This is a genomic window from Pantoea pleuroti, from assembly GCF_014156615.1.
Lineage (GTDB): Bacteria > Pseudomonadota > Gammaproteobacteria > Enterobacterales > Enterobacteriaceae > Pantoea > Pantoea agglomerans.
This window is the reverse complement of sequence record NZ_SBFD01000005.1, coordinates 5,085-62,755: the sequence shown is the minus strand read 5'-3', so window position 1 is coordinate 62,755 and position 57,671 is coordinate 5,085. Positions and strand designations below refer to the sequence as shown.

Annotated in this window: 49 protein-coding genes and 1 riboswitch (1 of these 50 only partly in view); of the genes, 19 read left to right on the top strand and 30 right to left on the bottom strand. The window is 55.7% G+C overall.

From position 1 onward, the window contains the following. Both EPG66_RS13395 and EPG66_RS13390 read right to left on the bottom strand, forming a co-directional pair. On the bottom strand, positions 1-591 hold the 5' portion of the coding sequence (locus EPG66_RS13395; RefSeq protein ID WP_031591771.1) for an ATP-grasp fold amidoligase family protein. 360 nt of this gene lie to the left of the window's left edge; only the first 591 of its 951 coding nucleotides appear in the window; it begins with the start codon at positions 589-591; the stop codon falls past the left edge of the window. A gap of 8 nt (positions 592-599) precedes the next feature. After that, complete coding sequence (locus tag EPG66_RS13390) at positions 600-1,856, bottom strand: oligosaccharide flippase family protein (RefSeq protein ID WP_031591774.1); 1,257 nt, start codon at positions 1,854-1,856, stop codon at positions 600-602. Positions 1,857-2,381: 525 nt separating this feature from the next. On the opposite strand from EPG66_RS13390, the gene EPG66_RS13385 reads away from it, so the two are divergent. Further along, on the top strand, positions 2,382-2,777 hold the full coding sequence (locus tag EPG66_RS13385; protein ID WP_003855733.1) for a transposase: 396 nt from the start codon (positions 2,382-2,384) through the stop codon (positions 2,775-2,777). Between the two features lie 923 nt (positions 2,778-3,700). Here the strand turns inward: EPG66_RS13385 and EPG66_RS13380 are convergent. Further along, positions 3,701-4,660, bottom strand: coding sequence for a DMT family transporter (locus EPG66_RS13380; protein WP_039392116.1), 960 nt, complete (start codon positions 4,658-4,660; stop codon positions 3,701-3,703). A gap of 77 nt (positions 4,661-4,737) precedes the next feature. Then, positions 4,738-5,565 (bottom strand): AraC family transcriptional regulator, encoded by an 828-nt coding sequence (locus EPG66_RS13375; RefSeq protein ID WP_031591778.1) that lies wholly within the window; start codon positions 5,563-5,565, stop codon positions 4,738-4,740. Between the two features lie 120 nt (positions 5,566-5,685). Between EPG66_RS13375 and EPG66_RS13370 the strand changes: the two genes are divergently transcribed. Beyond that, positions 5,686-6,207, top strand: coding sequence for an isochorismatase family protein (locus EPG66_RS13370; protein ID WP_064704979.1), 522 nt, complete (start codon positions 5,686-5,688; stop codon positions 6,205-6,207). 70 nt (positions 6,208-6,277) lie between these two features. On the opposite strand, the gene ssb1 is transcribed toward EPG66_RS13370, so the two are convergent. Next, the gene (ssb1, locus tag EPG66_RS13365) at positions 6,278-6,841 is read right to left on the bottom strand and encodes a single-stranded DNA-binding protein SSB1 (RefSeq protein WP_010252180.1); all 564 of its coding nucleotides are present in this window, start codon (positions 6,839-6,841) and stop codon (positions 6,278-6,280) included. Positions 6,842-7,078: 237 nt separating this feature from the next. On the opposite strand from ssb1, the gene uvrA reads away from it, so the two are divergent. Both uvrA and EPG66_RS13355 read left to right on the top strand, forming a co-directional pair. Continuing rightward, positions 7,079-9,907 (top strand): excinuclease ABC subunit UvrA, encoded by a 2,829-nt coding sequence (gene uvrA / locus EPG66_RS13360; RefSeq protein WP_031591782.1) that lies wholly within the window; start codon positions 7,079-7,081, stop codon positions 9,905-9,907. A gap of 233 nt (positions 9,908-10,140) precedes the next feature. Next, entirely contained in the window at positions 10,141-11,205 is a 1,065-nt protein-coding gene (locus tag EPG66_RS13355; RefSeq protein ID WP_182687208.1) for an NAD(P)-dependent alcohol dehydrogenase, read from the top strand. 52 nt (positions 11,206-11,257) lie between these two features. Here EPG66_RS13355 and EPG66_RS13350 read toward each other — a convergent pair whose 3' ends face one another. From EPG66_RS13350 to dnaB, 6 genes are all read right to left on the bottom strand, one after another. Beyond that, positions 11,258-11,581, bottom strand: coding sequence for an MmcQ/YjbR family DNA-binding protein (locus EPG66_RS13350; protein ID WP_031591784.1), 324 nt, complete (start codon positions 11,579-11,581; stop codon positions 11,258-11,260). Further along, entirely contained in the window at positions 11,581-12,000 is a 420-nt protein-coding gene (locus EPG66_RS13345) for a secondary thiamine-phosphate synthase enzyme YjbQ (protein ID WP_031591785.1), read from the bottom strand. Before EPG66_RS13345 ends, EPG66_RS13350 begins: the two co-directional genes overlap by 1 nt. Before the next feature lie 121 nt (positions 12,001-12,121). Beyond that, positions 12,122-13,315, bottom strand: a complete 1,194-nt coding sequence (locus tag EPG66_RS13340) for an aromatic amino acid transaminase (RefSeq protein WP_182687350.1) — start codon at positions 13,313-13,315, stop codon at positions 12,122-12,124. Positions 13,316-13,355: 40 nt separating this feature from the next. Beyond that, the gene (locus tag EPG66_RS13335) at positions 13,356-13,970 is read right to left on the bottom strand and encodes a YitT family protein (protein ID WP_003855751.1); all 615 of its coding nucleotides are present in this window, start codon (positions 13,968-13,970) and stop codon (positions 13,356-13,358) included. 240 nt (positions 13,971-14,210) lie between these two features. Further along, positions 14,211-14,690, bottom strand: a complete 480-nt coding sequence (locus tag EPG66_RS13330) for an Lrp/AsnC family transcriptional regulator (RefSeq protein ID WP_010252196.1) — start codon at positions 14,688-14,690, stop codon at positions 14,211-14,213. 129 nt (positions 14,691-14,819) lie between these two features. Beyond that, positions 14,820-16,226, bottom strand: coding sequence for a replicative DNA helicase (gene dnaB, locus EPG66_RS13325; protein ID WP_031591788.1), 1,407 nt, complete (start codon positions 16,224-16,226; stop codon positions 14,820-14,822). A gap of 96 nt (positions 16,227-16,322) precedes the next feature. On the opposite strand from dnaB, the gene EPG66_RS13320 reads away from it, so the two are divergent. Then, entirely contained in the window at positions 16,323-17,306 is a 984-nt protein-coding gene (locus EPG66_RS13320; protein ID WP_031591790.1) for a quinone oxidoreductase, read from the top strand. 210 nt (positions 17,307-17,516) lie between these two features. On the opposite strand, the gene pspG is transcribed toward EPG66_RS13320, so the two are convergent. From pspG to EPG66_RS13305, 3 genes are all read right to left on the bottom strand, one after another. After that, positions 17,517-17,783, bottom strand: coding sequence for an envelope stress response protein PspG (pspG, locus tag EPG66_RS13315; protein ID WP_010252199.1), 267 nt, complete (start codon positions 17,781-17,783; stop codon positions 17,517-17,519). A gap of 179 nt (positions 17,784-17,962) precedes the next feature. After that, complete coding sequence (gene dusA, locus EPG66_RS13310; RefSeq protein ID WP_031591791.1) at positions 17,963-18,955, bottom strand: tRNA dihydrouridine(20/20a) synthase DusA; 993 nt, start codon at positions 18,953-18,955, stop codon at positions 17,963-17,965. A 107-nt stretch (positions 18,956-19,062) separates the two neighbouring features. Then, on the bottom strand, positions 19,063-20,313 hold the full coding sequence (locus EPG66_RS13305; protein WP_182687206.1) for a conjugal transfer protein TraF: 1,251 nt from the start codon (positions 20,311-20,313) through the stop codon (positions 19,063-19,065). A 449-nt stretch (positions 20,314-20,762) separates the two neighbouring features. On the opposite strand from EPG66_RS13305, the gene zur reads away from it, so the two are divergent. Beyond that, positions 20,763-21,284 (top strand): zinc uptake transcriptional repressor Zur, encoded by a 522-nt coding sequence (zur, locus tag EPG66_RS13300; RefSeq protein WP_022625218.1) that lies wholly within the window; start codon positions 20,763-20,765, stop codon positions 21,282-21,284. A 73-nt stretch (positions 21,285-21,357) separates the two neighbouring features. On the opposite strand, the gene EPG66_RS13295 is transcribed toward zur, so the two are convergent. From EPG66_RS13295 to EPG66_RS13280, 4 genes are all read right to left on the bottom strand, one after another. After that, entirely contained in the window at positions 21,358-21,570 is a 213-nt protein-coding gene (locus tag EPG66_RS13295; RefSeq protein WP_033770834.1) for a CsbD family protein, read from the bottom strand. Between the two features lie 167 nt (positions 21,571-21,737). After that, positions 21,738-23,060, bottom strand: coding sequence for an MATE family efflux transporter DinF (gene dinF / locus EPG66_RS13290; protein ID WP_182687204.1), 1,323 nt, complete (start codon positions 23,058-23,060; stop codon positions 21,738-21,740). 100 nt (positions 23,061-23,160) lie between these two features. Next, a complete protein-coding gene (gene lexA, locus EPG66_RS13285; RefSeq protein WP_010252231.1) occupies positions 23,161-23,775 on the bottom strand; it encodes a transcriptional repressor LexA in 615 nt (204 codons plus the stop codon). Between the two features lie 105 nt (positions 23,776-23,880). Continuing rightward, a complete protein-coding gene (locus tag EPG66_RS13280) occupies positions 23,881-24,249 on the bottom strand; it encodes a diacylglycerol kinase (RefSeq protein ID WP_039392133.1) in 369 nt (122 codons plus the stop codon). A gap of 128 nt (positions 24,250-24,377) precedes the next feature. Here EPG66_RS13280 and plsB point away from each other — a divergent pair, with 128 nt between their 5' ends. Next, positions 24,378-26,801: a glycerol-3-phosphate 1-O-acyltransferase PlsB gene (gene plsB, locus EPG66_RS13275; protein ID WP_031591803.1), complete on the top strand. Its 2,424-nt coding sequence runs from the start codon at positions 24,378-24,380 to the stop codon at positions 26,799-26,801. A 361-nt stretch (positions 26,802-27,162) separates the two neighbouring features. On the opposite strand, the gene ubiA is transcribed toward plsB, so the two are convergent. From ubiA to EPG66_RS13255, 4 genes are all read right to left on the bottom strand, one after another. After that, on the bottom strand, positions 27,163-28,047 hold the full coding sequence (ubiA, locus tag EPG66_RS13270) for a 4-hydroxybenzoate octaprenyltransferase (protein WP_069025635.1): 885 nt from the start codon (positions 28,045-28,047) through the stop codon (positions 27,163-27,165). Between the two features lie 10 nt (positions 28,048-28,057). Continuing rightward, positions 28,058-28,570 (bottom strand): chorismate lyase, encoded by a 513-nt coding sequence (ubiC, locus tag EPG66_RS13265; RefSeq protein WP_010252243.1) that lies wholly within the window; start codon positions 28,568-28,570, stop codon positions 28,058-28,060. An 86-nt stretch (positions 28,571-28,656) separates the two neighbouring features. Continuing rightward, the gene (gene psiE / locus EPG66_RS13260; protein ID WP_039392079.1) at positions 28,657-29,067 is read right to left on the bottom strand and encodes a phosphate-starvation-inducible protein PsiE; all 411 of its coding nucleotides are present in this window, start codon (positions 29,065-29,067) and stop codon (positions 28,657-28,659) included. 71 nt (positions 29,068-29,138) lie between these two features. Continuing rightward, positions 29,139-29,846, bottom strand: a complete 708-nt coding sequence (locus EPG66_RS13255; protein ID WP_182687201.1) for a UTRA domain-containing protein — start codon at positions 29,844-29,846, stop codon at positions 29,139-29,141. A 206-nt stretch (positions 29,847-30,052) separates the two neighbouring features. On the opposite strand from EPG66_RS13255, the gene EPG66_RS13250 reads away from it, so the two are divergent. From EPG66_RS13250 to EPG66_RS13225, 6 genes are all read left to right on the top strand, one after another. Beyond that, entirely contained in the window at positions 30,053-31,114 is a 1,062-nt protein-coding gene (locus tag EPG66_RS13250; protein ID WP_010252250.1) for an ABC transporter substrate-binding protein, read from the top strand. A 20-nt stretch (positions 31,115-31,134) separates the two neighbouring features. Further along, the gene (locus tag EPG66_RS13245; protein WP_039392082.1) at positions 31,135-31,947 is read left to right on the top strand and encodes an alkaline phosphatase family protein; all 813 of its coding nucleotides are present in this window, start codon (positions 31,135-31,137) and stop codon (positions 31,945-31,947) included. Next, positions 31,944-32,789 carry an ABC transporter permease gene (locus tag EPG66_RS13240; RefSeq protein WP_182687199.1) on the top strand — a complete coding sequence of 282 codons (846 nt, stop codon included), beginning with the start codon at positions 31,944-31,946 and terminating at the stop codon, positions 32,787-32,789. The genes EPG66_RS13245 and EPG66_RS13240 overlap by 4 nt, the downstream gene beginning before the upstream one ends. A gap of 11 nt (positions 32,790-32,800) precedes the next feature. Beyond that, complete coding sequence (locus EPG66_RS13235; RefSeq protein ID WP_031593877.1) at positions 32,801-33,586, top strand: ABC transporter permease; 786 nt, start codon at positions 32,801-32,803, stop codon at positions 33,584-33,586. 2 nt (positions 33,587-33,588) lie between these two features. Continuing rightward, positions 33,589-34,581: an ABC transporter ATP-binding protein gene (locus EPG66_RS13230; RefSeq protein WP_039392085.1), complete on the top strand. Its 993-nt coding sequence runs from the start codon at positions 33,589-33,591 to the stop codon at positions 34,579-34,581. A 108-nt stretch (positions 34,582-34,689) separates the two neighbouring features. Beyond that, a complete protein-coding gene (locus EPG66_RS13225) occupies positions 34,690-36,315 on the top strand; it encodes a Na/Pi cotransporter family protein (protein ID WP_031593875.1) in 1,626 nt (541 codons plus the stop codon). Between the two features lie 95 nt (positions 36,316-36,410). Here EPG66_RS13225 and panS read toward each other — a convergent pair whose 3' ends face one another. The 3 genes from panS to lysC all read right to left on the bottom strand — a co-directional run bounded on the left by panS (position 36,411) and on the right by lysC (position 39,797). Beyond that, positions 36,411-37,328 (bottom strand): ketopantoate/pantoate/pantothenate transporter PanS, encoded by a 918-nt coding sequence (gene panS, locus EPG66_RS13220; RefSeq protein WP_010252655.1) that lies wholly within the window; start codon positions 37,326-37,328, stop codon positions 36,411-36,413. 183 nt (positions 37,329-37,511) lie between these two features. Next, positions 37,512-38,204, bottom strand: coding sequence for an aquaporin Z (gene aqpZ / locus EPG66_RS13215; RefSeq protein WP_069025632.1), 693 nt, complete (start codon positions 38,202-38,204; stop codon positions 37,512-37,514). Positions 38,205-38,444: 240 nt separating this feature from the next. Beyond that, complete coding sequence (gene lysC / locus EPG66_RS13210) at positions 38,445-39,797, bottom strand: lysine-sensitive aspartokinase 3 (protein ID WP_022625207.1); 1,353 nt, start codon at positions 39,795-39,797, stop codon at positions 38,445-38,447. Between the two features lie 113 nt (positions 39,798-39,910). After that, a riboswitch (Lysine riboswitch) is annotated at positions 39,911-40,103 on the bottom strand. Between the two features lie 391 nt (positions 40,104-40,494). Here lysC and pgi point away from each other — a divergent pair. From pgi to EPG66_RS13185, 5 genes are all read left to right on the top strand, one after another. After that, entirely contained in the window at positions 40,495-42,141 is a 1,647-nt protein-coding gene (pgi, locus tag EPG66_RS13205) for a glucose-6-phosphate isomerase (protein WP_033759516.1), read from the top strand. A 565-nt stretch (positions 42,142-42,706) separates the two neighbouring features. Then, entirely contained in the window at positions 42,707-42,955 is a 249-nt protein-coding gene (yjbE, locus tag EPG66_RS13200) for an exopolysaccharide production protein YjbE (protein WP_010252668.1), read from the top strand. A gap of 197 nt (positions 42,956-43,152) precedes the next feature. Continuing rightward, on the top strand, positions 43,153-43,800 hold the full coding sequence (locus tag EPG66_RS13195; protein ID WP_182687197.1) for a YjbF family lipoprotein: 648 nt from the start codon (positions 43,153-43,155) through the stop codon (positions 43,798-43,800). Beyond that, the gene (locus EPG66_RS13190) at positions 43,797-44,540 is read left to right on the top strand and encodes a capsule biosynthesis GfcC family protein (RefSeq protein WP_182687195.1); all 744 of its coding nucleotides are present in this window, start codon (positions 43,797-43,799) and stop codon (positions 44,538-44,540) included. The genes EPG66_RS13195 and EPG66_RS13190 overlap by 4 nt, the downstream gene beginning before the upstream one ends. Further along, positions 44,540-46,630: a YjbH domain-containing protein gene (locus EPG66_RS13185; RefSeq protein WP_182687186.1), complete on the top strand. Its 2,091-nt coding sequence runs from the start codon at positions 44,540-44,542 to the stop codon at positions 46,628-46,630. Before EPG66_RS13190 ends, EPG66_RS13185 begins: the two co-directional genes overlap by 1 nt. Positions 46,631-46,916: 286 nt before the next feature. Here the strand turns inward: EPG66_RS13185 and metH are convergent, their stop codons facing one another. Next, positions 46,917-50,600 carry a methionine synthase gene (gene metH / locus EPG66_RS13180; protein ID WP_182687348.1) on the bottom strand — a complete coding sequence of 1,228 codons (3,684 nt, stop codon included), beginning with the start codon at positions 50,598-50,600 and terminating at the stop codon, positions 46,917-46,919. Between the two features lie 194 nt (positions 50,601-50,794). Between metH and iclR the strand changes: the two genes are divergently transcribed. Beyond that, positions 50,795-51,622, top strand: coding sequence for a glyoxylate bypass operon transcriptional repressor IclR (gene iclR / locus EPG66_RS13175; RefSeq protein ID WP_010252683.1), 828 nt, complete (start codon positions 50,795-50,797; stop codon positions 51,620-51,622). Here the strand turns inward: iclR and aceK are convergent. The 4 genes from aceK to metA form a co-directional block, all read right to left on the bottom strand. Further along, a complete protein-coding gene (gene aceK / locus EPG66_RS13170; protein WP_182687183.1) occupies positions 51,597-53,345 on the bottom strand; it encodes a bifunctional isocitrate dehydrogenase kinase/phosphatase in 1,749 nt (582 codons plus the stop codon). The genes iclR and aceK overlap by 26 nt on opposite strands. 62 nt (positions 53,346-53,407) lie before the next feature. Further along, positions 53,408-54,709, bottom strand: coding sequence for an isocitrate lyase (gene aceA / locus EPG66_RS13165; protein ID WP_182687181.1), 1,302 nt, complete (start codon positions 54,707-54,709; stop codon positions 53,408-53,410). A 17-nt stretch (positions 54,710-54,726) separates the two neighbouring features. Continuing rightward, positions 54,727-56,325, bottom strand: coding sequence for a malate synthase A (aceB, locus tag EPG66_RS13160; RefSeq protein WP_182687180.1), 1,599 nt, complete (start codon positions 56,323-56,325; stop codon positions 54,727-54,729). 263 nt (positions 56,326-56,588) lie between these two features. Continuing rightward, positions 56,589-57,518: a homoserine O-acetyltransferase MetA gene (metA, locus tag EPG66_RS13155; RefSeq protein WP_031593864.1), complete on the bottom strand. Its 930-nt coding sequence runs from the start codon at positions 57,516-57,518 to the stop codon at positions 56,589-56,591. Between the last annotated feature and the right edge of the window lie 153 nt (positions 57,519-57,671).

Here is a 57,671-nt window from a genome sequence, read left to right as displayed (position 1 = left end):
GTTGTAGATCACCTGCAGCACATATTCGAACTTGCCATCACGCTTGTTGAACATATGAAACTTGTAATCAATCGGCGCGCTTTTGCCATCACCAATGTACTTCTCAACCAGGATACGTGGCTTGATATAGCGATAGTGAATCTCACGCGCTTCGTTGGCGAAGTCGGTCTTCAGCCAGCGATAGCAGTCATGAATGATCTGCTGCTTGCGCAGTGCGTCCGGCTCCTCCAGCAGAATCTCTACCATGTTGGAGGCGTGGTTCGGCTTGATCACCGTCCCCTTCCAGCAGGGTAAGCTGTTGAGCGTGGTCGGGTCAGTGGTTTCGTGTACCAGCGGGATCAGGTATTCATTACCGATTTTTTCAGCAATGAATTCGCGCACCGAGTACTTATCTGACAGACGACCATAGTTCTGGTAATCGCCGAAGATAAACTTACGGTACAACACCTTCTCGTTGAACACTTTTGGCTGACGCAGATTGGGCAGCTTTCTGAACTTATGGAAGTAGTAGATGCGGTCCTGATAAGCCCAGGGCATCTTCTTAATAAAATACTGCACACTTCTTCTGAGTTCTTCTTTCAACTTGAGCATATCTGACCTCATTTGTATGTTTTGTAGTTGAGTGAGGAAACCTGAATCTTTTGAATGACGCCGTTTTTAAAGAAGTAATTCATTACGGTCAGGGACAAAAGTTCTGAAAGGAAAACGCTCCACGCGGCCCCCATGATGCCGTGACCCTGGATCAACCACCAGGAGAGCGGCAAACTGATGACCATCAGGCAGATGATTTTCCTCAGCAAGTAGTTAAATCCTCCCTCTTTGACCATGTAGCGATACGCTACGGTCCCCATTGCCGAAAAGCTGGTCGCTATCGACAGCAACGTAATGAGACTTCCTGACTGTGTGAATTCCGGGCCGTACAACGCAATGATGATCCGCTCGCCATAAAGCGAAATGACCAGCAGCATCAGCAATGAAACAGCCATAACATAGCCATTGAGCCGCGCAGCCAGCTTAATGGCGACCTCGCCCCGCTCCCTGAAGATTTCAGTGAAGCAGGAGGTGATGAGCGCCACCGGGATAAAAATCCATGAGGCGGAAATGGTATTCGCCGCCGCAAACAGCCCGAGGTCGCGCGCGGGTGCCGTGCCTGCCAGGAACATCTGCGCTGCTTTTACCTGCACAGAGATAAAGATGCTGGAGATCGCCAGTGGCAGACCGGCATACATCAGATAACGCAAATAGGCCGTGCGCTTTTCGCGTGGTGGCATCTGATCCTGATGGTCCTGATAGAAGTTGTGACGCTTAATCAGGTAAGGCACCAGAGTCACTGCGACAATCGACAGCGTCAGCCAGAGCGGATTAAGACGCAGCCAGGCGACGGTGAAGCTGATGCCGAAACTCAGCAGCATGCCCACGGCGTTGGCGATGGTGTTAAGACGCGAGGCAAGACGCGCGTTGTTATAAACGCTGAAGGTGTCCTGGGTGACAAAAACCGAGGCAACAAATGAGGCCAGTGCAAACGCCAGGAAATTTTCCTGCATGTTGTACCAGACCCAGATTAAGACTGGCACCGAAGTGACCAGCAACAGCACCATTCTCATCGTACGGGCGATGGTCATCAGACGCAGGCCTTTTGACGCATTTTTGCTGACGCGTTTAAACAGAATGGTTTCGGTGCCAAAGATTGCAACGGTTTGCACCATCGCAAATAGTGAAGTAGAAAACGCCATCTGGCCAAACACCGTTGGGCCAAAGGATTTCGCCACGTAAGACGTCACAAAAATGACGCCAAAAACGGAGATGATCTTCTCTGACATCATCCAGGCGGCATTAGACATTACGCTCAATTTCATCGACTCTTCCTTAGTATTACTCAACTACAACCGCTTCGGTACAACATCCCTGTAACGAATTAATAAGCGCTCAGTGGGCCTGGCGAAAATGTAAGACTTCAGACCAAGCTGGTCCGAAAATTGAGATGTAAATCATGATCCGGAGTGTTAATTCAGGATAATTCTTATTATAAATGGCGCGAATCACTTCAGATGGAAACGATTTCAGGCTGAAAATAAAACAACCTTTAAGAGTCCTTCCCGGCATATTAATCAAGTCGGTCAGGCTAAATATCCAATGTACGTAGAATTTTTTCGTATTTTGGATGCGATGAATTTATAACAAAAAGCCCCCTCCAGGAAGGCACGCCCACCGGATAAGAATAAAATAAGATTTATCCCATGATGATATTTATTCTAAATATCTTAATTTAGGCTTCGCAATTCAATTCGCGCACTTTAATACTGCCTTAATAGAATCTTACAGTGCCAGAAATTATTAAAGTCATTCTCATCCATTAATCGATAAGAAAGGTAAGAGCATTTATGAGAAAGTCACGATACAGCGAAGATCAAATCACAAATGCCATTAAAGCTTCTGAATCGGGCGTGAAAGTCAGAGAGATTTGTGAAGAGTTAGGCATCTCTGAAGCCACGTTCTACAGCTGGAAGAAGAAGTTTTCTGGGTTGTCTTCGGAAGAAGGCAGAAAAATCAAAGAGCTGGAAGAAAAACTGCAGAACATCACGCGTGAACTGCAGACGCTCAACTCGGACAAAGAGATGCTGCAGAGCGTTCTGAAGCACTTCTTTACCACTAATGAAAAACGTCAGGCTGTGGATTTCCTGCAGGCTACCTTTGACATCGGCACCCGTCGCAGCTGCCGCTTATTAGATATCAGCCGCAGCGTATACCATTATCCGTCAGGCACGGAGAACCGCTAAACCCAATGCTACCGCGCTTTTTAGACTTAACGCTGAGATTTGTTCTTACCAGAAGAGATGAAGATCATTTAACAGGACAATTGCGGCCCCCTTTTCCGCTCCATTTATAACTAATGAATGGCTTCACGGCTAAGCTTCTTTTTTTGCGGTAAAATTGATTCACAACAGCAAACGTCTCGCATTCTACGGCTACTCTTCCCTTCCCAATCTCGTTTACGCGGGATTGGGCCCTCCCTTTCTTACGTAAGCCCAGCTAATCGTCGGAACTAAATCGTCTCAATATCATTAAGCCAATTTAAAGATCGCGCAAAAAACAATCGCCATACATTTGAGTTAATGCTGGACCTGACTCAAATTTTTGCGGCTGCGTTTAATTCCGGGCTATGGGTTAATGGCATATACTTTCTCCAGGATTAATCCAGGATAAATAGTTTATTGCTCCTTATCACTAACGTTATGTGTCTATCTTTTCGCTCTCTTCATTGCGCATCATTGATGCCAGAGATTAATCTTTAATTATTAACGCAGCGGCGGAGTTTTCTTACTCATTCATCAATGAGTGAAGTTAATAGTGGTTTTCAGCCTCCCTTTCTCAGGACCATACCGCAATAAAAAGCCGCTGATAAAAGCATAACGTCCATAATGCTGCGCTATTTTTCCTGATTAATGACCGATATCTGAACAGTTACCCTCTGCCAGCGCTGAGCATCGCTATGTTCAGGAGACCATCAGTCCCGTTTTTTCACTGACAAACGGAGGATCAGAGAGGCTTTCGGGGGTTAAGGTACGATTACGCAGGGGCATGAAATCGATTTCGCGGCACAAATCTGCCGGAGAGCGAGCAAATCCGGGTAGGGTTTAATCTTAAAAAGCCGCGCGACGTGTTATCCGCGCGGCAGAGGTCTTTTGGCGATCTTCGCGGTTTACTCTTTAATCGCGACGACGAGAGGCTGCGGTTTGATGCGCATTGCCCACAGGACACCAGCCATCAGACAAACAATGCCCGTCACGGTGAGCAGGGGTGGCCAGCTTTGATACCAGAGAAAAGTCCACAACAGGCCGAAAAGGATCTCAAAAACAATCAGTGGCCCCATCAGTACGGTGGGCAGACGCTGGCTGGCTGCGTTCCAGCATAAGGTCCCCAGCCATGAACAGAGCAGACCGATCGCCAGCATCAGGGAGATAAACACCGCAGGACGCGGCCCAAACGGCAGCGAAAAAGCTGGCTGTTGCCAGGCGAGCTGTGCGCTGACCAACGCGTACATGATTAGCGCCATCGGCAGCGTCACGACTCCCTGCGCTGTTGCCCAGGTTGAGGGCCGCAGTTCGGGATGAGTACGCAGCCAGCGGGCATTGCGCAGCGGATACCAGGTCCAGCAGACCACAGCCAGCAGCGCCAGCGCGATACCGGTCAGATAACGGCTGAGATCAAGTGAGTGGCCCTGACTCTGTAGCTCCGCCGCATTTACGCAGAGTAATCCGGCCGCCATCATGACCAGTGCCGGAAACAGCCGCCGCCACGGCAGGCGTCCTTCAAGATGGCCGTAACAGAGATTGGCCGTCACAGCGATCACCACCGGCAGCGTGCCGATAATCATGGTGGAGACCGGCCCGCCAGTGCGCTGAATGGCATTCGCCAGAAACGCATAGTAGAGGAGGTTTCCCACCAGCGAGAGCTTTACCGCCTCACGCCAGTCAGCCCGGGCCAGCTTGCGCAGGCGATGACGACCGTGCCAGGCCAGCGGCAGCGCAATCAGCCCAAACGCCACATAACGTCCCGCCGATTGCAGCGCGCCAGGATAGTCAGGCACCAGCAGCGGCCCGACAAAGATCAGCCCCCACAGCAGTCCGGCGGTGACGGCAAACATGACACCAGCAAACATAATTTCTTCCTTATATAGCTTTTTAGTTCAGTGTGGCGGGTTCGGGCGGGGAATGCTTGTAGCAGATTGCGGTGGTATCAGGGCTGGCGCACCTGCTTTTGATAGCGGCCCGGCGTGATGCCATAACGGTTTGCAAAGGCGCGGGTCAGATGGGCCTGATCGGTTAATCCCACCGCCGCCGCAACGCTGGCAGCCGGTTCACCCTGTGCCAGCCTTTGCTTGGCGTCGTAAAGCCGGAAAGCCATCAGCATCTGATGCGGCGTAACGTGATAGTGCTGTCGAAAGGCGCGTAAGAAGTGCCACGGCGAAAGCGATGCCAGCGCCGCCAGCTCATCCAGCCGCACCGGTTCTGCGAGGTTCGCGCGCAGAAAATCTCTTACCTGATCAAAACGATGCCGTGCGTCCGGTCTGCCCTGTGAGGACATGCGTGCCAGCGGACGAATCTGCAACAGCAGTTCAGCGAGCAGGCTCTGACGTGCCAGTGGTGATTCCGCCTGCCAGAGAGTCGCCAGCGTGTGGGAGAGCGGCCGCGCCACCCGCGGATCGGTCAACAGCGCCTCGTTGAACCACCAGCCGCGATCGCCGGTCAGTTCATCCATCAGCTGCGGCTGAATGTAGATCATCTGGTAGCGCCAGCCCTCTTCACACGCTGACTCACCGGTATGCAGCTCATCCGGATTCATCATGACCAGCGAGTTCTCCGGCGCAGTATATTCGGTGCCGCGGTAGCGAAAGCGTTGCGCGCCCGCTTCAATGGTGCCGATACCAAAGGCTTCATGGGTATGGGGTTCAAATGCGTAGCGGGAGATGTGGGCCTGATAGAGTTCCACACCGGGCAGCTCGGCGAGTTGCTGAAACCGGGCGCGGTCTTTCTCACAGGGGAAACTCGCCGGAACACCTTCCACTTCTCTCTCCTTATTTAACCAGTCGGTTTAGCATGCCTGTGACAGGGGGGAAAATGCAAAAGATTGCTTTCCGCAATGCCTCAGGTAACACTGCTTTTTTCAAACCGGATGAGATTAAGCATGGCACAGCGGGTAGTCGTGGTCATTGATATGCAGAATGGCGTCTTCAGCACGCCACGCTTCGATACAGCGGGAAGGATTGCACAGATTAACCGGCTGACCGAACGCGCCGATATCACAATATTTATCCAGCACCGCGAAGGCGAGATGTGCGAGGGTAATGCGGCTTTCGATCTGCTGCCGGAAATTGTTCAGCCTGCTGGCGCACACTATGTGACTAAAACTGCCTGCGACAGCTTCTGGCACACCGACCTGGCCGCGCTGTTAAAGAGGCTGGCGGTAGAGGAATTTGTGGTGTGCGGTTGTGCCACTGACTACTGCCTGGATACCACGATAAAAGTCGGTGCCAGTGCGGGCTATGCGATTACCGTTGCCGCTGATGCGCACACCACGGCAGATCGCCGCTGGGTCAGCGCCGAAGCACTGATTAACCAGCACAATGATGTGTGGGCCTCACTGCTGATCCCCGGCAACGTGCCGCGTGTGCTGAGCACAGAGGCGATTCTGGCGGAATGGTCGTAGCTGGCCGCCAGCCGCCGCGCATAAAAAAGCCCGCAAAGCGGGCTTTTTTTGTACTCTCTGGCCAACGGAATCAGAACGGAATATCGTCGTCGAAATCCATTGGTGGTTCGTTGTTGTTGCTGGCCGGCGCGCTCTGTGGCTGCGGCTGCGGACGGGACTGCGCGCCGCCACTGAACTGGTTATTGTTGCCCTGCGGCTGCTGCGGCTGACCCCAGCCATTGTTGTTGCCACCGCCCTGCGCGCCGCCACCGGCTGGAGCGCCTGCACCGGCGTTACCGCCCTGCTGACGGCCGCCCAGCATCTGCATGGTACCGCCAACGTTAACCACGACTTCGGTGGTGTAACGCTCCTGGCCACCCTGATCCTGCCATTTACGGGTGCGCAGCTGGCCTTCGATATAGACCTGCGACCCTTTTTTCAGGTATTCACCCGCGACTTCAGCCAGTTTGCCAAACAGCACCACACGGTGCCACTCAGTGATCTCTTTGTTTTCACCGGTCTGCTTGTCGCGCCAGCTTTCCGACGTAGCCAGCGTAATGTTGGCAACAGCGCCACCATTTGGCATATAACGTACTTCCGGATCCTGACCCAGATTCCCGACAAGAATCACTTTGTTAACGCCACGACTGGCCATGTTGCTGTCTCCCGATGAGTTAATGCATACAGTCTAATCTATCAATTCTAACACGTCCTGCGGTCTGTTTCCCACTTTCGAGCGGGGTTCCAGTTTTAATCCGCTGCGCTCCGGAGGTGCACTCCGGAGGCTAAGAGTACTGGATATTTATTCAGTCTATTTTTTGTGCCATAATGACACGTTTATTCTGGCCGTGTCGGCAAGGCGCGGTGAGTGCTGCTAATCCGGGAAAGGTGAATGGATAAGATCGAAGTTCGTGGTGCCCGCACCCATAATTTGAAAAACATCAACCTGACCATCCCACGCGACAAACTCATTGTGGTAACCGGCCTGTCAGGTTCCGGTAAATCCTCACTGGCGTTTGATACGCTGTATGCGGAAGGTCAGCGCCGCTATGTGGAGTCGCTCTCTGCGTATGCGCGCCAGTTTCTTTCGTTAATGGAGAAGCCGGACGTCGATCATATCGAAGGTTTGTCGCCCGCCATTTCCATTGAACAGAAATCCACCTCGCACAACCCACGCTCGACCGTGGGAACCATCACCGAGATCCATGATTACCTGCGTCTGCTGTTTGCCCGCGTTGGCGAACCGCGCTGCCCGGATCATGATGTGCCGCTGGCGGCGCAGACCGTCAGCCAGATGGTCGATCAGGTGCTCTCCCAGCCGGAAGGCCGTCGCCTGATGCTGCTGGCGCCGGTGGTGAAAGATCGTAAGGGTGAGCACACCAAAACGCTGGAGAATCTGGCGACCCAGGGCTATATCCGTGCGCGTATTGATGGCGAAGTGTGTGACCTCTCCGACCCGCCAAAACTCGAGCTGCAGAAGAAGCACACCATTGAAGTGGTGATTGACCGCTTTAAAGTGCGTGAAGATCTCGCGACCCGCCTGGCGGAATCGTTTGAGACCACGCTGGAGCTCTCCGGCGGGACGGCCATCGTGGCGGACATGGATGACAGCGCCGCAGAAGAGCTGCTCTTCTCGGCTAACTTCGCCTGCCCGATCTGTGGTTACAGCATGAGCGAGCTGGAGCCGCGCCTGTTCTCGTTTAACAACCCGGCGGGCGCCTGTCCGACCTGTGATGGCCTTGGCGTACAGCAATATTTTGACCCTGACCGCGTGGTGCAGAATCCTGAACTCTCGCTGGCGGGCGGTGCAATCCGCGGCTGGGATCGCCGCAATTTCTACTACTTCCAGATGCTGCGTTCGCTGGCGGAACACCTCGATTTTGATATCGAAGCGTCGTTCGGCAGCCTGCCAGAAAACGTACAGAAAGTGATTCTGTACGGATCAGGCAAAGAGAGCATCGAATTCAAGTACATCAACGATCGCGGCGACACCTCGGTGCGCCGTCATCCGTTTGAAGGCGTACTCAATAACATGGAGCGCCGCTACAAAGAGACTGAGTCCTCAGCGGTACGCGAAGAGCTGGCGAAATTTATCAGCAACCGCGCCTGTGCCAGCTGTGAAGGGACCCGTCTGCGTCGTGAAGCGCGTCATGTCTTCGTGGAGAACACCACGCTGCCGACCATCTCTGAGATGAGCATCGGCCATGCGATGTCCTTCTTTGAAAACATGAAACTCAGCGGCCAGCGTGCGCAGATCGCCGAGAAAATCCTGAAAGAGATTGGCGATCGCCTGAGCTTCCTGGTCAACGTCGGCCTGAACTATCTTTCGATGTCGCGTTCCGCCGAGACCCTGTCCGGTGGTGAAGCGCAGCGTATCCGTCTGGCCAGCCAGATCGGTGCCGGTCTGGTCGGCGTGATGTATGTGCTGGATGAGCCTTCAATCGGCCTGCACCAGCGCGACAACGAACGTCTGCTTGGCACCCTGATTCATCTGCGCGACCTCGGTAACACGGTGATCGTGGTTGAGCATGATGAAGATGCGATTCGTGCCGCTGACCATGTGATCGATATCGGTCCGGGTGCCGGCGTGCATGGCGGCCAGGTGGTGGCTGAAGGCACCGTTGATCAGATTATGGCGGAAGAGGCCTCCCTGACCGGCCAGTTCCTGAGCGGCAAGCGTGGCATTGTGGTGCCAGAGGAGCGCGTCAAAGGCGATCCGGCCAAAGTCCTGAAGATTACCGGCGCACGCGGCAACAACCTCAAGGATGTCACGCTGACGCTGCCGGTCGGGCTGTTCACCTGTATTACCGGTGTTTCCGGCTCGGGTAAATCGACCCTGATCAACGATACGCTCTTCCCGATTGCCCAGCGGGCGCTGAACGGCGCGACCATCGCCGAACCGGCACCTTACCGTGACGTGGCGGGACTGGAGCACTTCGACAAAGTAATCGACATCGACCAGAGCCCGATTGGTCGTACACCGCGCTCTAACCCGGCCACCTACACCGGCATCTTCACCCCGGTGCGTGAACTGTTTGCGGGCGTGCCGGAAGCGCGTTCACGCGGCTACAATCCGGGCCGCTTCAGCTTTAACGTGCGTGGCGGACGCTGTGAAGCCTGTCAGGGCGATGGCGTGCTGAAAGTCGAAATGCACTTCCTGCCGGACATTTATGTGCCGTGCGATCAGTGCAAAGGCAAACGCTATAACCGTGAAACGCTGGAAGTGAAGTACAAAGGCAAGAGCATTCACGAAGTGCTGGAGATGACCATCGAAGAGGCTCGTGAGTTCTTCGATGCGGTGCCGGCGCTGGCGCGTAAGCTGCAGACGTTGATCGATGTCGGTCTCACCTACATCCGCCTCGGTCAGTCCGCCACCACCCTTTCCGGCGGTGAAGCCCAGCGCGTGAAGCTGGCGCGTGAGCTGTCGAAGCGTGGCACCGGTCAGACGCTCTATATTCTGGATGAACCGACTACCGGCCTGCACTTTGCCGATATCCAGCAGCTGCTGGAAGTGCTGCATAAGCTGCGCGATCAGGGCAACACCATCGTGGTGATTGAGCACAACCTCGATGTGGTCAAAACCGCAGACTGGATTGTCGACCTGGGTCCGGAAGGCGGCAGCGGCGGTGGTGAAATACTGGTAGCTGGTACGCCAGAAACCGTGGCGGAGTGTGAGAAATCACATACCGCACGCTTCCTGAAACCACTGTTACAGAAGTAATTTTGTCAGGCCCGCCGCGTGCGGGCCTTTTACTCTCCCCTGGCGATTCAGCCAGAAAAATGCAGAATCAGGCAAGATTCAGACATGTATAGGCATATACGCTTTTCCCCACGCTGACTATCCTTAAGCAGTTCCTCTTTGCCACGCCCCTGGCGTCGCCCTGTTTTCGCAGCACATCAACGCTGCTGCACTTCATCGAATAACACTCACGACACATCGAAACTGGAGACACCATGAATATTACGCATGCGTACGCTGCTCAGGATGCAAAATCCAAACTGGCACCGTTCGATTTTAAGCCGCGTGAGCTGCGCGCCCATGACGTTCAGCTTGAGGTGCTGTTCTGTGGCGTTTGCCACTCAGACCTGCATCAGGCCCGTAATGAGTGGAAAAACACCATTTTCCCCGTGGTTCCGGGTCATGAAATTGTCGGTCGCGTCACGGCCGTTGGCCCGCAGACGCAGAAATACAAAGTCGGCGATCTGGTCGGCGTAGGCTGCATGGTCGATTCGTGCCGCAGCTGTCCGAGCTGTCAGCAGGGGCTGGAGCAGTATTGCGAAAACGGCTTTGTTGGCACCTATAACGGTGAAGATCGCGAAACCGGCGCCATTACCTACGGCGGTTACTCAACGTCGATGGTGGTTGATGAGAGCTTTGTGCTGCGCATTCCCGAGAATCTGGAGCTGGCAGGCGTGGCACCGCTGCTGTGTGCCGGTATCACCACTTACTCGCCGCTGCGCCACTGGAATGTCGGCCCGGGCAAGAAAGTGGGTATCGTAGGCTTAGGCGGCCTGGGCCATATGGGCGTGAAAATTGCCCATGCCATGGGCGCACATGTGGTGCTGTTCACCACTTCGCCTTCCAAAATTGAAGATGGCAAACGTCTGGGTGCCGATGAAGTCGTGATCTCCAAAGATGCGGAGCAGATGGCGCAGCACGCCAACAGCTTTGACTTCATTCTGAATACCGTGGCGGCTCAGCACGATCTCAACCCCTTCATCACCCTTCTGAAGCTGGATGGCAACATGACGCTGGTGGGTGCACCAGAGCACGATCACCCGGCACCGCAGGTGTTTAACCTGATCTTCAAGCGTCGCAGCATCGCCGGTTCACTGATCGGCGGCATCGCAGAGACCCAGGAGATGCTCGATTTCTGTGGTAAGCACGGCATTACGTCAGACATTGAACTGATCGCGATGGACCAGATCAATGAAGCCTATGAGCGCATGCTGAAAAGCGATGTGAAATACCGCTTCGTTATCGACATTAATACCCTGCGCGAGCAGCCTGCCGCGTAACCCGCTGCCTCTGAAACCCTCTTGCTCCGGTAAGAGGGTTTTTTATTGCCGTCTAGCGGGCCGTTGCAACCTGCTGGAATGAGGCATCGATCAGATAGTAGATCTGGGAATCTTTCAGCGAACCGTCCAGGAACAGCGTGCTCCAGTGCGACTTGTTCAGATGCTCGCTGGGAATAATATCGCTATGCTCTTCGCGCAGTAATTCGGCCAGCGCAGGCGTCGATTTCAGCGAGACCGCTGGTCGCCCTTTCGCCTCATGTACCATCGCAAACAGCACGCCGTTGCTTTTAATCTGCGTGGCTTTCCAGTCACTGTGGACGCTCTGCTCCGCGCCCGGCTTGCTCATGCAATAGGTCAGTAAGTCTGAGTTATTCATTACGATTCCCCTTGTAAAGTGGCGACAATCCGCCTGGCACCGCCCTCAATGCGATGCTCGCCCAGCCAGATACCCTGCCAGGTGCCCAGCACCAGACGTCCCCGCTGAACCGGTAATAACAACGAAACCCCTAAGGTCGACGATTTGATGTGCGCCGGCATATCATCCCGCCCTTCGTAGTCGTGCTGATAAGGCGCATTCTCCGGCACGTGCCGCATGAAATGCTGCTCCATGTCGCTGCGCACCGTCGGGTCGCAATTCTCATTTAAGGTTAACGACGCCGAAGTGTGCTGCAACAGAAGATGCAGCAGACCGGTTTTGATATCACGCAGTCCGGAGAGCGAGTTCACGATCTCATCGGTGACCAGATGAAACCCGCGCGGCTTCGCGCTCAGCGTAATAGTTTGTTGATGCCACATAGCTTATTCCTGAAACGGTTACCCCGTTTAAGTGTGCAGCATGTCGCCGAAAGGTAAACCCTGACCCATAAAAAAACCGCCAGAGAGCACCCTGACGGTTTTTTTTACAGCATGGCTGCCGTTACATCACGGCGGCAAACGCTTCAGCCACCTGATGCACATTTGTGCTGTTCAGACCGGCCACACACATGCGGCCACTGCCCACCAGATAGATGCCAAATTCGTTGCGCAGACGATCGACCTGCTGCGCACTCAGGCCGGTGTAGCTGAACATGCCACGCTGCTTCAGCAGGTAGTCGAAGTTTTTACCTGGCAGTGCGGTGCTCAGCACGTCCACCAGCGACTGACGCATGTCCAGAATGCGTAAGCGCATCGCTTCCACTTCAGCCAGCCAGCTGGCTTTCAACTCGTCATCGTTGAGTACGCGCGCGACAACCTGCGCACCGAAATTCGGCGGGCTGGAGTAGTTGCGGCGAACCGTCGCTTTTAACTGGCCCAGCACACGCGCTGACTCTTCGGCGCTGTCACAGACGATAGAGAGACCGCCCACGCGCTCGCCATAGAGCGAGAAAATTTTGGAGAAGGAGTTGCTCACCAGGGCTGGCAGGCCCGCCGCCGCGACCGCGCGCAACGCATAGGCATCCTGCTGCATGCCGGCACCAAAGCCCTGATAGGCGATATCCAGGAAAGGAATCAGCTGCTGTGCTTTCAGCACCTCAACGGTCTGATCCCACTGCGCATCAGTCAGGTCAGCGCCGGTCGGGTTATGACAGCAGGGATGCAGCAGCACGACGCTCTGCGCTGGCAGGGTTTTCAGGATGCTGATAAAGGCATCAAACCGCACGCCGTGGGTCTCTGCGTCATACCAGGGATAGGTATTTACCTCAAAACCTGCACCATTAAAAATCGCAACGTGGTTTTCCCAGGTCGGATCGCTGACCCAGACCGCAGACTGCGGGAAGTAGCGCTTAAGGAAATCCGCGCCCACTTTCAGCGCGCCAGAACCGCCCAGCGTCTGAATAGAGGCGATACGGCCCGCGTTTAACACCGGATGATCGGCACCAAACAGCAGCGGTGCAATCGCACTACGGTAGCTGTTCAGCCCTTCCATTGGCAGATAGAGCGATGCCTGATGCGGCTCAGCATAGATCTGCTCTTCGGCAGCGGCTACAGCCTTCAGCTGCGGGATGATACCCTTTTCGTCGTAATAGAGGCCGATACTCAGGTTAACTTTATGTTCGCGTGGGTCTTGTTTGAAGGCTTCCATCAACGACAGAATCGGATCGCCAGCATAGGCATCAACGTTTTGAAACACGGTGTAGGTCTCCATGATTGGTCCAGAGGGAAAATGCGGATTAAACCCGATAGCGTCCCGGACGGTGGTTCATTGCAATAATCAGATTCAGGATCACCGCACCCGCAATCGACGCGAGCAGGATGGGGCCACTCACCACAAACAGTGACGCCAGCACGACGCAGGTATCGACGGCCATTTGCAGTTTCCCCGCGCGGATCCCAAAGCGATCCTGTAGCCACAGCGCCAGAATATTGATGCCGCCCAGGCTCGCCTTATGACGAAATAACACTATAAACCCGATTCCCATGATGACGTTACCGAACAGTGTCGCATAGAAGGGGTTAAGGTCAGAAAAGTGGACGAACAGCGGGTGCAGCTGGGTGAACAGCGACACCAGACCGACGGCGCAGAAGGTTTTCAGGGTAAATTCCCAGCCCATGCGTTTTACCGCCAGCCAGTAAAAAGGGATGTTGATCAGGAAAAACGCGCTGCCGAACGAAAGCGGCGACAGGTAGCTGATCAGAAAGGCGATGCCTGCGGTGCTGCCGGTCAGCGCCCCCGCCTGTTTCAGCATAATGACGCCGAACGAGACCATCAGGGTGCCAAGCACCATCGCCAGCGCATCTTCAATGCGCGAATGCGGGACGCGGGAGGGTTCTGCGATGTTATCCATGGGGTTTTCTCAGTGCAAAGGATGCGGTTTCGATGCAAAAAACGCACCATCGCCACAGCACTGAACTGCTGTAAACCGGGTGCCAGCGATATCCCATTGATATCTAAGGCGCTTTAAAAAAGAACTTTGTGCATAAATTCCGGCAGATACCGTCAACCTATGCGTTAAAGTCCGACTCCATGCGCGCTCTTCGCATTAATTGCCGCAAGTGTGCACCAAAAGCGCACAGCGTGCACCTTTTTAGCGCGTCTTCTGCTCAGGCAGCATCATCAGCCCGTTCTCTTTCATGCGTCCCAGCACTACCGAGGTTTTCACATGGGAAACGCTCTGGTGGCCCGCGACTAACTGGCTGATTAACGCACTAAGGGAATTGAGATCGGCCACTGCCACTTTAAGCAGATAGTCCGCATCGCCGGTGGTTTTATAGGCATCCACGATCGCCTGTTCCTGCTCCACCATCCGGTGAAAGCTCTCAACATATTCTGCGGTGTGGTTAATTAAACGCACCTCAATCAATCCCACCATGCCAAGCCCGATGGCATCGGGCGACAGCCGGGCATGATAACCCAGGATCAGATTAGCCTGTTCCAGATTGATACGACGGCGGGAACATTGTGAGGCAGAAAGGCCGACCAGATCGCTGAGTTCCTGATTGGTCAGACGGCCGTTGGATTGTAATAAAGTCAGGATTTTAAGGTCGTAATCGTCTACGTGAGTCATTCCGTTTCCACAGCGTGATGGGCGTCGCTTTGTTACAGATAACCCGATAACCCGAGAGGTTGTCCAACACTATTTTGTGATGATGGGGGCTGTCATGCACAGATCGTGCATGACAGCACAAACCGGGGATTATTCGTCGTCGTATTGCGGGCCAGCGTAGTTGTCGAAGCGTGACCACTGACCGTTAAAGGTCAGGCGTACTGTACCGATCGGGCCGTTACGCTGTTTACCCAGAATGATCTCCGCGATCCCTTTAAGATCGCTGTTTTCGTGGTAAACCTCATCGCGATAGATAAACATGATCAAATCCGCATCCTGCTCGATCGAGCCCGATTCACGCAGATCCGAGTTGACCGGACGTTTATCGGCTCGCTGCTCCAGCGAGCGGTTAAGCTGCGACAGCGCCACAACCGGCACGTTCAGCTCTTTGGCCAGCGCTTTCAGCGAGCGGGAGATCTCAGCAATTTCCAGCGTACGGTTGTCCGACAGCGCCGGCACGCGCATCAGTTGCAGATAGTCGATCATGATCATGCTTAATCCACCGTTTTCACGGTAGATGCGTCGGGCGCGCGAACGCACTTCGGTGGGCGTCAGGCCGGAAGAGTCATCAATGTACATGTTCTTCTTCTCCAGCAGGATACCCATGGTGCCGGAAATACGCGCCCAGTCCTCATCATCCAGCTGCCCGGTACGGATGCGGGTCTGATCGACGCGGGAGAGTGACGCCAGCATACGCATCATGATCTGCTCGCTGGGCATCTCCAGACTGAAGATCAGCACCGGTTTTTCCTGCAGCATGGCGGCGTTTTCGCACAGGTTCATCGCAAAGGTGGTTTTACCCATCGAAGGACGTGCGGCGACAATAATCAGATCAGAACCCTGCAGGCCCGCGGTCTTTTTATTCAGATCCTGATAGCCGGTATCGACGCCAGTGACGCCATCGTGCGGTGTCTGATAGAGCGATTCGATACGCGATACGGTCGATTCCAGAATCTGCTCGATGTTTTTCGGGCCAGCATCCTTATCCGCGCGCGCTTCCGCAATTTTAAAGACGTTCGACTCCGCGAAGTCGAGCAGCTCTTCGCTGTTACGCCCCTGCGGATCATAACCGGCATCGGCAATCTGGTTAGCGACGGCGATCATCTCGCGCACCACCGCACGTTCGCGCACGATGTCAGCATAGGCGCCGATGTTCGCCGCGCTTGGGGTGTTTTTCGCCAGTTCCGCCAGATAGGCAAAGCCGCCCGCCATCTCCAGCTCGCCACGGGTTTCCAGCGATTCGGAGAGCGTAATCAGGTCAATAGGTTTGCTGTTTTCCAGCAGCCGCTGCATCTCTGAAAAAATCAGCCGATGCGAGCGGTTGAAAAAGTCATTCGCGACGACGCGCTCAGAGACATTGTCCCAGCGCTCGTTATCCAGCATTAACCCACCGAGCACCGACTGCTCCGCTTCCAGCGAATGCGGGGGCATTTTCACGCCTGCGAGCTGGCGATCCTGCGTTTCGTTCGATTTGTTGGTGGGTTTATTTCCTGCCATAGTGAATGCATTACCGATCTTCTGTGGGGACGCGCAAGTATACCTTAGTTGGGGTGCGTGCCTCACCCTCATGATGAAACAATCACAGGAGTCAGAATGGCAAAGCGTATTCAGTTCAGCGCACAGGGCGGCCCGGACGTTTTAGAGTGGACAGATTTTGAACCTGCTGATCCGGCCGAACATGAAGTGCAGGTAGAACATCGCGCTATCGGCATTAATTACATCGATACCTATGTTCGCAGCGGACTTTATCCGGTCGCCGCTTTTCCCTCTGGCCTGGGTACAGAAGCCGCGGGCGTGGTGTCGCGGGTTGGACGTGGCGTGACATTATTTAAGCCCGGCGATCGCGTGGTCTACTGTCTGGCGTCGATGGGGGCCTATAGCGAAGTACACAACGTGGCGGAAGATCGCCTGATGCATCTCCCGGAGGCGATCAGTTTTGAGCAGGGCGCAGCCAGCTACCTGAAAGGGCTGACCACACAATATCTGCTGCGCCAGACCTATAAAATCAGCGCCGGTGAGACCTTCCTTTTTCATGCCGCAGCGGGCGGCGTCGGTTTAATTGCCTGTCAGTGGGCAAAAGCGCTGGGTGCCCATTTGATTGGCACAGTCGGGTCAGCAGAAAAGGCAGCGATGGCCAAGAAGGCTGGCGCCTGGGCGACGATTAACTACCGTGAAGAGAATATTGCGCAACGCGTCAGCGAACTGACCGACGGGAAAAAAGTGGGCGTAGTTTATGACTCAGTGGGCAAAGATACCTGGGAAGCATCGCTGGACTCATTGCGCCGTCATGGGCTGATGGTCAGCTTTGGCAATGCTTCGGGTCCGGTGACCGGGATTGATCTCGGCATTCTGAATAAGAAAGGCTCGCTGTTTGTGACCCGCCCTTCACTGTTTGGCTATATCACCAACCGGCAGGAGCTGGAAACCGCCAGTGCCGAGCTTTTCTCGCTGCTGGCGAGTGGCGCAATTAAAGTTGATGTACCGGAGCAGCAGAAGTTTGCGCTGAAAGAGGCCAGCAAAGCGCACCAGATGCTGGAGAGCCGCGCCACGCAGGGATCCTGTCTCTTAATTCCATAGTAGTGAGCAACAAAAAGGGCTTCCCGCGGGAAGCCCTTCTCTTTTTTTATTTTTTGTTCGCGCTGGTGTAGGGACAGCGGCGATGAATTCATGTCGAGTCGATGGCACATCGATTTGACGACAGGCATCCTGCCAGAAAACATAAGTAAAAAATATGTTTAATTGCAGATCAGCCCTGTCCAATCTCTCACACTGTGATCTTCACCGCATTTAGCGCCAGCCTTTGCGGTCTAACCTGTTGATCTTACGCCGCAGCTTGCGACGTGCTCGCTCATCGCTGTCGCCAAAAAAGGCACGATGCAGCCAGACCGCAATTACCGCCAGCACCAGCCACGGCAACACTTTAATAACAATTGCAAACAGTCCACCGACAAACATCACGATGGTTGCGACCACCAGTGCTGCCAGCACGCCCAACAGCGAAACGCCTGTCAGCAACAGCATCAGGAAAAACCCTAATACGAATAAAATTTCCACGTCAGCGCTCCTTTTTAATTCCGATTGTTATAGTTATTACAAAAAACGTGCCAACAGTTAACTTATTGATTTTTAGTTGATAAGAGATAAACAGAAGAGAGCAACCTGGTGAAAAAAACCACATAATGGCGTAAAAAAACCAGCCTTCAGAGCTGGTTTTTTCGGGTTCAGATGAGGCGTCAGGCTTCCTGCGGGATCTTATCGGCGACCAGCGCCAGCGCCGCTTCCAGCACACGGACATCGGCACCGGGCTTGTGGGCATTTTCACTCAGGTGGCGTCGCCACTGGCGGGCGCCCGGAATCCCCTGGAACAGACCCAGCATATGGCGCGTGACATGTCCCAGATACGTCCCCTTCGCCAGTTCTGCTTCAATATAGGGATACATGGCGCGCACCACTTCAACCGGGTTAGCCGCCGGATGCTGACGACCAAACAATGTCTGATCGACCTGCGCCAGAATGCCGGGATTTTGGTAGGCTTCACGTCCCATCATCACGCCGTCAAGGTGTTGCAGATGAGTCTGTGCCTCTTCCAGCGTTTTTACGCCGCCATTGAGAGCGATAGTCAGTTGCGGAAAATCGCGTTTCAGCTGATAGACGCGGGGATAATCCAGCGGTGGAATCTCGCGGTTCTCTTTCGGGCTGAGGCCGGAGAGCCAGGCTTTACGCGCATGAATGATAAATGTCTCGCACTCACCTCGCCCCGCCACCGTGCCGATAAAATCGGTCAGGAATTCATAGCTGTCCAGCTCATCGATACCAATACGGGTTTTCACCGTGACCGGTATTGAGACCACGTCGCGCATCGCTTTAACGGCATCTGCGACCAGATTCGCCTCGGCCATGAGGCAGGCGCCGAAACGGCCATTCTGCACGCGATCAGAGGGACAGCCGACATTTAGGTTCACTTCATCATAGCCGCGCTGCTCTGCCAGCTTCGCGCACTGCGCCAGTGCCGCCGGATCGCTACCGCCAAGCTGCAACGCAACCGGATGCTCAGCCTCACTGTAAGCCAGGTAATCCCCTTTGCCATGAATGATTGCGCCCGTGGTCACCATTTCGGTGTAGAGCAGCGTGTCACCGGTCAGCTGGCGATGAAAATAGCGACAGTGACGATCGGTCCAGTCGAGCATAGGGGCGATAGAGAAACGTTGCGAAGAGAAATTAGGCATGAAGCGCAGACAATCCGGTAATTAAGGGGTGATGGAATTCTGTGCAAGGATAACACAAGGGCGGGCGATAGTGCATCGCCCGCCCCCGAACAGTCTGAATAACGCGCTTAGAAGTTAAAGCCCAGCTGCATCATCGCGCCCCAGGTGTTGTTAGCACCCACAGAGCCCGCCAGATCCAGATGTACGGCTTTGTTAAACGGTGACAGACCAAAACCGGCCGTAGCGACATTTTCGTCGTTAGAACGCATGTCCGCACGATAACCTGCACGCAGCTGCAGCCAGTCAAGTACGCGGTATTCCGCGCCCACTGCCGCATACTGGCTGTTATCCTGAGTTTTGAAGCGTTTGGTTTCAGTCAGATCCACATCGCCCGTCACGGTAAACGGACCTTTATCCCAGGCCAGACCGGTGGTGACCAGCGGGCGAATCTGGTAGGTGTCGCGGAAACCATTGACCTCTTTGGTCTGCAGATCGCGTGAAACCAGGTTCTGTCCGGTTACACCCAGCGTCCAGTTTTCAGCAAAGGTGGTCGCCAGACCGGCATCAACGTTAAAGCCGGTGTCGGTGCTGCGATACTTACTATTGTTGATGTCGTTCTTGTCGTAGTTGTAGATGCTGGCGGTGTAGTTATAGAGCCAGGTTTTCTGCACTTTCGGCGTCACGCCAACTGATACCGGCTGACCGGCGATGGTGAACTCATGCGCCACCGCTACACCATAATCGGTGGTCAGGGCCGCTAATCCATTCGCGCTGGAGCGCAGGTTATTTTGATCGCCAGGACGAGGAAGCACTGTGCCGTTAGCCACACCGCGCAGATAGTCGATATCGCTCTGTACTACGTTGGCGCGGACATGCGCCGTCCCGTAGGCTTTGGTGATAAAGGCGAAAGGCAGAGTGTCGTTGGGGATCGTAACGGCCACGGCCGCACCCGCGCTGCCGTCTGCTTTGTTACCGCGCAAATCACTGAGCTTGTTAGCGACATCGCCTGAGGCAGCGCGCAGTTCAGGATAGCCACGGAAGAATTCCGCTGGCGTGAAGTTATTCAGCACCGCGCGGTAACGATCCACGGTGTCCGTAATATCATCGACTTTATCTATCAGCTTATCTTTGTCAGTCACCTGAATGCCCGCTGAGGGAAAAATAATGCTGACGCTATCGTCGGGTTTGGCGCGCGTCATTAATGCCGGGTTCGCCAGCACTGCGGAGCCATAAAGAGAAGATGCTACGCCGGTTCCGCCCATGGCGTCATTACGTGCATCATACCAGGTCCCTGCCGCCATGGCGGAAGAAGAAAGGAAAAGCGCGGTCGTTGCAGCCGTGTAGATCAGCGCTGAACGTTGAGCGGATTTTTTCACCATTTGCCTGCCATCACCTGAGAAATTGCCATTGAAACATTCAATGACTGAATAGTTTGTTAGCCCTATTGTGAACCCTGGCTAACGCGTTATTGCTGTGAATTCGAAGGAAACAGTGTCTTAATTCAAAGGATTGGACGTTTTCCAATCAAAAAACCGTTGTAATTGTTCAAACTGCATTGGGATATTTCAAATAATGCCAGACTTTTCTTAAGTCTTTCTGAACATTACTTCTTAACTCAGTGAGATGCAAAGCAAAATGCCAACAAATTCCGCTTCAGGTGCATTCAGAATGGATCTGATTTATCGTCAGATTTGAGATAGAGGACGGCTTAAATTCTGAATGTGCTGCTTTTTCAGGCAAATGATGCTGTTTTCTCAGACGAAACCAACCTCAGCGCCGCGAAACTATGTGTGATAAAATAACATCACTTATCCAGCGGAGAATTTTCATGACAAACATGACGTCGCAGCAAATTTTGATTCAGGCCGAAAAGATGTGCCTGCAGCGCGGTGTGCGTCTGACTTCGCAGCGTGCTGAAGTGTTGCGCCTGATGGCCGAGCAGCCTGGCTCGATCAGCGCCTACGATCTGCTGGATCAACTCCGCGTCAGCGAGCCGCAGGCCAAGCCTCCCACGGTTTATCGGGCGCTTGATTTCCTGCTGGAGCAGGGTTTCATTCATCGGGTGGAATCCAACAACAGCTACGTCATGTGTCACCATTTTGAGGCACCAGCACATACATCGGTGATGCTGGTCTGTGACCGCTGTGCCGCCGTTACAGAGAAACAGGCGCAGGGCGTAGAGAAGATCATTGCTAGCCTGGCAGGTGAAGCGCAGTTTGCATTACGCCACAGCGTGATTGAAGCGCATGGTTTATGTGAAAATTGTGCTGCGGTTGAAGCCTGTACGCACCATGAAAGCTGCGAGCATGACCATCAGGATGAGGGTAAAAAGCGGGGGAAACGCGGGTAATCGGCACATCCTTGTGCGGTTCCGGTGAGGGCCCACCGGAACGCATTCAGCTGATTATCAAGCTATTGTCTGATTACCAGCGGTGATCTTTGTTCTGACCTTCCCAGTCGCTTACTTCGCGCTCGGCTTCATCTTTGGTAGAGCCGTAACGCTCCTGGATTTTACCGACCAGCTGATCGCGTTTACCTTCGATAACCTGCATATCATCGTCGGTCAGCTTGCCCCATTTCTCTTTCATTTTGCCTTTGAACTGCTTCCAGTTGCCGCTTGCTTCGTCTTTATTCATGGCAGACCTCCAATCCTCGGGTTTTAATGATTATCTTGCTTCTTAACAAAATAACGATACAAAGCGCTGGCTAACTGCGCTGCGTAGAGTTAATTGTAGTAGCTAATTTCTTAACCGTGGAATAATACAGAATAATCCGTATCGGCTTGCGTGCAGCCACTGCAGCATCAGGCATCAAACCAGCTGTTCTGACGCCAGTGCTTACGCCAGATGAGCCACAGCGACAGGCCGCGCAGCGCCAGGAAAACCGTGACCGCCAGCCACAGACCATGGTTACCCAACACCGGTACGCTAAGCAGTGTCAGAAAATAGCCGGCTGCGGCTACTACCATGCTGTTACGCATCTCGCGCCCGCGCGTCGCCCCGATGAACATGCCATCCAGCAGATAACACCAGACGCCGATCAACGGCATTATCATCTGCCAGATCAGATAGCGGTCCGCTGTCTGCTGAAGTGAATGAAGAGAGGTCAGCAGGGTAACGATCTGCGGGCCAAAAATGGCATAGATCAGCGAGAAGAACAGCGCCACCACCACCGCCTGCCGACAGGCAGAGTGCCAGACGCGCAGGAGTTTGCTGCCATCTTTTGCACCATGCGCCTCACCCGCAAAAGCTTCAACCGCATAGGCAAAGCCATCCAGCGCGTAGGCAGTAAAAGTAATAAACATCAGTAATACCGCGTTAACCGCCACCACATCAGGGCCGAGTCGCGCGCCCAGCACGGTCAGCGAGGCGAAACAGAGTTGCAGCATCAGAGAGCGCAGCATGATATCCCGGTTCAGTCGCAGCAGCCGGCCGCTGTCACCGCGCCAGCTCTGCTTCAGCAGGCTAAGCGTAATTCCGCGCAGTTTTAACACCCGCCAGACCATGATGCTGCCGACGCCCAGCGTGATGTACTCTGCCAGCGCCGTGGCGGTGGCCGCCCCCGCGACACCCCAGTGCAGCCCCATCACCAGCCAGAGATCGAGCACGATGTTAACCAGGTTACCCACGACCAGCAGGATCACCGGCGCGCGTGCATACTGCACGCCCAGCAGCCAGCCCAGAATGACCAGGTTTGCCAGCGTGGCAGGCGCACTGAGCCAGCGAATCTGAATAAACAGTGCCGCCTGTTCGAGTACATCGGGATTGCCGCCAACCAGATGGGTCGACAGCTGAATAATCGGATAACGCAAAGCGATGAACAGTACGCCCGCCAGCAGCGCGATGATCAGCGGTTGCGTCAGCGCGCGCGCCAGAGCGGTTTTATCGCCCCCGCCAAACGCCTGTGCCGTAAGGCCAGTAGTACTCATTCGAAGGAAAAGCAGCAGCATAAAAAGGAAGCTGGTCACTGTAGTCCCGACCGCAACCCCGCCAAGATAGACAGGACTGTCGAGATGACCAATTACTGCAGTATCGACCACTCCCAGTAAGGGAACGGTGATGTTTGAAAGGATCATCGGCAGCGCAAGCCGCCAGAGATTTTTATCGGTTGCCGTAATAAAGCGCATTCGCCGTTCCGTGCTCAGTGTCGCTGCGCAAAAGAGGCAGCGACAAAATTAGGGCAGACAGAATAGCATCAGAGAAGACGAATGCACGCTGGCAGAAGAATCAGAGCCACTCGCCGTTGCGCACCACGCCAACTGCCAGACCTTCAATGGTCAGTGACTGCGCACGGGTATCGACAACAATCGGGTCAAAATCGCTGTTTTCAGGCAGCAGATGCACGATAGCACCCTGCTTTTTCCAGCGCTTAACGGTGACTTCATCATCAATGCGGGCAACCACAACCTGGCCGTTACGCACATCCTGGGTTTTATGCACCGCGAGCAGGTCGCCATCCATAATCCCGATATCTTTCATCGACATTCCGCTGACGCGCAGCAGGAAGTCAGCAGACGGCTTAAACAGGCCCGGATCGACCTTATAGTGGGTTTCGATATGTTCCTGCGCCATGATCGGCTCACCGGCAGCAACCCGCCCAATCAGCGGTAGCCCTTCTGAGGCTTCTTCTTCCATTAACAGTCGAATGCCGCGTGATGCACCGGAAACGATCTCGATGACGCCTTTACGCGCCAGCGCTTTCAGATGCTCTTCTGCCGCGTTCGGCGAACGGAAGCCCAGCTGCGCGGCGATTTCGGCACGCGTAGGCGGCATGCCCGTTGAAGAAATATGGTCGCGAATCAGGTCATAGACCTGCTGCTGCCTGCTGGTTAATGCTTTCATCCCGCCCCCTGGTTGTTTATACAGTCGCTGTGAGTATATACAGGTATTGGTGAAATGGAAACCGATTGTCAGGGAAAACGCGCCCTCAGACGCGTTATGGAAGGCTTATCGCAAATGTGTCCAGAGCAGCGCGATCCAGACGAAGAGTGCCAGTAAGATGCTGATCAACACCGCCGCCGAACCCATGTCTTTTGCCCGGCCCGCCAGCGGATGATGCTCCTGACCAATACGGTCGACCACTGCTTCAATGGCGCTATTGAGGATTTCAACAATGACCACCAGCACCACCGTCCCAATCATGAGGATGCGGGCGACCACATCGACATCCAGCCAGCACGCGATAACAATAGCGGCCAGCGCAGCCAGCGCTTCCTGCCGAAACGCAGCTTCATGTTGCCAGGCGGCACGCAGTCCCTGCCATGAGTAACCTGCAGCTTTTACTATTCTGATAAGTCCGGTGGCATTATTTGCCATGATGTGGGAACCCTTTCATCGGATTGACGTCAATGTCTGGGCTGCGTGCAATTGGCACCACCACAGATCTTCGCTGCGCTTTCTGGTATGCTTGCGGCGCTTTGCTAACAAGAGGCTTCATGTTGTCTATGTCAGGTTGGCGTAAACTCTATTACAAACTGCTTAATTTACCACTGTCGTTTTTGGTAAAAAGTAAGGCCATTCCGGCCGATCCCGTGTCTGAACATGGTCTGGATCCGACCCGACCTATTATGTATGTTTTGCCTTACGATTCGAAGGCCGACTTACTGACTTTACGCGCACAGTGTCTGCGGCATCATCTGCCCGACCCGCTCACTCCGCTGGAGATTGATGGTTCTCTGCTGCCGCGTCACGTGTTTATCCACAATGGCCCACGCGTCTTCCCCTATTTTGTGCCCAGCGTTGAATCTGTGAAAATCTTTCACGATTACCTGGACCTGCATCGCAATAACCCTAAGCTGGATATTCAGATGCTGCCGGTCACGGTGATGTTTGGCCGCGCACCAGGACGTGAAGTCCAGGGCGAAGCAACGCCACACCTGCGAGTGCTGAACGGGGTGCAGAAGTTCTTTGCGGTGATCTGGCACGGGCGCGACAGTTTTGTCCGCTTCTCACCGACGGTGTCGCTGCGCCGCATGGCAACTGAACACGGTACGGATCAGTCGATCGCCCAGAAGCTGGCTCGCGTGGCGCGCATTCATTTTGCCCGCCAGCGGCTGGCGGCGATTGGCCCGCGCTTGCCGGCGCGTCAGGATCTGTTTAATCGTCTGCTGCAATCCAAAGCGATTGAAAAAGCAGTAGAGGATGAAGCACGCAGCAAAAAAATCTCCCATGAGAAAGCGCAGCAGAACGCTGTCGAGATGATGGAGGAGATTGCGGCAAACTTCTCCTATGAAGCCATCCGCGTAACTGACCGCGTGATGGGCTGGCTCTGGAGTCGGCTCTATCAGGGCATCAACGTCAATGGCGGCGAAAAAGTCCGCCAGCTGGCGCAGGATGGCCACGAGATTGTCTATGTGCCGTGTCATCGCAGCCACATGGATTATCTGCTGCTCTCCTATGTGCTCTATCATCAGGGCCTGGTGCCGCCGCACATCGCAGCCGGGATCAATCTCAACTTCTGGCCAGCCGGCCCGATTTTCCGTCGTCTGGGCGCCTTCTTCATTCGTCGTACCTTTAAAGGCAACAAACTCTACGCCACGGTATTCCGCGAATATCTCGGCGAGCTGTTCACCCGCGGCTATTCGGTTGAGTACTTTGTCGAAGGAGGCCGTTCACGAACCGGTCGCCTGCTGGACCCTAAAACCGGCACCTTAGCCATGACGCTGCAGGCGATGCTGCGCGGCGGAAATCGCCCTATCACGCTGGTGCCGATCTATATCGGCTATGAGCACGTAATGGAAGTGGGCACTTACGCTAAAGAACTGCGCGGCGCGGCGAAAGAGAAAGAGGGCTTCATGCAGATGGTGCGCGGCTTACGCAAGCTGCGCAATCTCGGTCAGGGTTACGTGAACTTTGGCGAACCCCTGCCGCTGGTCAACTATCTCAACAAGCGGGTACCGGAATGGCGCGATGCCATCGATCCGATTGAGCCGCAGCGTCCCAGCTGGTTAACACCGACCGTCAACGATATTGCTGCCAGCCTGATGGTGCGTATCAATGAAGCGGGCGCGGCTAACGCCATGAACCTCTGTGTCACCGCCCTGCTGGCGTCACGTCAGCGCTCACTAACCCGTGAACAGCTGATTGAACAACTGGAGTGCTATACCCAGTTGCTGCGCAACGTGCCTTACTCGCCAAATGCGACCGTACCCGATCTTTCAGCGGAAGCGCTGCTGGATCACGCCATGGGTATGAATAAGTTTGAGAGTGAAAAGGACAGCATTGGCGACATCATCATTCTGCCGCGTGAGCAGGCGGTGCTGATGACCTACTATCGCAACAATATTCATCACATGCTGGTGATGCCGTCGCTGATTGCCGCCATAGTTCAGCAACATCAGACGCTGAGCGAAGCAGAACTGCTGCGTCAGGTGAGCCTGATCTACCCGATGCTGAAGAGTGAGCTGTTCCTGCGCTGGCAGACCGATGAGCTGCCGCAACTGTTGACCGAACTGAGTCAGGAGCTGGCGCGTCAGGGCCTGATTACGCTCGAAGCCGGCGAATTGCGCTTTTCCTCAGCGCGCTATCGCACGCTGCAACTGCTGGCCGCCGGTGTGCGTGAAACACTGCAGCGCTATGCCATTACGTTCTCCATTCTCAGCGCCAAGCCGACGATTAACCGCGGCACGCTGGAGAAAGAGAGCCGGACGCTGGCACAGCGTCTGTCGGTGCTGCACGGTATCAATGCTCCGGAATTCTTCGACAAAGCGGTCTTTACCTCACTGGTCCTGACCCTGCGCGATGAAGGGTATATCAGCGACAGCGGTGATGCCGATGTTGCGCAGACCCTGGCGACCTGGCATATGCTGGCAGACCTGGTCACCAGCGATGTCCGTATGACGATTGAAACCGCTGTGGCGCACGACTGACCGCAGCGCGCATAGTAAAAAGGCGACCTCATGAGGTCGCCTTTTTTATAGGCCAGGTCTGGTCCGATTCGCTGTAAGACGGTGCCTGCTCAGGGAACATCGTCAGATCGGAAAGACGCAAAAGCGTCATCCCTGACTGCTCGGCCCGCGCGATTACGCACCTCATCCCTGAGGTGCGCCCGTTGCCGGACCAACGCTCTGCGTTGTTCAAAAACGCTCCCGGCGTTTTTGTCCCTGGCGCGGGACGCTTTCCTCTTCTGCCCATGTTCCCTGCGCGTTGAGCTCATTCATTGCTGCCAGATTCATCCTCATCAGGTTTGGCGACCTCCCGGATCGCCTTTTTATGTCTGGAAACTCTCTATCAGAACAGCTGGCTGAACGGCGGGGTATTCATCAGTACACCGAGGAACAGCACCATCCCGACATAGTTATTATTGAGAAAAGCCTGGAAACAGGGTTGCCGCTCGCGTCCGGCGATCAGCTTCTGTTGATAAACAAACAGCGCGGCGGCCAGTAATAGCGTCCAGTAGAAGGCGCTGTTCAGATGCAGCATGAGGCCAACCAGCGCCATCAGCAGCAGCGTCGCCAGTTGCAGCAGACCAATGATTAGCTTGTCGAAACGGCCAAAGAGAATCGCGGTCGACTTCACGCCAATTTTCAGGTCATCATCCCGATCCACCATCGCATACTGGGTGTCATAGGCGACCGTCCAGCAGATGTTGGCGATGAATACCAGCCAGCAGACCAGAGGTAAGGACTCACTAACTGCGGACCATGCCATGGGAATGGCCCAGCCAAAGGCGGCACCCAGCACTACCTGCGGCAGGTGGGTATAACGCTTCATAAAGGGATAGACCCAGGCCAGCGCCAGCCCCACCACGGAGAGCATAATCGTCATCATGTTCATGGTCAGCACCAGCGCAAAAGCCGCCAGAGCCAGTATCACGAACAGCAGCTTAGCCTCTTTTGCACTCACCGCGCCGCTGGCCAGTGGCCGATGCTTCGTGCGTTCGACATGACCGTCTACTTTGCGATCGGCGTAGTCATTGATCACACAGCCGGCCGCACGCATCACGATGACCCCGGCAACAAACACCGCCAGCACCGGCAGCGGCGGGATCGCCATGTCAGCCAGCCATAATGCCCAGAGCGTTGGCCACATCAGCAGCAGCGTACCGATAGGCTTATCGATACGCATCAGGCGCGTGTAGGCCCGCCATTTATTTACACTTAAGCTATTTTGCACCACAGGATCCTCAGACCAGATCGCGATAGAGCGGCGATGCCGGTAAAAACAGTTCAGTCAACAGCAGCGGTTTGCCGGAGAGACGCAGGCGTGAGCGCCGTCCCCACAATCCCTCTACCTGCCCCGGCTCAATAAAATCGCGGGTCAGCGTCGAAGAGGAGAAGAGATAGCGACCCAGCGGCCGGGTGCCCAGCTGCTGCAGCATCGCTTCTGGCCCGTTGAGGGTGCTTTCCGGCACCAGCGTACGGCCAGCCAGCCAGGGCTGATCGTCGCCGAACAGCAGCACTTCACGCAGCCAGAAGCGTTGATCGTCTGGCAACAAGCCCTTTTCATCACCCAACTCGCTGGCGTCGATAAAGCCTTCACGCAGCGGCTGAACCGTGACCCGCTGGCAATGTTGTTCAAAACGGCGCGTCATTGAATCCTCCTCCATCAGCCAGTCGAGCAATGGCGGCGCAAGGGTTGCCTGCGACGGAGAAAGCCAGTTGAGTGCACGTAATAAGCTGAGCGCGTCTTGCGACATAGCACCACTCCCAATAAGTTTCAGGACGCTAGTTTAGCGCAGAGACGCGATGCGAACACCTGCCGTCATTTCAGACGGCAGGGGGATTACTCGCGTTTCAGGCGGTTGCTGTTTGCCAGCCACAGGGTGACCACCAGAATCAGAATCGCCGCAGAGTAACAGAGCGTGTCGAAGGGATTTTTATGGTCGACGATAATCAGGCGAATAATTGCCGTGATACCGATATAGACAAAATAGCGCAGCGGAAAGTGATAACCCGACTGAAAGTACTTAACAATCAACGCAATAAATTCGAAGTAGAGGAAATAAATGACAATTCCCTCAATCAACAGATAGGAAGACGACTGCTCGCTGGTGTTAAACAGCACGTTTGCCAGATGGATAGTTTCTTTGCCTAAAAAGACGATCAGGATGATCGCCAGACTCAGCAGACCCAGATTCAGCACCCATTGCAGTACCGTTGCAAGGTGGCGGGCGAAAGGATTTTTGTCACTCATGTTGCGCCTTAAAAAAGGAGTTATTAGCGCGCGATATCATGCGCGAGTGTGACGCAAATCACAATAACTCATCAGGCCTCCACATCAACACAGAGCGCATCGTAACGCCAGTATTCACAGTCGCAATCAATCACCTCTTTTTGCTGGTTGCGATTGATGCGGGTGATCAACAAACCGGGGCTGCCCGGTGCCACATTCAGCATGGGTGCGGCGACCTCCGGCAGCGGGCCAGGCAGGATGGTGAAGCGCGCGCCGCCGTAACGAATGCCGTAGCGCTGGTCATAGAGATCGGTCAGTGAGCGGGTCAAATCTTCATCAAGCAGACCAGGGAAAAAACGCGGATTGAGGTAGTGTTCAACATAGAGCACCGCGCGCCCGTCAATGCGCCGCAGGCGGCGAATGCAGTAAACCGACGAACCGGAGGCCAGCCGCAGCGCCGTCGCCACGCTGTCGTGCGCCGCGACCTGTTCGGCGGCGATGACCTCGGTGGCCGCCTGCCGTCCCTGCTCCATTGCCATGGCATGAAAGTGGCTGTGATGCAGCGGGTTATAGATCAGCCGCGGCGGTGCGATAAACCAGCCGCGACGCAGTTCCCGGTAGATCATCCCCTGGGCTTCCAGCTTGCCCAGTGCTTCCCGCAGGGTAATCCGGGTCGTGCTGAACGCCTCGCTTAAGGCACGCTCCGCCGGCAGTCGCCCGGCGCTGAACTCTCCGGCCTGAATGCGCATCAGCAGGACGCTGGCGATCGCATCCGCCGTTTTGAGTGCTATCGACTCCACAACAGTAGCCTCATTTTGGTGCGACTCCGCACTCTTACTGTTCAGGTAAACGCGCCTGTGACAGGCGAACGGGTCACCTCTTTCATCGCCCATCCCCTGCACAGCGCCGCCCTGTCATAAATCGTTCATATACAGGGGCTACATTGGCTCGGTTCTTGCTGGACTAGACCAGCCAGGCCCATCAACTTACACCCGGAGCAACTGAGATGAAAGCGTTTATCGCCTCTGTAGTAGCCAGTGCTGTAGTGCTCACCCTGCCCGTTGCGCAGGCCGCCGATAACGACCTTGCCGCCCTGGAAAAAGCGGCACGCAGTGAAGGCCAGGTCAACAGCGTCGGGATGCCGGATAGCTGGGCTAACTGGAAAGATACCTGGAACGACATCAGCAGCAAATATGGCCTTAAGCACAGCGATACCGATATGTCATCGGCGCAGGAGCTGGCGAAATTCGATGCAGAGAAAGAGAACGCCAGCGCTGACATCGGTGACGTGGGTGCCGCCTTTGGCCCGATCGCTGTCGCTAAAGGTGTGACCCAGCCCTATAAACCCACTCACTGGGATCAGATTCCGGCCTGGGCCAAAGATAAAGATGGCCACTGGGCGCTGGCCTATACCGGCACCATCGCCTTTCTGATCGACAAGCAGCAGGTTAAAGATATCCCCCACAGCTGGGCCGATCTGAAAAAAGGTAAGTATGTGGTTACTATCGGTGACGTCGGCGTGGCAGCTCAGGCGGCCAACGGCGTACTGGCGGCAAACTACGCCTTAGGTGGCGATGAGAAGAACCTGAAACCGGCGCTGGCTTTCTTTGCCGATCTGGCCAAACAGGGTCGTCTTGGCGTTACCGATCCGGTGATTGCCAATATCGAAAAAGGTGAAGTGCAGATGGCGGTGGTGTGGGACTTTAACGCCCTTAACTACCGGGACCAGATCGACAAAAACCGCTACGAAGTGGTTATCCCGTCTGATGGCTCCGTGACCTCCGGCTACACCACCGTCATCAACAAATATGCGAAACACCCTAACGCCGCAAAACTGACGCGCGAATATATCTTCTCAGACCAGGGACAGATCAATCTGGCGAAGGGCTATGCCCGTCCGATCCGTGCCGAGCATCTGACGCTGCCAGCGGACGTTCAGGCTCGCCTGCTGCCGCAATCTGAATATAAAAATGCCCGTCCGGTGAAGGATCAGGCTGCCTGGGATAAATCGTCGAAAATGCTGCCGCGCCTGTGGCAGGAAAACGTCATCATCAATATGCAGCAGTAATTCGCGGCAGGGAGAACGGAATGAAGACCATCCTGGTAGTGCTGGACGGCCTGAGCAATCAGGTCGCACAACATGCAATGGGTTACCTGCATGCCGAATGTTCGCAGGGCAACGGGTTTTATTACCGTATGACCTGTGAATTACCCTCGCTGTCACGCCCGCTTTATGAGTGCATTCTGACCGGTGTTCCGCCGGTCAGAAGCGGCATTATTCATAATGGCGTCAGCCGGTTAAGCCGCGAGCGCAGCGTCTTTCACTTTGCGCGAGCAGCGGGACTGACGACTGCGGCGGCGGCCTACCACTGGGTGAGTGAGCTTTATAACCGAACGCCGTTCGTTCCGGCGCGCGATCGTCACACTGACGCGCCGGACCTGCCCATTCAGTATGGCCATTTTTATTCTGACGATAGCTATCCCGACTCGCATCTGTTTGAAGATGCAGAGAGCCTGCGACTGCGTCACGATCCCGATTTTCTGCTAATCCACCCGATGAACATCGACGATGCCGGTCATAAATCGGGCCTCTCCTCGCCACAGTACCGTAACCGGGCACGCATCGCCGACGGCCTGCTGTCTCAGTGGATGCCCTTGTGGCTGGCTGAGGGCTATCAGGTGATGGTGACCGCCGATCACGGTATGAATGACGATCGCTCCCACGGCGGCATTCTGCCGGAAGAGACCACGGTGCCGCTGTTTGTCTTTGGCCGGGCTTTCTCGCTGCAGCCTGACCTGGCACCGCAGCAGACCGATCTGTGCGGCACGCTGTGTGAACTGCTTGAGGTGGCGCATGACAAGCCGGTCTGTCGCGGCCTGCTGGCGGAGCCGAAGAGATGAAAGGAAAAGGAGTCGCGCTGCTGCTGCTGTTACCGTTCACCCTGTTCTGGGTCGCCTTTCAGCTGGCACCGCTGTTGTGGATCGCCATTAACAGCTTCTGGAGTGAGATGAACAGCCAGTGGGGCTGGGATAACTATCAGGACATTCTCACCTCGCCCTTCTACCAGCAGGCATTTCGTTTTTCGCTGGATATCTCACTCTGGTCAAGCGTCTACGGCTTACTGATTGCACTGGTCACCGGCTATTCACTGCATCAGCTCGGCGGCGGGCGACTGCAGCGCTTTCTCATCGCTTTTACCAACATGACCAGCAACTTTGCCGGTGTCCCGCTGGCGTTTGCCTTTGTGATTCTGCTGGGGCTGAACGGCTGCCTGACATTGCTGTTGCGCCATTATGGTCTGGTTGAGAGCTTCAGACTCTTCTCGCGCAACGGCATGGTGCTGGTCTACACCTGGTTCCAGATCCCGCTGGGCGTGCTGCTGCTCTACCCGGCATTCGACGGGCTGAAAAAAGAGTGGCAGGAGTCCGCTGCGCTGCTGGGTGCCAGCCGCTGGCACTACTGGTGGCACATCGGCCTGCCGATTCTGTTTCCGGCGCTGCTCGGGACCTTTGTGATCCTGCTGGCGAATGCGCTGGGCGCTTATGCCACGATTTATGCCCTGACCACGGGTAATTTCAACGTGGTGCCGGTGCGTATTGCCGCGCTGGTCTCCGGCGATATCTCGCTGGATCCCAACACCGGTAGCGCGCTGGCAATGCTGCTGGTGGCGATTATGGCACTGATTACCCTGGTGCAGCAGTATCTGGTGCGCCGTAGCTATCTCAATGCGAAACAGCCATGAAAGGAGCCGCCATGTCACGTGCTGAGCACCTCTATCACCGGATAATGGTTGGGTTACTCTTTACCCTGCTGGCACTGCCTTTACTGGCCACACTGCTTTATGCACTGTCGTCCGACTGGAGCAACACCATTCTGCCACAGGGCTATAGCCTGAAGTGGTTCATCCAGCTCTGGAGCGACCCGCGATTTCTGACGGCGCTGGGCCATTCGCTGCTGATTTGCCTGGGTGCGCTGCTGTTCTCGCTGGTGCTGGTGCTGCCTGCCATGTTTGTAATCGCTTACTATTTTCCTCGACTGGATGCGGTGATGAACGTCCTGATCCTGATGCCTTTCGCCGTGCCGCCGGTGGTGTCGTCAGTGGGATTACTGCAACTCTACTCTTCGTCACCGCTGATGCTGACCGGCACGCCGTGGATCTTAATCGGCTGTTATTTCACTATCGCGTTGCCCTTTATCTACCGGGCGCTGGCGAACAATATGCAGGCGATCAACCTCAAAGAGCTGATTGATGCCGCGCAGTTGCTGGGTGCCAGCACCTGGCAGGCGGCGCTGTGGGTCGTGCTGCCCAACCTGCGCAAAGGGATGCTGATTGCCGTGCTGCTCTCTTTCTCCTTCCTGATTGGCGAATTTGTCTTCGCTAACCTGCTGGTCGGCAACCGCTATGAAACCCTGCAGGTTTACCTCTTCAACATGCGTAACGGCAGCGGTCACTTCACCAGCGCCCTGGTGATCTCCTACTTCTTTGTGGTGCTGCTGGTCACCTGGCTGGCCAACGCCCTGAATCCCGAACGAGGCTGAATATGAGTTACCTTGAGGTCAGAGAGCTGAACAAGTCCTATGGACCCACGCCCATTTTTGAGCAGATCGATTTCAGCGCCGCTGAAGGAGAATTTGTCACCCTGCTCGGCCCCAGCGGCTGCGGTAAATCGACGCTGCTGCGTTGTCTGGCGGGGTTAACCAGCGTCGACAGCGGTGAAATCAGGCTGGAGGGCAAAGATATTGTACCGCTTGCCCCGCAGAAGCGCGCCATCGGTATGGTGTTCCAGAGCTATGCGCTGTTTCCCAATATGACGGTAGAGAAAAACGTCGCATTTGGCCTGAAGATGCAGAAACTGCCCGAAGCGCAGATTCGCCAGCGGGTACTGGAGGTGCTGGAGCTGGTTGAACTCAGTGATTATGCACGCCGCTATCCGCACCAGTTGTCAGGCGGGCAGTGTCAGCGCGTGGCACTGGCACGTTCGCTGGTGACGCGTCCGCGTCTGCTGCTGCTGGATGAACCGCTGTCAGCGCTGGATGCACGTATTCGCCGCCATCTGCGCGATCAAATCCGGCGCATCCAGCGCGAGCTGAATCTCACCACCCTGTTCGTCACCCACGATCAGGAGGAGGCGCTGACGCTCTCCGATCGTATCGTGCTGATGAACCGGGGCAAAATCGTGCAGAATGGCGATGCCGAAGCGCTCTATACCCAACCGGTCGATCTCTTTGCCGCCGGATTTATTGGCAACTACAACCTGCTGAGCGCTGAGCAGGCGACGCGACTGACCGGTCAGCCTTTCCACAGCCAGGTGGCCATTCGCCCGGAATCGATGTTGTTTACCGCGCCGGGTCAGGGCATTCCTGCGGAAATCCTCAGCCACAGTCTGCTGGGCAACGTGATCCGCTACCGTATCCGGGCGCATGATGTGGAACTTTCGGTTGATGTGCTTAACCGATCGGCGGCGGATTTGCACCCCGCTGGCAGGAAGATTGGTCTACAATTAGAGATGTCGACTTTGCGCCAGGTGGCTTAAAACACAGGAAAAAATCACGCATAGCACGGCAATCCCCTTCACAGATTGCCCTCTTCCGTCAGGCTGGCAGTCTGTGCTTTGAGCCTGACATTCGAGGAGCGACACCACGTGTTAACCCTGCTTAATTTACTCTCTGCGGTGGCCCTGCTGGTCTGGGGCACGCATATCGTACGAACTGGCATCATGCGGGTCTACGGTGCCGATCTGCGCCGCGTCCTGAGTCGCAGCATAGAAAAAAAACCGATGGCGTTTCTGGCGGGCATTGGCGTGACCACGCTGGTGCAGAGCAGCAACGCCACCACGCTGCTGGTGACCTCTTTTGTGGCGCAGAATCTGGTCAGCCTGACGCCCGCGCTGGTAGTGATTCTTGGCGCGGATGTCGGCACCGCTATTATGGCGCGTATCCTGACGTTTGATCTCTCCTGGCTCTCACCGCTGTTTATCTTCTTTGGCGTGGTGTTCTTCCTCAGCCGCAAGCAGACCCGTGCGGGTCAGTTAGGCCGGGCCAGTATCGGCCTGGGCCTGATATTGCTGGCGCTGCAGCTGATTGTCGAAGCGGCTCGGCCGATTACCCAGGCCGCCGGTGTCCAGGTGCTTTTCTCCAGCCTGACCGGCGACGTGATGCTTGATGCGCTGCTGGGGGCGGTATTCGCCATCATCAGTTACTCCAGCCTGGCCGCGGTGCTGATCACCGCGACGCTCACCGCCACCGGCGTGATTTCATTCAAGGTGGCGCTCTGTCTGGTGATTGGTGCCAATCTCGGTAGCGGCCTGCTGGCGATGATCAACGCCAGCGGCTCAAATGCCGCGGGCAAGCGCGTGGCGCTCGGCAGCCTGCTGTTCAAGCTGATCGGCTGCGTGTTCATCCTGCCGTTTGTCGATATTGTGGCAGAGTGGCTGGATAAGCTGCCGGTCAACGATGAAGAGTTAGTGATTTTCTTCCATGTGTTTTACAACCTGATCCGCTGCGTGGCGATGGTGCCGTTTGCTGACCTGATGGCGCGCCTCTGTCGTCGTATGATCGCCGACGACGTGGATAACGCGCTGCACCTTAAGCCGAAACACCTCGATCGCAGCGCGCTGGATACGCCGGCGCTGGCGCTGGTGAATGCCGCCCGCGAAGCGTTGCGCATGGGCGACGTGCTGGAGCAGATGCTGGAGGCGTTTAATAAGGTGGTACATGGCGAATCCCGCGAGGAACGCACGGTGCGCAGGCTGGATGATGATGTCGATGTGCTCTATACCGCCATCAAACTCTATCTGGCGCGGATGCCAAAAGAGGACCTCCCCGAAGAGGACTCGCGTCGCTGGGGCGAAATCATTGAAATGTCACTTAATCTGGAGCAGGCCGGGGACATCATTGAGCGGATGAGCGGCGATGTCGCTGACAAGTCGCTGGCAGCGGGCCGCGCGTTCTCTGCCGAGGGATTAAAAGAGCTGCAGGAGCTGCATGAGCTGCTGATCGCTAACCTCAGAATGAGTCTGTCGGTGTTTCTGTCACACGATGTCACCAGCGCTAAACGTCTGCGCCGCGCTAAACATCGCTTCCGTCTGATGATCCGCCGCTACTCTCACGCGCATGTTGACCGGCTGCACCAGCAGAACGTGCAGAGCATTGAGACCAGTTCGCTGCACCTCGGTTTACTGGGCGACATGAAGCGCCTGAATTCACTGTTCTGCAGTGTGGCCTACACGGTGCTGGAACAGCCCGACGATGAACGTGACTATGAATAAAACTGAGCGGAATGAATAGCCTGCTGCGCCGGAGCGGTGATCGTCCGGCGCGGCAGCAGTGAGATGCGGCGCAGTGCAATAATGCGCCGCCACTGTTACTTCTTCTTAATCGGCTTTCCTGACCAGTAACCCGCCAGCAGTGAACCTGACAGGTTGTGCCACACCGAGAACAGCGCGCCTGGCAATGCCGCCAGTGGTGAGAAGTAGAGTTTTCCCAGCGTCGCCGCCAGTCCGGAGTTTTGCATGCCAACCTCCAGCGCCAGGGTACGGCAGGTTGACTCATCGAAGCCAAACAACTTGCCACCCCAGTAGCCGCCAAGCAGGCCAATCGCGTTATGCAGGATCACCGCCGCGATCACCATCAGACCCACCGATCCAATAAAGGCCTGACTGCCCGCCACCACCGCACTGATGATCAGCAGAATGCAGACCATCGAAAACGCAGGCAGCCAGGGTTCGACCCGGCGAACCACGCTGTTCATGCTGTGATGAATGATCAGTCCCAGAGAGATGGGGATCACGACGATCTTCACGATACTAAGCAGCATGCCAGCCACATCAACCTGAATGTGGGTATCAACATAAAAGCGGGTTAACAGCGGCGTGGCGAACACACCCACCAGCGCAGAGACTGACGAGATTGTCACTGACAGCGCCACATCCCCCTTCGCCAGATAGATCATAACGTTGCTGGCGGTGCCGCTGGCAACTGAGCCGACCAGAATCATACCGGCAGCCAGATCGGGCGGCATATGAAACAGTTTTGCCAGTCCCCAGGCGGCTAACGGCATCACCAGATAGTGCAGAAAGGTTCCGGCAATCACCGGCGCAGGTCGGGTCAGGACCCGTTTAAAATCGTCGATATTCAGGGTCACACCCATGCCGAACATAATCAGCATCAGCAGATAAGTGACCCAGGGTCCGATGCCGAGAAACGTACCTGGAGAGTAATAAGCGGCGACAGACAACAGCACGGCCCAGAGCGGGAACAGGCGGGTTAACGTGGCGAGCATAGCCAGACTTCCTTATAAGAATGTTATGTTTTATGCAGATTTGCCATAGAGAGTCGCCATGCAGGAACGACTGCCGTGACGAAGGCCGGATCATAACATTTCATTATCATGGCGTAAGGCGAAGATGGGTCGAGGCGGGAAAATGCGGATCGACTGCTGCCGATCCGCTGAATATTGACGAAATTACGCTGCTTTTTCCTCTAAACCGCGGTAGATCAAACCACCAATCACGGCACCGATAATCGGCATTAACCAGAACATCCACAGCTGAGAGATCGCCCAGTCCCCCTGGAACAGGGCTGCCGCGGTGCTGCGTGCCGGGTTAACCGAGGTATTGGTAACCGGAATGCTGATCAGGTGAATCAGGGTTAACGCCAGACCAATCGCGACAGGTGCAAAGCCTTTCGGCGCGCGTTCGCTGGTGGCACCCATGATCACAATCAGGAAGATAGCGGTCATCACCCCTTCGGCGATCATACCTGACTGCAGGCTGAAGCCGCCCGGCGAGTGTTCGCCGTAGCCATTTGCCGCAAAGCCGCTGGCCGCTGCACTGAAGTCGCCTTTACCGCTGGCGATCAGATAGAGCACTGCGCCAGCGGCAATGCCGCCTGCCAGTTGCGCGATGATGTAAGGAATGGCCTGAGACGCGGGAAAACGTCCGCCTGCCACTAATCCCAGGGTCACCGCCGGGTTAAAGTGCCCGCCTGAGATGTGACCGACCGCATACGCCATGACCAGCACGCTCAGCCCGAAAGCCAGCGCCACGCCCACGAAGCCAATGCCCAGTTCCGGGAACGCAGCTGACAGCACGGCACTACCACAACCGCCGGCCACCAGTACGAAGGTACCCAGCGCCTCTGCGACTAACCTTTTCATGATATTTCCTAAATTTGGGTGAATTGATTCAGCGGCGGGATTATAAATCTGCGGAAAGGGAGCGCAATGCAGGTGCACGAAATGCGCAGAGAAAGGGGTTGCCATTTGGCAACAACAGGAATTAACTTTATGAATTAACAGGTTTTATCGGAAGTCGCATGCCGGGGAGTAATGAGGGAGATATGAACCATTTTTGCCGCTTTTCAGGCCGCGCTGACGCGGCCTGAATGGCAGAGAAGTTTACTCGAACAGATTACGATGCAGCGTACGTACCACGCTTTCCGCATCGTTGCCCGGCACCAGGAAGCAGAGGTTGTAGCTGCTGGCACCGTAGCAAATCATCCGCAGGTTGAACGGGTCGAGCACACCAAACACTTCTTTGCCGACGCCGCACGCTTTTGACAGCTGGTTACCGATAATCGCCACCAGCGCCAGATCTTCTTCCACTTCAACCCGGCACAGCGACGAGAGTTCAGTCAGTAAAGCCTGGGTCAGCAGGCTGGCACTGGTTGAGGTCGATCCGGTGGTGTCGAGCGTCAGCGCCACGCTCACTTCGGAGGTGGTGATCAGGTCAACCGAGACGTTATGACGCGCCAGAATATTGAAGAGTTCAGCAAGAAAACCAAACGTATGAAGCATGTTAAGGCTGTGCAGCGTTAACAGCGTCTGCTTACGGCGTAGCGCCAGTGCACGAAACAGCGGCGGGTTGCGGGTTTCATTGCAGACGCGGGTCCCACCGGCTGCCGGATCCTTACTGGAACCGACGAATACCGGAATACCCCGGCGTACAGCGGGAAGCAGCGTCGCCGGGTGCAGCACTTTCGCGCCGAACGTCGCCATTTCAGCGGCTTCTTCAAAAGTAATTTCATCAATACGCTTCGCCGTCGGCACCACGCGCGGATCGGTGGTGTAGATGCCTGGCACATCCGTCCAGATATCCACACGCGCCGCGTTCAGCGCTTCGCCCAGTAGCGCGGCGGTGTAATCACTGCCGCCGCGACCCAGGGTGGTGGTGCGCCCTTCGCTTTCACTGCCAATGAAACCCTGAGTAATGACTAATGCCTGCTCAATGCGCGGCTGTAACTGCGCCGTCGCCTGCTCCGCCAGCACCTGTACATCCGGTACTGCCCGGCCAAAATGATCGTCGGTACGCATTACCTTGCGGACATCGAACCATTCCGCATTAACCTGGCGTTCACGCAGGATTTCCACAAACAGCAGTGATGACATCAGCTCACCGTGGCTGACCAGTTCATCGGTCAGGGCATTCGAGGTTGCCAGTGAGGCGGCTTCGGAAAGCATGCTGATATTGTCGATCATCCGATCAATTTCATCGCGGATTACTTCCGGACGCTGCAGGCGATCAACAATGGCGTACTGGATACGGCGGATATCATCAAGCAGAACAGCGCGCTGGGGAGCCTGCTGGCCTTCAGCCAGCGCAACCAGCAGATTAGTAATACCCGCCGAGGCAGAGAGCACTACCAGACGCGTGCTGGCGTCCTGCAACACCACATCGGCGCTGCGGTTCATCGCTTCAAAATCGGCTACGCTGGTGCCGCCGAATTTTGCCACTATCAGTGTTTGAGACATGTAGGACCTCGTGTCAGGTTATCTTGTTCTCGCCGATGAAAGGGTCGAGAAACATTCTTTCAGCCAGGCACAAGGAAAGAGCAGAAACGGGCGGACAAGATCGGATAGACGAGTCACCCAGAAGCGCCCCACCTTGCGAAACGTCGACTGCAGACGTTTCTGGTGACAACCCAGAGGATTCAGCCCCTGTAGCCGACAGGCAGCACACCGCATGCTGACCCACCTCGGCGTCGCTCCCCATCATGTGTTTTCACCGGATACGGTTCCTCCAACACACTGCCTGGGCGACGCGCCTCTTCTGGCTTGCGCACAGGTGCGCAAGTAGGCGCATAGATCTAGCCTTTTCTGGACCTGCTGTCAATGTCAGCGATGACCGGAGCGCCGCATCAGAAAACAAATGACTCTGCGTCGCAGCGGCTACAGTGCTTAATGGGTTCAGCCCATGCAGCAATCCCTGATACGGCACAACGTTTTGCGCAGACTTTCGCGTCACACTTTACCGCGCGTTGCCTCTGCGGTCCGCTGGCTGTTCGCGCCAGTCAATGCTGGCGATAAACAGCGGCGTTCAGATCGCCTGTCCGGCGCGCGCTGACAAAATTTTTCCTTTCAGTTACAACTGTGGTCATACTGAAACGCTAAACGGGCATGATGTGCCTCCGATGGAATGACGGTTCTTAATATCAACAAGAGTGTTGCCATGAAAAATATCAATCCGACACAAACCGCAGCCTGGAAAGCGCTGCAACAGCATTTTGAGCAGATGAAGTCGGTAGAAATTGCCGATCTGTTCGCCCAGGATGCCGATCGTTTTGCCAAATTCTCTGCCACCTTTGATGATCAGATGCTGGTGGATTTCTCTAAAAACCGCATCACCCAGGAAACCCTCGATAAGTTACAGGCGCTGGCCAAAGAGACCGACCTGAGCGGTGCTATTAAGTCTATGTTCTCGGGTGAGAAGATTAACCGCACCGAAGATCGCGCGGTGCTGCACGTCGCGCTGCGTAACCGGAGTAACACACCGATTCTGGTGGATGGCAAAGATGTGATGCCAGAGGTCAACGCGGTGCTGGATAAGATGAAAGGCTTCTCTGAGCGCATCATCAGCGGCGAATGGAAAGGCTATACCGGTAAAGCGATCACCGACGTGGTGAATATCGGTATCGGCGGCTCTGACCTCGGCCCGTTTATGGTGACTGAAGCGCTGCGCCCGTACAAAAACCATCTGAACATGCATTTTGTTTCTAACGTTGACGGCACCCACATCGCCGAAACGCTGAAAGATCTCAGCCCGGAAACCACGCTGTTCCTGGTGGCATCGAAAACCTTCACCACCCAGGAAACCATGACCAACGCCCACAGTGCGCGCGACTGGTTCCTGAAAACAGCGGGAGACCAGCAGCACGTAGCAAAACACTTTGCTGCGCTGTCGACCAACGCCAAAGCGGTGGGCGAATTCGGTATCGACACCAACAACATGTTTGAATTCTGGGACTGGGTTGGCGGCCGCTATTCACTGTGGTCAGCGATCGGCCTGTCGATTATTCTCTCGATTGGCTTCGATAACTTCGAGCAGCTGCTGAGCGGCGCACATGCCATGGACCAGCACTTCGCCTCTGCGCCGGCTGAGCAGAACCTGCCGGTGCTGCTGGCGCTGATTGGCATCTGGTACAACAATTTCTTTGGTGCTGAAACCGAAGCGATTCTGCCTTACGACCAGTACATGCACCGCTTTGCCGCCTATTTCCAGCAAGGGAATATGGAGTCAAACGGCAAGTATGTGGATCGTGCCGGTCATCCGGTAGACTACCAGACTGGCCCAATCATCTGGGGCGAACCTGGCACCAACGGTCAGCACGCGTTTTATCAGCTGATCCATCAGGGTACCAAGCTGGTTCCGTGCGACTTTATTGCGCCGGCCATTACCCATAACGCACTCGCGGATCACCATCCGAAGCTGCTCTCTAACTTCTTTGCCCAGACTGAAGCGCTGGCGTTTGGTAAGTCACGCGACGTCGTAGAGAAAGAGTTTACCGATGCCGGTAAATCCGCAGAGTCTGTGGCCCATATCGTGCCGTTCAAGGTGTTTGAAGGTAACCGCCCGACTAACTCCATCCTGCTGCGTGAGATTACTCCCTACAGCCTGGGTGCACTGATTGCCCTGTATGAGCACAAAATCTTCACTCAGGGTGCCATCCTGAATATCTTCACCTTCGATCAGTGGGGTGTGGAATTAGGTAAGCAGCTGGCGAACCGTATTCTGCCGGAACTGGAAAACGAGGACGAAATTACCACTCACGACAGCTCCACTAATGCCTTAATTAACCGCTATAAATCCTGGCGTTAATCGGCGTTAATTTCATCGGGCGGCCACTTTGCCGCCCTTTTTTTGTCTGTCTTTACATCTGAATGGGCTGTTTATATCGTCGGGGAGGATGGATTGTCAGGGAAAAGTCTTAAAATCCCCTAAGATAATTCTGAACATCGATACACTGAACGGACCGATCTAAAGTATAAAATGGCCCTGAAACGGGACGATCTCTATTGTTAGCCATTGATTCATAATCATATTCAGTTTCAGCAATCCTCAGTAAATTCTGATTATTCTTATTCCGTACCAGATATTAATAAAAAAGAACATTACGCTTTGCAATTGATTCGCCAGCAGCGAAATATCTGGCATCAGCCCGAAATATTCCGATATAAAAAGTAGTTATCCCCAATCCAGCTAATTAAATCACGCGTCCACCCCGCTATTCACCCTGGTTTTTCCGGTGCTGAACTCTGGTATTTTGTTGCCCTATACTGAACGCGCCCGCAATGGGACTGTCCGTCGATTTTGCCGCAGTCTGACTGTGTTGCAACCTCAGCGGACAGAGATCCTTCATTCACTCAATGCAGGAAACGCTGTTATGAAAAAAACTATGGTTGCCGGTGCAGCCTTGATCTTCGTTGCCGTCTCTTCCAGCGCATTTGCTGCGCCGGAAGAAGCTGGTACCGCAGCTGGCGCGCAGGCGGGAGCAATCTCTGCTGGCACGTCGACCGCTGTGGGTATCGGTGCACTTGGCGCGCTGGTCGGGCTCGGCATTGCCGCTTCTGGCGGTGGTGACGGTGCAAATACCGGTACAACAACCACGACCACGACGAGCACCACTCGTTGATGGATGCCCGACCCCCGTCTGATTGCTGATCTGCAGCAAACGGGCAGAGGCTGAACCACTGACTTCGGTGAGTGATGACGCTGAGCCACGTAAACTGTATTTCTGCAGCCGGAACGGGACGGGCAGAGCACCTTTAAACATAACCACACGCCTGTGTGGTTATTTTTTACTTTGGCATGACTTATCAGGGACACACAGTGCGCCAACTTCCTCTGCTGCTCGCTTGCCTGCTGCTGCAGGCCTGTACACAAACGCAAAAAGGTCTTGAACAGACGCTGCTGCTTGCGGTTAACGGTCCGGACGACGTGACCGTTACCGATCAACAGGTCAACAATCTTCCCTATGCCAGTCTCTATGCTCGCCTGAATGAAGGTCCGCGCATTTTTGTGGTGCTCGGCTACAACGAGAAAGGTCAGCAGAAATGGGTGACACAGGATCAGGCGATGCTGGCGACACAGCATGGCCGCCTGGTTAAAACCCTGGGCTTGCCGGATAACCTGCTGAGCGTCAGCAATCTGCAACAGGATCCGCTCGCTGACAGCCTGCATATCAGCAACGGCGCAGGCTGGACCCGCATCGTGCAGTGGACCGAACAGGGCAAGGTTCGCGGCGCGACTGTGCGTTCAACCTTCCAGCGCGGCACCGACGAAGTCCTGACCGTGGCGGGCAACCGCATTCCGTGCCGCGTCTGGCATGAGCAGGTGAGCATCGACAGCAATAACCGCGAGTGGGAAAACACCTTCTGGATCGATAACAGCAGCGGCGATGTGGTGCAGGCCCATCAGATGCTGGCGGCAGACGCCTTCCCTGTAGATATCACTATTCTGAAGCCGGCGAAATCATGAAAAAAATCACTTTTTTGCTGGCCGGGCTGAGCCTGTTCAGCGCCGCAGAAGCGCAGGCAACCGCGCAGGTTATCGTTCATGCACCGCACAACGGCGGTCAGGCTGAGCTGAGCCAGGTCGCGGATCTGTCCCAGCTGGTGACTCTGCCTCCACTGCAGGTCAACACTGACTGGCGCGCGACCTTTATTGCCGAGCGCGGCGCCAGTGCAGTAGCACAGCAGCACTATCAACAGACGCTGGGCGCGTTACGTGCCTGGCGTGCCGACAGCAGCGGCGATCGGGCGACGGCCATTGATGAGGTGATCCGCCAGCTGAACGCCATCAAAGTGGCAGGTCGCCAGTTCACGTCGCTCGACCCGGACTGGATCCGTCTGCATCCGGCTGACAACCGTCGGCTGGAAGGCAGCTATGACCTCTATCTGCAGGCCCCCTCCGATTCTGTGCTGCTGCTCGGCGCGCTGAGCGGCGCAGGCAAAGTGAGCTGGCAGCCGGGTAAATCAGTACGCGACTATCTGGATGGTCATGACGCACTCTCCGGGGCAGAACGCAATTTTGTCACGGTGATTGCACCTTCAGGCACCACACAGCAGGTGCCGGTTGCCTACTGGAATCATCGCCACGCGGAAGTGGAGCCAGGCAGCATTATCTGGCTCGGCTTTTCGTCATGGAGCCTGCCAGGCAGCTATGAAGACCTTAATGAACGCATCCTTTCCGTACTGACTCACCGGATACCAGACTGATGAAAAAACGTTATCTCTTCAGCCTGTTGGCTGTTTCTGTGGCGGCAGCCTGTCAGGCGCAGGCTGACACCTGGCCCGAGCCGGTGGGTCCTTCACAATCCGATTTCGGCGGCGTGGGTCTGATGCAGGTGCCGACGGCGCGCATGGCCAAAGAGGGCGAGTTCAGCCTCAACGCGCGCGACAACGATCAGTACCGATACTACTCCGCGTCACTGCAGCTCTTTCCCTGGCTGGAGACCACGGTGCGGTATACCGACGTACGCACCCGTCAGTACAGTGCGGTCTCAGAATTCAGCGGCACGCAGAGCTATAAAGATAAAGCCTTCGACCTGAAACTCCGTCTGTGGCAGGAGGGCTTCTGGCTGCCGGAAGTGGCGGTGGGCACCCGCGATCTGGGCGGTACCGGTCTGTTCGACAGCGAATATCTGGTGGCGACCAAAGCATGGGGACCGTTCGACTTTACCCTGGGGCTTGGCTGGGGCTATCTCGGCAACAGCGGCACGGTGAAGAACCCCTTCTGCTCATACAGCGACAGCTATTGCCAGCGTCCGCAGGTGGGCGAAGCGGGTTCAATCAACGGCTCGCAGATGTTCCACGGCCCGACGGCGCTGTTTGGCGGCGTGGAGTATCAGACGCCCTGGCAGCCGCTGCGCCTTAAAATGGAGTATGAGGGCAACGACTACCAGAATGACTTTGCTGGTCGCCTTGAGCAGCGCAGCAAGCTCAACGTCGGCGCGATTTATCGCGTGACCGACTGGGCTGACATCAACGCCAGCTACGAACGCGGTAATACCTTTATGTTTGGTGTCACCATTCGCACCAACTTCAACGATCTGCGTCAGGCGCACATCGACAGTGAGAAGCCTTCCTACAATCCGCATCCGCAACCTAAGTTGCTGGAGCCGACGGTGGTGGGCACTCAGCTGACCGATCTGAAATACAATGCCGGTCTCGATGGTCCGCGTATTCAGACTCAGGGTCACACGATCTATGTGTCAGGCGAGCAGACAAAGTATCGCGATACCCGTGAAGGGGTGGATCGTGCGAACCGCATCATCATGAACCACCTGCCTGACGGCATCGACACCATCAATGTCACCGAGTCGCGCTTTAACATGCCACAGGTGACGACTGAGACGCAGGTCGCCAGCCTGCGTAACAATCTGGAAGGCTATCCGCTGGGCCATGAGCAGCCACTGCAACAGACACGCAAAGAACCGGTCGATCCGGGTAGCACCGAGCAGGGTATGTTTATCCGTCAGGATCGCCTGAACTACAGCCTCTCACCGGTGCTGAATCAGTCGGTGGGCGGCCCGGAAAGCTTCTATATGTATCAGGTCGGCGTAATGGCTAACGCTGATTACTGGCTGACGGATCACCTGCTGGTGGGCGGTAGTCTGTTTGGTAACCTCGCCAACAACTACGACAAGTTCAACTACAACGGCGCACCGGCGGACTCTTCGCTGCCGCGCGTGCGTACCCATATCCGCGACTACGTTGAGAACAACGTCTACGTCAACGATCTGCAGGCAAACTATATGGGCCACCTCGGTAACGGCTTCTATGGTCAGGTTTACGGCGGGTACCTGGAGACGATGTACGGCGGCGTGGGCGGCGAGCTGCTCTATCGTCCGGTCGATGCGAACTGGGCGGTGGGCGTCGATGCCAACTATGTCCGTCAGCGTGACTGGGACAACATGATGCAGTTCAATCGCTATAAAGCCTCAACCGGCAACCTGACGGGTTACTGGCGTCCATGGTTCATGCAGGATGTATTGGTGAAAACCAGCGTCGGTCAGTATCTGGCGAAAGATAAAGGCGTGACGGTCGATGTGTCGAAGCGCTTCGACAGCGGCGTGATGGTGGGTGTCTATGCCACCAAAACCAACGTCTCGTCTGAAGAGTATGGCGAAGGCGACTTCACCAAAGGCTTCTATATCTCTATCCCAATGGATCTGTTCACCGTGACGCCAACGCGCGGTCGCGCGCAGGTGAACTGGGTGCCGCTGACGCGTGATGGCGGTCAGATGCTGGGTCGCAAGTACCAGCTGTATGATCTGACGTCCGATCGCGACGCTCGCTTTAACTAAGCAGATGGCGGCCTCAGGGCCGTTTCATGCGGTTAACAGAAAGCAGGCTCAGGGAGCATACGCCTGAAGCAAAGCATAGCAATGAGATCGCGCCTGCTCAGGGAACCCGGTCAGATCGGAAAGGCGCTAATGCCATCCCTGGCCGCTCGTCCCGCGCCGTCCCTGGCGCGGGACGCTTTCCTCCTCTGACCGGGTTCCCTGCGCGTTGAGTTTCTTCATTGCTGCCAGATTTAACCGGAGCTGGATTTGTCAGCAGTCTGAAGCGGCCCTCAGGCCGCTTTTTTACTTAGTCCGCGTCGTAGCCGAGATTCGGCGCCAGCCAGCGCTCAACTTCTGTGACCGACATCCCTTTGCGTGCCGCATAATCTTCCACCTGGTCACGCTGGATCTGCGCCACGGCGAAATAGCGGCTGTCAGGATGGCTGAAGTACCAGCCAGAGACTGACGCGCCCGGCCACATGGCAAAGGATTCGGTGAGCTTCATGCCGGTCTGTTGTTCCACCGCCAGCAGACGCCAGATGGCGGCTTTCTCGGTGTGCTCCGGGCAGGCCGGATAGCCTGGCGCCGGACGTATCCCCTGATAATTTTCCCGAATCAGCTCTTCATTACTGAGATTTTCGTTAGGCGCGAAGCCCCAGATCACCTTACGTACCCGCTCGTGCAGGTATTCGGCAAAGGCTTCCGCCAGACGGTCAGCCAGCGCTTTCACCATGATCTTGTTGTAGTCGTCATGCTGACGATCGTACGCCTCCGCCAGCGCATCCTCTTCCAGCCCACCGGTCACCGCAAAGGCCCCGAGATAGTCCGCTTTACCGCTCGATTTCGGGGCCACAAAATCCGCCAGACAGTAGTTGGCGAAGTCGGTTTTTTCGGTCTGCTGGCGTAAGTGATGACTCACACACAAAATATCATCACGCCGCTCATCACTGTAGAGATGAATATCATCGCCGACCCGGTTAGCCGGAAAAACACCGACCACACCACGTGGCTTCAGCAGCGACTGCTGGCTTAATCTGTCGAGCATCGCATTGGCATCGGCAAACAGACGCTGCGCCTCTTCACCCACCACCTCATCCTCCATGATACGGGGATATTTGCCCGCCAGCGACCAGGTCATAAAGAACGGCGTCCAGTCGATGTAGTTGCGCAGCGTTTCAATGCTGGCCTCCACCTGGCTGATCCCGGGACGATGCGGCACGGGTGGCGTGTAACTCTCCCAGTCAATTGAGGTGGCATTATCGCGCGCCGCCTGCAGCGAGACCGGCGGCGTGCGCGGCTTTTTGCGGGCATGCTGAATGCGCACGGTCTCGTACTCTTTGCGGGTTCGGGCGACGAAATCCTCTTTTAAGGTAGCGGAAAGCAGCGACGACACCACGCCAACGGTGCGTGAGGCGTTCTGCACGTAGACCGTCGGGCCGCTGTAATGCTGCTCAATTTTGACAGCGGTATGCGCCTTCGAGGTGGTCGCGCCGCCAATCAGCAGCGGTAAGGTAAAGCCCTGACGCTCCATCTCTTTCGCCATGTTGACCATCTCATCCAGCGACGGCGTAATCAGGCCTGATAAGCCGATGATGTCCGCATTCACTTCGCGCGCCGTTTTAAGAATTTTTTCGCCCGGCACCATCACGCCAAGGTCAATGATTTCGTAGTTATTACACTGCAGCACCACGCCGACAATATTTTTCCCGATGTCGTGTACGTCGCCTTTGACCGTGGCCAGCACGATTTTACCGTTGCTGCGCCCCGCCTCTTTACTGGCTTCGATAAAGGGCTCCAGATACGCCACCGCCTGCTTCATCACGCGCGCCGATTTCACCACCTGCGGCAGGAACATTTTGCCCTCACCGAACAGGTCACCGACCACGTTCATGCCGGACATCAGCGGGCCTTCAATTACCTCTATCGGACGTGGCACCTGCTGGCGCGCCTCTTCGGTATCCTGCTCGATAAACTCGGTGATCCCCTTGACCAGCGAATACTCCAGCCGTTTCACCACATCCCAGCTGCGCCATTCCGCGAGCTGTTTTTCCTGCGCGCCATCGCTTTTGCCGCCACGGTATTTCTCCGCCAGCGCCAGCAGCCGCTCGGTGCCATCATCCCGCCGGTTAAGAATCACATCCTCTACCGCCTCGCGCAGTTCTGCCGGCAAATCGTCATAGATGGCCAGCTGGCCTGCGTTGACGATGCCCATATCCATGCCTTTACGGATGGCGTAATAGAGAAAGACGGCATGTATCGCTTCACGCACCGGATCGTTGCCACGGAATGAAAACGATACGTTGGAGACGCCGCCGGAGATCATCGCATGGGGCAGCTCGCGCTTGATATCTTCGCAGGCACCAATGAAATCCATGGCGTAGTTGTTATGTTCATCGATGCCGGTGGCGACCGCAAAGATGTTGGGGTCGAAGATAATATCTTCCGGCGGGAAACCGACCTGTTCGGTGAGGATCCGGTAAGCACGGCGGCAGATCTCAATTTTTCGGGCGCGGGTATCCGCCTGCCCCGCTTCGTCAAACGCCATGACCACCATCGCCGCGCCGTAACGCCGGACCTGACGGGCATGATGAATAAAGGCCGCTTCACCCTCTTTCATCGAAATTGAGTTCACGATCCCTTTGCCCTGAATGCACTGCAACCCTTTCTCAATCACCTCCCATTTTGAGGAGTCGATCATGATCGGCACGCGGGCGATATCCGGTTCGCCAGCAATCAGATTCAGAAAGCGCACCATCGCCGCCTCGGCGTCGAGCATGCCTTCATCCATGTTGATGTCGATGATCTGCGCGCCGCTCTGCACCTGCTGCAGCGCCACTTCCAGCGCTTCGTTATACTTCTCTTCTTTGATCAGCCGTTTAAATTTTGCCGAGCCGGTGACGTTGGTGCGCTCACCGACGTTAACAAACAGTGACTCTGCGGTGATGTTAAGCGGCTCCAGACCGGAGAGACGACAGGCCACCGGGATCGTCGGCAACTGACGCGGTGCGACGCCTTCAACCGCCGCCACCATGGCAGCGATATGTTGCGGTGTGGTGCCACAGCAGCCGCCGATAATGTTCAGGAATCCGGCGGTGGCCCATTCACCAATCTGCTGCGCCATCACTTCCGCATCCAGATCATATTCGCCAAAGGCATTGGGCAGGCCGGCGTTGGGATGGGCGGTCACATAGCCTTCAGCGATGCGTGACAGTTCCGCCACATACTGACGAAGCTCGTCGGGTCCCAGCGCGCAGTTCAGGCCAAAAGAGAGCGGTTCGGCGTGACGCAGCGAGTTGTAAAAAGCTTCGGTGGTCTGGCCGGAGAGCGTTCGGCCGGAGGCGTCGGTGATAGTGCCGGAGATCATCAGCGGCAGCGCAACGCCCAGCGCTTCCATCTCGGTCTGCACCGCATAGACGGCTGCTTTGGCATTCAGCGTATCGAACACCGTTTCAATCATGATGATGTCGGAACCGCCCTCCACCAGCGCGCGGGTCGATTCGCGGTACGCCTCTACCAGCTGATTAAAAGTAACGTTACGGTAGGCAGGATCGTTGACGTCGGGTGAGATCGAGCAGGTACGGTTGGTCGGGCCGAGCACACCCGCAACATAGCGCGGACGATCCGGCGTTTTCGCCGTCCACGCATCGGCGCAGGCTCGCGCCAGGCGGGCCGCTTCAAAATTGATCTCCGCCGATAAACTTTCCATCTGGTAATCCGCCATCGCAATCGACGTGGCGTTAAAGGTGTTGGTTTCGAGGATATCCGCACCCGCCGCCAGATATGCGTCGTGGATCTCGCGGATCACCGCTGGTTTACTCAGCACCAGCAGATCGTTGTTGCCTTTGAGATCGCAAGGCCAGTCAGCAAAACGGCTGCCGCGATAATCCTCTTCTTCCAGCTTATAGCTTTGGATCATGGTGCCCATACCACCATCCAGCACCATAATGCGTTGTGCGAGCTGCTGTTTTAACGCGTCGATTTTATTGCTCACTGTTGCCCCATTCACGTCAGTCTGCTGGCGGAAAAGCCCGTTTTTCATTCTGGCACAAGCTGGTCAGGCGACAAAGTAACCTCGAATGAGACATTTTCAGGTCACGGCTATACAGGTCTGACCAGAAAACCAGCGTTTGCAATGCGCGTGATTAAAACGAAAATGATTTCCACAATGTAAAAGGAGAAACAATGATGGCAACGCCGGTTCCTGTTAAGCGCGGCAAGAAACCCCGTGGCACCCCTGTCGCCGCACCCGCGGGCGGTCAGGTGCAATCGCTGACCCGTGGCCTGACGCTGCTGGAGCTGATTGCTGACTCACATGGCAGCGTAGCGCTGACCGAGCTGGCGCAGCAGGCGGGTTTGCCTAACTCCACCACGCATCGCCTGCTCAGCACCATGCAGCAGCAGGGTTTTGTCCGGCAGGTGGGCGATCTCGGGCTGTGGACGATCGGCGCACACGCCTTCGTGGTCGGCAGCAGTTTCCTGCAGAGCCGTAACCTGCTGGCGCTGGTACACCCGGTGCTGCGTAGCCTGATGGAGCAGTCCGGTGAAACGGTGAATCTGGCGGTGCTGGATCTCAGCGATCACCAGGCGGTGATCATTGATCAGGTGCAGTGTACCCAGCTGATGCGAATGTCTGCGCCGATTGGCGGCAAGCTGCCGATGCATGCGTCTGGCGCAGGCAAAGCGTTTCTGGCCCATCTGGGCGATGAGCAGGTCACCGCCCTGCTGCATCAGAAAGGATTGCATTACTACACGCCGAAAACCCTGATGTCACCGCAGAGTCTGAAAGAGAATCTGGCGCTGGTGCGCAAAGCGGGCTTCTCGTTTGATGATGAAGAGCATGCGCTTGGACTACGCTGTGTCGCCGCGCCAATCTATGACGAACATGGCGAGGCGTTTGCCGCGCTCTCCATCTCCGGCCCCATCGCCCGCATGACAGACGATCGGATTACTGAATTAGGTGCACTGGTCATCCGCGAAGCGCGCCAGGTTACGCTGGCGTACAGCGGTCGTTAACTTTATCTGCGCCGTAGCAGACGCTGAAACGCTGCGTCTGCCGCCAGGCGATCACCTCTTCCACATGACCCTGGGCGATCCGCTGCTGCTGCGCGCGCCACCAGCGGGCGTCGAATATCTCCGGATGCAGTTGCAGCAGCAATGCGCCGGTAGCGGCTTCACTGCATAACGCATAGCGGAAGGTTTCCGGGAAGACATCGTCCGGCCCGACGCTGTACCAGGGCTCGGCGCTGAGTTCATCCTCCTCATAGCGCGCCGCGGGCACCTCCCGGAAGTGCAGCTCCTGCATCGGGCGGATCTCATCGTAATCGTAAAAAATCACCCGGCCATGGCGGGTGATGCCGAAGTTTTTAAACAGCATGTCTCCGGGAAAGATATTGGCCGCAGCCAGCTGTCGGATAGCATTTCCATACTCCTCAATCGCGTGACGTCGCTCTGCGGCATTCGCCTGGGCCAGGTAGAGATTGAGCGGCTGCATACGGCGCTCCAGCCACAGGTGACGAATAATCAGGCGATCGCCTTCGATATGTAGCTTCTCAGCCACGCAGGCATGGAGCTCTGCCAGCAGCGCCGGTGAGATGCGCGACAGCGGCAGCGCAAACTGCTCGAATTCCTGCGTATCCGCCATACGACCCACGCGATCGTGCTCTTTGACCTGCTGATAACAGGCGCGAACCTGTGCTTCCGTCACCTCTTTTTGCGGCGCGAAGCGATCCCTGATGACCTTGAACACCCAGTCAAAGCCCGGCAGCGTGAAGACCAGCATCACCATGCCGCGCACGCCGGGTGCGATCTCAAAGGCCGTCTCATTTTCTGCCAGCGCCTGAAGATATTCGCGATAGCTCTCGGTTTTACCGTGCTTCTGGCAGCCAATCGCCATATAGCGCTCCGCCAGGGTTTTGCCAGGCAGAATCGGTTGCAGCCAGGCAACCAGCGCCGCAGGCACCGGCGCATAAACCATGAAATAGGCGCGGGCAAAACCAAACACAATGCTGGCGTCATTCACATCGGTCAGACAGGTGTCGATCCACAGTTCGCCCGTTTCACTGCGCTGGATCGGCAGCAGGCAGGGCAAAATGCCCCCCGGCAGATGCAGGCGCGCCACCAGCCAGGCGGTTTTGTTACGATAGAAGAGTTCACTGTTAACCTCGAGCCAGCCCTGGTCCAGCCGGGGAAAATGCGACTGCAGGTGGCGGACAATCCAGCCGACATCGCGAGCGCGGTGCTGCCACGGCAACGTCAGCGGTAAATCGCTCAGCACCTGATCCACCAGTGCCAGCCAGCCCCGCTCCGGCTGATAACGGCGCGATAACGGGCGCAAAGGTGTGACCGGCGCGGTCAGGGATTGAGAGCTGAAGATAAACAGCCGGTCCGGCTGCAGATCGGCATGTCCATGTAACCGGCAGTAGACGGAATTAAAGAAGCTTTCGGCAATTTCATGCCGTGGATAGCCGGGCAGCAGGCTTTGATAGTGGTCCTTAACCCGCAGCCAGAACATCTCATCCCAGCTGGCCGCACCGTTCAGCACCCGCAATTGATCGGCAACCAGGCTGACGTGATGATCATAGAGATGGATGCGGGCCTTCATGGCATGCTGCACCGCCTGCCATTCCGCCTGCTCAAACCGCTGCTGCGCGCCAGCAGTGATGTCGAGAAAGCGGCCATACTGCGCATCAAAACCCTGCAGGATAGTGTGGGCGATCAATGATTCGCGTGGCGGCATAATCAGCTCCGGTAAACGCCCGCCCGCGGTTTGCGGACGGGGAATCAGTCAGAGAAAAAGGGTCAGAACTGATGTTCTTCGGTCGACCCGGTGAGCGCGGTGACCGACGACTTACCGCCCTGAATGATATTGGTCACCTGATCAAAATAGCCGGTGCCCACCTCCTGCTGATGCGATGAGAAACTGTAACCGCGATCGCGGGCAGCGAACTCAGGCTGCTGAACCTTTTCAACATAGTGACGCATCCCTTCGCCCTGGGCGTAGGCGTGGGCCAGATCGAACATGTTGAACCACATGCAGTGGATACCCGCCAGCGTGATGAACTGGAAGCGATAGCCCATATCGCTGAGCGCCTGCTGAAACTTCGCGATGGTGCGATCGTCGAGGTTCTTCTTCCAGTTGAACGACGGTGAACAGTTGTAGGCCAGCAGCTTGCCGGGGAAACGCGCATGAATGGCGTCGGCAAAGCGCTGCGCCATCGCCAGATCCGGCGTTGAGGTTTCACACCACAGTATGTCTGCATAAGGTGCATAGGCCAGCCCGCGACTGATCGCCTGTTCAATACCGGCGTGGGTGCGAAAGAAGCCTTCTGCCGTCCGGTCGCCCTGGATAAAGGGCCGATCGTATTCATCGCAGTCTGAGGTAATCAGGTCAGCGGCGTCGGCATCGGTACGCGCCAGCAGCACGGTTGGCACGCCCATCACATCGGCAGCCAGCCGTGCCGCCACCAGTTTCTGAATGGCTTCCTGAGTCGGTACCAGAACTTTGCCGCCCATGTGACCGCATTTTTTTACCGCCGCCAGCTGATCTTCGAAGTGGACCGCCGCCGCGCCCGCCTGAATCATCGCCTTCATCAGCTCATACGCATTCAGCACGCCGCCAAAACCAGCTTCAGCATCGGCCACAATTGGCAGGAAGAAATCGGTATGCCGGCTGTCCCCCGCTTCAATGCCGCTGGACCACTGAATCTGATCGGCGCGCTGAAAAGTCTGATTAATGCGCGTCACCACCTCCGGCACCGAGTTCACCGGGTAGAGCGACTGATCGGGATACATCTGCCCCGCCACGTTGGCATCCGCAGCCACCTGCCAGCCAGAAAGGTAGATCGCTTCGATGCCCGCTTTGGCCTGCTGCAGTGCCTGCCCGCCGCTCAGCGCACCCAGGCTATTGATATACCCTTTCTTCGCCTCGCCATTCAGCAACGCCCATAATTTCTCCGCACCGCGCTCTGCCAGCGTACAGGCGGGCAGGACCGAGCCGCGCAGATTGACGACTTCTGCTGCGCTGTAAGGGCGGCTAATGCCCTGCCAGCGTGCGGTCTGCCAGAGTTGTTCCAGTTGATCGATCTGTTGAGTACGTGTCATGGCAATAGCTCCTCTGTTCAGGGGATCAGGCGATAGCCTGGCAGGGTAAGAAAGGAAACCAGCTCGCGCTCGGTGGTGATCTGAGCCATCAGCTGCGCCGCGTCGTCATAGCGACCGGCGCTGAAGTGGGCTTCGCCCAGCGCGTTTTGCAGCAGATGCAGCTCTTCGTTCAGCCAGCGCAGAAACAGTTCAGCTGTGACCTGCTGACCGTTGTTCAGCATTTGCTGATGACGAATCCATTGCCAGATTGAGGTGCGTGCGATCTCAGCGGTGGCGGCATCCTCCATCAGTCCGTCAATCGGGACACAGCCGTTACCGCTGATCCACGCTTCCAGATATTGCAGCGCAACACGGATGTTGGCGCGCATACCGGCTTCGGTGCGCTCGCCCTGACAGGGCGCCAGCAGTTGCTCCGCCGTGATCGGCGCATCCTCTTCCCGCATGACCTGCAGCTGGTTTGGCCGGTCGCCCAGCGCGGTGTTGAAGACCGCCATCGCGGTCTCTGCCAGACCAGGATGAGCAATCCAGGTGCCATCATGCCCGTTACCTGCCTCCCGCTGCTTATCTTCCGTCACGCGCTGCAGTACCCAGGCATTGCGCGTAGGATCTTTAGCGGGGATGAGCGCTGACATCCCGCCCATCGCAAAAGCGCCCCGGCGATGACAGGTTTTAATCAGCAGTCGCGAATAAGCGTCCAGGAATGGCTGAGACATGGTGACGGACTGGCGATCCGGCAGCACGCGATCCGCATGCTGTTTCAGGGTTTTGATATAGCTGAAGATGTAATCCCAGCGGCCACAGTTGAGGCCAACAATGTGATCGCGCAGATTCCACAGGATCTCATCCATCTGAAACACGGCGGGTAAGGTTTCGATCAGGACAGTGGCTTTGATCGTGCCACGCGGCAGATCGAACTGATCCTCGCTGAAACTGAAGATCTCACGCCACCAGGTGATCTCCTGCCAGCTCTCGGTTTTCGGCAGATAGAAATAAGGACCGCTGCCTTTGGCCAGTAATGGCCGGACGTTGTGGAAGAAATAGAGCGCGAAATCAAACAGCCCGGCCGGAATTGCCTTCCCCTGCCAGCTGACATGTTTTTCTGACAGATGCAGACCGCGCACCCGGCACATCAGCACGGCAGGGGTAGCGCCGAGCTGATAAATTTTGCCTTTGTCGCTGGTATAACTCAGGGTGCCCTGTACTGCTTCGCGCAGTGTCAGCTGCCCTTCAATCAACTTTGACCACTCCGGAGACAGCGAATCTTCAAAGTCGGCCATAAAGACTTTAACGTTTGAGTTCAGGGCGTTAATTACCATTTTCCGATCGGGTGGGCCGGTGATCTCGACCCGACGATCTTCTAAATCTGCCGGAATAGATTGAATACGCCATTCACTGGCTCTTATGGAAGCCGTTTCCATATCGAAGTCTGGCAGATAGCCCTGGTCATATTGCTGCTGACGCTGCTGGCGAGCCGATAACAGCACTTCGCGTTGCGGTGCAAAGCGTGCGACCAGAGTCTCTAAAAAAGAAACAGCCTCGGGCGTTAACAGCTGCTGTTCGGCATGGCTAAAGGGCTGGCTGAAAATCAGGGTATGGCTGATCACTGAGTCTGTCATGCTGGCGTTCTCCTGTATTTAAAGGATCGAAAGCAGCGGATCCACACGGTGTTTATTTTGTAAGCTACAGGATCAGAGCATAAGCATTTATTTTTTTAAATCAAAAACTATTTCCATTTTCAATAAAATATTCATCTATCTAGATGTTTTATATGAAATAAAAATTTAATCAGTTAAAGGAATTGCTTTCATTTGACGTTTTGCAGGCGAAAAAAAACCGTGTTGCCATCGGCTAACACGGTTCAGTTGATCTTCAGACGGGACTATTCCAGCGTTGGGTTCATGTGACGCAGATCGAACGGCGTGATCTGGTAAACGTAGTAGTTGAGCCAGTTCGAGAACAGCAGATTGCCGTGACTGCGCCAGGTGGCGCGGGGTGGCAAGGCCGGATTATCCTGCGGGAAATAGTTATAAGGGACTTCCGGATTCACTCCCGCTTCATAATCGCGATGATACTCACCAGACAACGTCAGGGCATCATATTCCGGATGGCCGGTAACGAACACCAGACGTTTGTCTTTACTCGCCATCAGATAGGCACCGGTTTGTTCCGATTCAGCAAACAGCTCAAGATCGGTGTAATCCGTAATCAAATGAGTGGGGAAATCAGCATAGCGTGAGTGCGGTGCGAGGAAATTATCATCAAAACCGCGGGTCAGTAACGCATGGGGATGCAGTATCTGATGCTCATAGACGCCAGACAGTTTGTTATGCCGGGTTTGCTTGGGAATACCATACAGAATGTTAAGCGCAGCCTGCACCGCCCAACAGACAAACAGGGTGGAGGTGACATGCTCATTTGCCCAGTGCAGAACGCGCTGAATCTGTGGCCAGTAAGCGACATCATTAAAATCAACCAGCCCGAGTGGCGCACCTGTCACGATTAAGCCATCGTAGTTATCATGCTGGATATCTTCAAAATTGCAGTAGAAGTTGTTGAGGTGCTCAGTGGGTGTATTGCGTGACTCACGGCTGTCGATGCGCAGCAGCTGAATATCGATCTGTAATGGCGAGTTGGAAAGCAGACGCAGAAACTGATTCTCCGTTTCGATCTTTTTCGGCATCAGATTCAGTATGAGCACTTTAAGCGGGCGGATCTCCTGAACACTGGCGCGCGACGATGTCATCACAAAGACATTTTCGTCACGCAAAAAATTTACTGCCGGTAATTCGTCGGGAACCCTGATTGGCATAACCTGCTCACCTCTTACAACCATATAAACGTTTAGACATCCAGATGCCCAACATTAGCCTGTTCGTTGTAAGATGTCGAGGTTTGATGCAGAAAATGAAAATGTTTCAGCTTAACGTGGCAAAGCGCAGACGTAAAAAAGCCCCGCACTTTC

Bases quoted from the DNA above. Each gene is read 5' to 3' on its own strand.
- zur (WP_022625218.1), top strand. From the start codon at position 20,763: ATGACAAACATGACGTCGCAGCAAATTTTGATTCAGGCCGAAAAGATG.
- iclR (WP_010252683.1), top strand. From the start codon at position 50,795: ATGGCAACGCCGGTTCCTGTTAAGCGCGGCAAGAAACCCCGTGGCACC.
- ubiC (WP_010252243.1), bottom strand. From the start codon at position 28,570: ATGTCGCAAGACGCGCTCAGCTTATTACGTGCACTCAACTGGCTTTCT.
- lexA (WP_010252231.1), bottom strand. From the start codon at position 23,775: ATGAAAGCATTAACCAGCAGGCAGCAGCAGGTCTATGACCTGATTCGC.
- uvrA (WP_031591782.1), top strand. From the start codon at position 7,079: ATGGATAAGATCGAAGTTCGTGGTGCCCGCACCCATAATTTGAAAAAC.
- psiE (WP_039392079.1), bottom strand. From the start codon at position 29,067: ATGAGTGACAAAAATCCTTTCGCCCGCCACCTTGCAACGGTACTGCAA.
- aceK (WP_182687183.1), bottom strand. From the start codon at position 53,345: ATGCCGCCACGCGAATCATTGATCGCCCACACTATCCTGCAGGGTTTT.
- EPG66_RS13305 (WP_182687206.1), bottom strand. From the start codon at position 20,313: ATGGTGAAAAAATCCGCTCAACGTTCAGCGCTGATCTACACGGCTGCA.
- EPG66_RS13350 (WP_031591784.1), bottom strand. From the start codon at position 11,581: ATGAATAACTCAGACTTACTGACCTATTGCATGAGCAAGCCGGGCGCG.
- EPG66_RS13185 (WP_182687186.1), top strand. From the start codon at position 44,540: ATGAAAAAACGTTATCTCTTCAGCCTGTTGGCTGTTTCTGTGGCGGCA.
- aceB (WP_182687180.1), bottom strand. From the start codon at position 56,325: ATGACAGACTCAGTGATCAGCCATACCCTGATTTTCAGCCAGCCCTTT.
- metA (WP_031593864.1), bottom strand. From the start codon at position 57,518: ATGCCAATCAGGGTTCCCGACGAATTACCGGCAGTAAATTTTTTGCGT.
- aqpZ (WP_069025632.1), bottom strand. From the start codon at position 38,204: ATGAAAAGGTTAGTCGCAGAGGCGCTGGGTACCTTCGTACTGGTGGCC.
- EPG66_RS13370 (WP_064704979.1), top strand. From the start codon at position 5,686: ATGGCACAGCGGGTAGTCGTGGTCATTGATATGCAGAATGGCGTCTTC.
- lysC (WP_022625207.1), bottom strand. From the start codon at position 39,797: ATGTCTCAAACACTGATAGTGGCAAAATTCGGCGGCACCAGCGTAGCC.
- yjbE (WP_010252668.1), top strand. From the start codon at position 42,707: ATGAAAAAAACTATGGTTGCCGGTGCAGCCTTGATCTTCGTTGCCGTC.
- EPG66_RS13320 (WP_031591790.1), top strand. From the start codon at position 16,323: ATGGCAAAGCGTATTCAGTTCAGCGCACAGGGCGGCCCGGACGTTTTA.
- plsB (WP_031591803.1), top strand. From the start codon at position 24,378: ATGTCAGGTTGGCGTAAACTCTATTACAAACTGCTTAATTTACCACTG.
- pgi (WP_033759516.1), top strand. From the start codon at position 40,495: ATGAAAAATATCAATCCGACACAAACCGCAGCCTGGAAAGCGCTGCAA.
- EPG66_RS13190 (WP_182687195.1), top strand. From the start codon at position 43,797: ATGAAAAAAATCACTTTTTTGCTGGCCGGGCTGAGCCTGTTCAGCGCC.
- EPG66_RS13380 (WP_039392116.1), bottom strand. From the start codon at position 4,660: ATGTTTGCTGGTGTCATGTTTGCCGTCACCGCCGGACTGCTGTGGGGG.
- EPG66_RS13240 (WP_182687199.1), top strand. From the start codon at position 31,944: ATGAAAGGAAAAGGAGTCGCGCTGCTGCTGCTGTTACCGTTCACCCTG.
- EPG66_RS13335 (WP_003855751.1), bottom strand. From the start codon at position 13,970: ATGGATAACATCGCAGAACCCTCCCGCGTCCCGCATTCGCGCATTGAA.
- dinF (WP_182687204.1), bottom strand. From the start codon at position 23,060: ATGCGCTTTATTACGGCAACCGATAAAAATCTCTGGCGGCTTGCGCTG.
- panS (WP_010252655.1), bottom strand. From the start codon at position 37,328: ATGCTCGCCACGTTAACCCGCCTGTTCCCGCTCTGGGCCGTGCTGTTG.
- EPG66_RS13295 (WP_033770834.1), bottom strand. From the start codon at position 21,570: ATGAATAAAGACGAAGCAAGCGGCAACTGGAAGCAGTTCAAAGGCAAA.
- dusA (WP_031591791.1), bottom strand. From the start codon at position 18,955: ATGCCTAATTTCTCTTCGCAACGTTTCTCTATCGCCCCTATGCTCGAC.
- dnaB (WP_031591788.1), bottom strand. From the start codon at position 16,226: ATGGCAGGAAATAAACCCACCAACAAATCGAACGAAACGCAGGATCGC.
- EPG66_RS13245 (WP_039392082.1), top strand. From the start codon at position 31,135: ATGAAGACCATCCTGGTAGTGCTGGACGGCCTGAGCAATCAGGTCGCA.
- EPG66_RS13330 (WP_010252196.1), bottom strand. From the start codon at position 14,690: ATGACTCACGTAGACGATTACGACCTTAAAATCCTGACTTTATTACAA.
- EPG66_RS13230 (WP_039392085.1), top strand. From the start codon at position 33,589: ATGAGTTACCTTGAGGTCAGAGAGCTGAACAAGTCCTATGGACCCACG.
- EPG66_RS13385 (WP_003855733.1), top strand. From the start codon at position 2,382: ATGAGAAAGTCACGATACAGCGAAGATCAAATCACAAATGCCATTAAA.
- EPG66_RS13355 (WP_182687208.1), top strand. From the start codon at position 10,141: ATGAATATTACGCATGCGTACGCTGCTCAGGATGCAAAATCCAAACTG.
- EPG66_RS13345 (WP_031591785.1), bottom strand. From the start codon at position 12,000: ATGTGGCATCAACAAACTATTACGCTGAGCGCGAAGCCGCGCGGGTTT.
- EPG66_RS13390 (WP_031591774.1), bottom strand. From the start codon at position 1,856: ATGAAATTGAGCGTAATGTCTAATGCCGCCTGGATGATGTCAGAGAAG.
- aceA (WP_182687181.1), bottom strand. From the start codon at position 54,709: ATGACACGTACTCAACAGATCGATCAACTGGAACAACTCTGGCAGACC.
- EPG66_RS13235 (WP_031593877.1), top strand. From the start codon at position 32,801: ATGTCACGTGCTGAGCACCTCTATCACCGGATAATGGTTGGGTTACTC.
- EPG66_RS13250 (WP_010252250.1), top strand. From the start codon at position 30,053: ATGAAAGCGTTTATCGCCTCTGTAGTAGCCAGTGCTGTAGTGCTCACC.
- EPG66_RS13280 (WP_039392133.1), bottom strand. From the start codon at position 24,249: ATGGCAAATAATGCCACCGGACTTATCAGAATAGTAAAAGCTGCAGGT.
- ssb1 (WP_010252180.1), bottom strand. From the start codon at position 6,841: ATGGCCAGTCGTGGCGTTAACAAAGTGATTCTTGTCGGGAATCTGGGT.